General features: G+C 55.0%; 43 protein-coding genes, 1 tRNA gene and 3 pseudogenes (1 of these 47 running past the window's edge). 33 read left to right on the top strand and 14 right to left on the bottom strand.

Annotated features, from left to right (window positions below; genetic code table 11):
- The 7 genes from BLW59_RS09390 to BLW59_RS09360 form a co-directional block, all read right to left on the bottom strand.
- Nucleotides 1–2,756 carry the 5' portion of a sensor histidine kinase gene (locus tag BLW59_RS09390; protein WP_074697585.1) on the bottom strand. Its footprint begins 64 nt before the window's first position, so 2,756 of the gene's 2,820 nt are visible here — the first part of the coding sequence; it begins with the start codon at nucleotides 2,754–2,756; the stop codon falls past the left edge of the window.
- Nucleotides 2,743–3,849, bottom strand: a complete 1,107-nt coding sequence (locus tag BLW59_RS09385; RefSeq protein ID WP_074697584.1) for a BMP family ABC transporter substrate-binding protein — start codon at nucleotides 3,847–3,849, stop codon at nucleotides 2,743–2,745. Before BLW59_RS09385 ends, BLW59_RS09390 begins: the two co-directional genes overlap by 14 nt.
- On the bottom strand, nucleotides 3,846–5,204 hold the full coding sequence (locus BLW59_RS09380; RefSeq protein WP_029542577.1) for a PTS transporter subunit EIIC: 1,359 nt from the start codon (nucleotides 5,202–5,204) through the stop codon (nucleotides 3,846–3,848). The genes BLW59_RS09385 and BLW59_RS09380 overlap by 4 nt, the downstream gene beginning before the upstream one ends.
- 26 nt (nucleotides 5,205–5,230) lie before the next feature.
- Nucleotides 5,231–5,671 carry a response regulator gene (locus BLW59_RS09375; protein ID WP_074697583.1) on the bottom strand — a complete coding sequence of 147 codons (441 nt, stop codon included), beginning with the start codon at nucleotides 5,669–5,671 and terminating at the stop codon, nucleotides 5,231–5,233.
- Nucleotides 5,672–5,707: 36 nt separating this feature from the next.
- Nucleotides 5,708–8,584: an EAL domain-containing protein gene (locus tag BLW59_RS09370; protein WP_074697582.1), complete on the bottom strand. Its 2,877-nt coding sequence runs from the start codon at nucleotides 8,582–8,584 to the stop codon at nucleotides 5,708–5,710.
- A 275-nt stretch (nucleotides 8,585–8,859) separates the two neighbouring features.
- A complete protein-coding gene (locus BLW59_RS09365; RefSeq protein WP_029542584.1) occupies nucleotides 8,860–9,417 on the bottom strand; it encodes a gamma carbonic anhydrase family protein in 558 nt (185 codons plus the stop codon).
- A 436-nt stretch (nucleotides 9,418–9,853) separates the two neighbouring features.
- Nucleotides 9,854–10,852, bottom strand: coding sequence for a diaminopimelate dehydrogenase (locus tag BLW59_RS09360; protein WP_074697581.1), 999 nt, complete (start codon nucleotides 10,850–10,852; stop codon nucleotides 9,854–9,856).
- A 322-nt stretch (nucleotides 10,853–11,174) separates the two neighbouring features.
- Here BLW59_RS09360 and mnmG point away from each other — a divergent pair, with 322 nt between their 5' ends.
- Both mnmG and BLW59_RS09350 read left to right on the top strand, forming a co-directional pair.
- Complete coding sequence (mnmG, locus tag BLW59_RS09355; RefSeq protein ID WP_074697580.1) at nucleotides 11,175–13,061, top strand: tRNA uridine-5-carboxymethylaminomethyl(34) synthesis enzyme MnmG; 1,887 nt, start codon at nucleotides 11,175–11,177, stop codon at nucleotides 13,059–13,061.
- Nucleotides 13,062–13,169: 108 nt separating this feature from the next.
- The gene (locus BLW59_RS09350) at nucleotides 13,170–13,811 is read left to right on the top strand and encodes a sigma-70 family RNA polymerase sigma factor (protein ID WP_074697579.1); all 642 of its coding nucleotides are present in this window, start codon (nucleotides 13,170–13,172) and stop codon (nucleotides 13,809–13,811) included.
- 290 nt (nucleotides 13,812–14,101) lie between these two features.
- Here BLW59_RS09350 and BLW59_RS09345 read toward each other — a convergent pair whose 3' ends face one another.
- Entirely contained in the window at nucleotides 14,102–14,389 is a 288-nt protein-coding gene (locus tag BLW59_RS09345) for a hypothetical protein (protein ID WP_074697578.1), read from the bottom strand.
- A 146-nt stretch (nucleotides 14,390–14,535) separates the two neighbouring features.
- Nucleotides 14,536–14,808: a hypothetical protein gene (locus tag BLW59_RS09340; RefSeq protein WP_029542595.1), complete on the bottom strand. Its 273-nt coding sequence runs from the start codon at nucleotides 14,806–14,808 to the stop codon at nucleotides 14,536–14,538.
- A gap of 201 nt (nucleotides 14,809–15,009) precedes the next feature.
- Between BLW59_RS09340 and BLW59_RS17380 the strand changes: the two are divergent.
- From BLW59_RS17380 to BLW59_RS18130, 4 genes and pseudogenes are all read left to right on the top strand, one after another.
- Nucleotides 15,010–15,427, top strand: a pseudogene (locus BLW59_RS17380) (flagellin); the annotation flags it as partial.
- A complete protein-coding gene (locus BLW59_RS18135) occupies nucleotides 15,415–19,026 on the top strand; it encodes a flagellin (RefSeq protein WP_318258476.1) in 3,612 nt (1,203 codons plus the stop codon). The pseudogene BLW59_RS17380 and the gene BLW59_RS18135, both read left to right, overlap by 13 nt.
- A gap of 65 nt (nucleotides 19,027–19,091) precedes the next feature.
- A pseudogene (locus BLW59_RS09330) lies at nucleotides 19,092–19,511 on the top strand (flagellin); the annotation flags it as partial.
- A 1,062-nt stretch (nucleotides 19,512–20,573) separates the two neighbouring features.
- Nucleotides 20,574–20,984: pseudogene (locus BLW59_RS18130) on the top strand (flagellin); the annotation flags it as partial.
- A gap of 51 nt (nucleotides 20,985–21,035) precedes the next feature.
- Here BLW59_RS18130 and BLW59_RS09320 read toward each other — a convergent pair.
- Together BLW59_RS09320 and BLW59_RS09315 are read right to left on the bottom strand one after the other, a co-directional pair.
- Nucleotides 21,036–23,516: an amino acid permease gene (locus BLW59_RS09320; RefSeq protein ID WP_074697576.1), complete on the bottom strand. Its 2,481-nt coding sequence runs from the start codon at nucleotides 23,514–23,516 to the stop codon at nucleotides 21,036–21,038.
- A gap of 17 nt (nucleotides 23,517–23,533) precedes the next feature.
- On the bottom strand, nucleotides 23,534–25,990 hold the full coding sequence (locus tag BLW59_RS09315) for an amino acid permease (RefSeq protein ID WP_074697575.1): 2,457 nt from the start codon (nucleotides 25,988–25,990) through the stop codon (nucleotides 23,534–23,536).
- 238 nt (nucleotides 25,991–26,228) lie between these two features.
- On the opposite strand from BLW59_RS09315, the gene BLW59_RS09310 reads away from it, so the two are divergent.
- From BLW59_RS09310 to BLW59_RS09295, 4 genes are all read left to right on the top strand, one after another.
- Nucleotides 26,229–27,908, top strand: coding sequence for a carbon starvation protein A (locus tag BLW59_RS09310; RefSeq protein WP_074697574.1), 1,680 nt, complete (start codon nucleotides 26,229–26,231; stop codon nucleotides 27,906–27,908).
- A gap of 366 nt (nucleotides 27,909–28,274) precedes the next feature.
- Nucleotides 28,275–28,718, top strand: a complete 444-nt coding sequence (gene rpiB / locus BLW59_RS09305) for a ribose 5-phosphate isomerase B (RefSeq protein WP_029542605.1) — start codon at nucleotides 28,275–28,277, stop codon at nucleotides 28,716–28,718.
- Between the two features lie 177 nt (nucleotides 28,719–28,895).
- On the top strand, nucleotides 28,896–30,143 hold the full coding sequence (gene glyA / locus BLW59_RS09300) for a serine hydroxymethyltransferase (protein ID WP_074697573.1): 1,248 nt from the start codon (nucleotides 28,896–28,898) through the stop codon (nucleotides 30,141–30,143).
- 221 nt (nucleotides 30,144–30,364) lie between these two features.
- Nucleotides 30,365–31,399 carry a LacI family DNA-binding transcriptional regulator gene (locus tag BLW59_RS09295; RefSeq protein ID WP_029542608.1) on the top strand — a complete coding sequence of 345 codons (1,035 nt, stop codon included), beginning with the start codon at nucleotides 30,365–30,367 and terminating at the stop codon, nucleotides 31,397–31,399.
- An 85-nt stretch (nucleotides 31,400–31,484) separates the two neighbouring features.
- On the opposite strand, the gene BLW59_RS09290 is transcribed toward BLW59_RS09295, so the two are convergent.
- A complete protein-coding gene (locus BLW59_RS09290; protein WP_081348472.1) occupies nucleotides 31,485–31,847 on the bottom strand; it encodes a PTS glucitol/sorbitol transporter subunit IIA in 363 nt (120 codons plus the stop codon).
- Between the two features lie 183 nt (nucleotides 31,848–32,030).
- On the opposite strand from BLW59_RS09290, the gene BLW59_RS09285 reads away from it, so the two are divergent.
- The 9 genes from BLW59_RS09285 to BLW59_RS09245 all read left to right on the top strand — a co-directional run bounded on the left by BLW59_RS09285 (nucleotide 32,031) and on the right by BLW59_RS09245 (nucleotide 40,866).
- Nucleotides 32,031–32,106: transfer RNA gene (locus BLW59_RS09285), tRNA-Gln, on the top strand.
- Between the two features lie 327 nt (nucleotides 32,107–32,433).
- Nucleotides 32,434–33,339, top strand: a complete 906-nt coding sequence (locus BLW59_RS09280) for a class I SAM-dependent methyltransferase (protein ID WP_074697572.1) — start codon at nucleotides 32,434–32,436, stop codon at nucleotides 33,337–33,339.
- Nucleotides 33,340–33,463: 124 nt separating this feature from the next.
- Nucleotides 33,464–34,621, top strand: coding sequence for a trans-sulfuration enzyme family protein (locus BLW59_RS09275; RefSeq protein WP_074697571.1), 1,158 nt, complete (start codon nucleotides 33,464–33,466; stop codon nucleotides 34,619–34,621).
- Between the two features lie 249 nt (nucleotides 34,622–34,870).
- Complete coding sequence (locus BLW59_RS09270) at nucleotides 34,871–35,785, top strand: PLP-dependent cysteine synthase family protein (protein WP_074697570.1); 915 nt, start codon at nucleotides 34,871–34,873, stop codon at nucleotides 35,783–35,785.
- Between the two features lie 4 nt (nucleotides 35,786–35,789).
- A complete protein-coding gene (locus BLW59_RS09265) occupies nucleotides 35,790–36,152 on the top strand; it encodes a NifB/NifX family molybdenum-iron cluster-binding protein (protein WP_029542618.1) in 363 nt (120 codons plus the stop codon).
- 13 nt (nucleotides 36,153–36,165) lie between these two features.
- Nucleotides 36,166–37,029 carry a radical SAM protein gene (locus BLW59_RS09260; protein ID WP_074697569.1) on the top strand — a complete coding sequence of 288 codons (864 nt, stop codon included), beginning with the start codon at nucleotides 36,166–36,168 and terminating at the stop codon, nucleotides 37,027–37,029.
- Between the two features lie 23 nt (nucleotides 37,030–37,052).
- Nucleotides 37,053–37,907, top strand: a complete 855-nt coding sequence (gene nifH / locus BLW59_RS09255; RefSeq protein ID WP_029542622.1) for a nitrogenase iron protein — start codon at nucleotides 37,053–37,055, stop codon at nucleotides 37,905–37,907.
- A 15-nt stretch (nucleotides 37,908–37,922) separates the two neighbouring features.
- The gene (locus BLW59_RS09250) at nucleotides 37,923–39,509 is read left to right on the top strand and encodes a nitrogenase component 1 (protein ID WP_074697568.1); all 1,587 of its coding nucleotides are present in this window, start codon (nucleotides 37,923–37,925) and stop codon (nucleotides 39,507–39,509) included.
- Nucleotides 39,502–40,866 (top strand): nitrogenase component 1, encoded by a 1,365-nt coding sequence (locus BLW59_RS09245; RefSeq protein ID WP_074697567.1) that lies wholly within the window; start codon nucleotides 39,502–39,504, stop codon nucleotides 40,864–40,866. Before BLW59_RS09250 ends, BLW59_RS09245 begins: the two co-directional genes overlap by 8 nt.
- Before the next feature lie 63 nt (nucleotides 40,867–40,929).
- Here the strand turns inward: BLW59_RS09245 and BLW59_RS09240 are convergent, their stop codons facing one another.
- Nucleotides 40,930–42,174 (bottom strand): dicarboxylate/amino acid:cation symporter, encoded by a 1,245-nt coding sequence (locus BLW59_RS09240; protein WP_074697566.1) that lies wholly within the window; start codon nucleotides 42,172–42,174, stop codon nucleotides 40,930–40,932.
- A gap of 273 nt (nucleotides 42,175–42,447) precedes the next feature.
- Between BLW59_RS09240 and BLW59_RS09235 the strand changes: the two genes are divergently transcribed.
- The 14 genes from BLW59_RS09235 to sufU all read left to right on the top strand — a co-directional run bounded on the left by BLW59_RS09235 (nucleotide 42,448) and on the right by sufU (nucleotide 56,783).
- The gene (locus BLW59_RS09235) at nucleotides 42,448–43,620 is read left to right on the top strand and encodes a M20 metallopeptidase family protein (protein WP_074697565.1); all 1,173 of its coding nucleotides are present in this window, start codon (nucleotides 42,448–42,450) and stop codon (nucleotides 43,618–43,620) included.
- A gap of 89 nt (nucleotides 43,621–43,709) precedes the next feature.
- A complete protein-coding gene (locus BLW59_RS09230) occupies nucleotides 43,710–44,450 on the top strand; it encodes an esterase family protein (protein ID WP_074697564.1) in 741 nt (246 codons plus the stop codon).
- A 22-nt stretch (nucleotides 44,451–44,472) separates the two neighbouring features.
- Nucleotides 44,473–45,663, top strand: a complete 1,191-nt coding sequence (locus BLW59_RS09225; RefSeq protein ID WP_074697563.1) for an ATP-grasp domain-containing protein — start codon at nucleotides 44,473–44,475, stop codon at nucleotides 45,661–45,663.
- Nucleotides 45,664–45,684: 21 nt separating this feature from the next.
- Entirely contained in the window at nucleotides 45,685–46,305 is a 621-nt protein-coding gene (locus BLW59_RS09220) for a peptidase C39 (protein WP_074697562.1), read from the top strand.
- A gap of 23 nt (nucleotides 46,306–46,328) precedes the next feature.
- Nucleotides 46,329–46,649, top strand: coding sequence for a YezD family protein (locus BLW59_RS09215; protein WP_074697561.1), 321 nt, complete (start codon nucleotides 46,329–46,331; stop codon nucleotides 46,647–46,649).
- 703 nt (nucleotides 46,650–47,352) lie between these two features.
- Nucleotides 47,353–48,252 carry a cache domain-containing protein gene (locus BLW59_RS09205; protein ID WP_175463401.1) on the top strand — a complete coding sequence of 300 codons (900 nt, stop codon included), beginning with the start codon at nucleotides 47,353–47,355 and terminating at the stop codon, nucleotides 48,250–48,252.
- A 161-nt stretch (nucleotides 48,253–48,413) separates the two neighbouring features.
- Entirely contained in the window at nucleotides 48,414–49,448 is a 1,035-nt protein-coding gene (locus tag BLW59_RS09200; RefSeq protein WP_074697558.1) for a sulfate ABC transporter substrate-binding protein, read from the top strand.
- A 183-nt stretch (nucleotides 49,449–49,631) separates the two neighbouring features.
- Nucleotides 49,632–50,912: an O-acetylhomoserine aminocarboxypropyltransferase/cysteine synthase family protein gene (locus BLW59_RS09195; protein WP_074697557.1), complete on the top strand. Its 1,281-nt coding sequence runs from the start codon at nucleotides 49,632–49,634 to the stop codon at nucleotides 50,910–50,912.
- A gap of 18 nt (nucleotides 50,913–50,930) precedes the next feature.
- Nucleotides 50,931–51,863 (top strand): cysteine synthase A, encoded by a 933-nt coding sequence (cysK, locus tag BLW59_RS09190; protein WP_074697556.1) that lies wholly within the window; start codon nucleotides 50,931–50,933, stop codon nucleotides 51,861–51,863.
- Between the two features lie 272 nt (nucleotides 51,864–52,135).
- Nucleotides 52,136–52,888: a Fe-S cluster assembly ATPase SufC gene (sufC, locus tag BLW59_RS09180; protein ID WP_074697554.1), complete on the top strand. Its 753-nt coding sequence runs from the start codon at nucleotides 52,136–52,138 to the stop codon at nucleotides 52,886–52,888.
- 4 nt (nucleotides 52,889–52,892) lie between these two features.
- Nucleotides 52,893–54,299, top strand: coding sequence for a Fe-S cluster assembly protein SufB (sufB, locus tag BLW59_RS09175; protein WP_074697553.1), 1,407 nt, complete (start codon nucleotides 52,893–52,895; stop codon nucleotides 54,297–54,299).
- A 4-nt stretch (nucleotides 54,300–54,303) separates the two neighbouring features.
- Entirely contained in the window at nucleotides 54,304–55,143 is an 840-nt protein-coding gene (locus BLW59_RS09170; RefSeq protein WP_029542661.1) for a SufB/SufD family protein, read from the top strand.
- Nucleotides 55,136–56,359, top strand: coding sequence for a cysteine desulfurase (locus BLW59_RS09165; RefSeq protein WP_074697552.1), 1,224 nt, complete (start codon nucleotides 55,136–55,138; stop codon nucleotides 56,357–56,359). The genes BLW59_RS09170 and BLW59_RS09165 overlap by 8 nt, the downstream gene beginning before the upstream one ends.
- The gene (sufU, locus tag BLW59_RS09160) at nucleotides 56,352–56,783 is read left to right on the top strand and encodes a Fe-S cluster assembly sulfur transfer protein SufU (protein ID WP_074697551.1); all 432 of its coding nucleotides are present in this window, start codon (nucleotides 56,352–56,354) and stop codon (nucleotides 56,781–56,783) included. The genes BLW59_RS09165 and sufU overlap by 8 nt, the downstream gene beginning before the upstream one ends.
- Nucleotides 56,784–56,829: 46 nt before the next feature.
- Here sufU and BLW59_RS09155 read toward each other — a convergent pair whose 3' ends face one another.
- Nucleotides 56,830–57,225, bottom strand: a complete 396-nt coding sequence (locus tag BLW59_RS09155) for an RrF2 family transcriptional regulator (RefSeq protein ID WP_029542666.1) — start codon at nucleotides 57,223–57,225, stop codon at nucleotides 56,830–56,832.
- Nucleotides 57,226–57,671: the final 446 nt, after the last annotated feature.

Here is a 57,671-nt window from a genome sequence, read left to right as displayed (position 1 = left end):
GTGGGGCCATGGTTTTCTTTGATGTAGTCCAGGAAGGCCTGCTTTTCCTCCTCCGGGCCGTCCTGGATGGCATGACCGGCCATTTCCAGGGCTTTGGCGGATTCGGAGAGTTTGACGCCGCCGATGGACAGGGAGGTGGATTTCAGGGCGTGGACGTGGGTGGTGTAGTCGGGGATGTTTTCTTCGTCGAAGTCCTTTTGCAGCTGCTCTCGCACCAGCTGGTAGCGGGATACGTAGACTTGCAGGAATTTGAGCTGCATGGCCTCCATGCCGCCACAGTATTTCATGGCGGTGGGCAGGTCTATCTGCTCGTCTTCCGGGTCGTAGCCGGCAGGGCTTTCGGCAGGTGTTTCGGCAGGTACTTCGGCAGCAGGGGCTGGGCCTGTTTCGGCACTGATTCCAGTCGGAGCTGCTGTGCTGTCAGGAGCAGCGGTGTGGTCTGCATCTGCGCTGCTGACTGTGCTTTCCTCCGTACTGCCGGGGCTTTCTGCCGGGGGCGTGACGGAGGGAGCGGCAGTGTCATCTGCCAGATGGCTTTCTCCGTGGGGTTCGTAGTAGTCGCTGTACTCAGCGTAGCTTTCTTCCTCGGAGAAGTCCAGTTCTTCCTTGGTGACGGGCAGTACCTTGTCTGCCGGCAGGAATTTCTGCACCACAGATTCCAGGGTCTTGCCGTCTACAGGCTTGGAGATGTAGTCATCGAAGCCGTTAGCCAGGAACATTTCCCTGACGCCGGAGACGGCGTTGGCGGTGAGGGCTACGAAGGGGGTCTTCTTGCACTTGCTGCCCTTGAGCTCTTTGGCCCGCTTCAGAGTTTCGATGCCGTCCATTTCCGGCATCATGTGGTCCAGGAAGACGATGTCGTAATGGGTGTCCTTGATGGCTTCCAGACATTCCATGCCGCTGAAGCAGGTGTCGATCTGCATCTGGGTCTTTTCCAGGAGGCTCTGCACCACGATAAGGTTCATTTCCGTATCGTCTACCACGAGAATCCTGGCTTCGGGGGCGGTGAAGCTCTCCTGATAGGCTTCCTGCTGTTCCAGGAATTCCTCGATGCGCTTCTTGAAGTCACCCATGGGCTCGTAGTGCTCTACCCGCTGGGGCAGGCGCACGGTGAAGGTGGAGCCTTGCCCGTAGGTGCTTTCTACGGAAATGGTGCCCTTCATCATCTGCACCAGGGAGGTGGTGATGGCAAGGCCCAGGCCTGTGCCTTCGATATTGCGGTTCTTCTTCATGTCCAGGCGCTGGAATTTGGAGAAGAGCTTTTTCTTGTCCTCTTCCTTGATGCCCAGGCCAGTGTCCTGGCAGATGAATTCAAGCTCCAGGGATTCGTCGGAAATGCCGTTGTCACCCACCTGCACGGTGAAGGTGACGGAGCCTTTCGGCGTATACTTCACGGCGTTGTTGAGGATGTTCACCAGTATCTGGCGGAGGCGCACTTCGTCTCCGTGGAGGGAGTCGGGGATGGTGGGGCTCACGTTGATGTTGAACTCCAATCCCTTCTGCCCCGCCTTGTAGCTCACCATGTTGTAGATGTCGTTGAGGACTGAGCTCAGGCTGTAGCTCACGGGGATGATTTCCATCTTGCCGGACTCGATCTTGGAGAAGTCCAGGATGTCGTTGATGATGGCCAGCAGGGTTTCGCCTGCACTCTTCACGTTGTAGGCGTACTCCTTCATGGTGCCCTTGGCCTCGCGCATGATCATCTCGTTCATGCCCAGGATGGCATTGAGGGGCGTCCTGATCTCGTGGCTCATATTGGCCAGGAAGTCGCTCTTGGCCTGATTGGCTCTGAGGGCATCGTCACGGGCTTCGCGCAACTCCTTGCTTTCCTCGGCATAGGCCTGGTTGGCGAAGGAGTAAAGGGTGAAGACGCAGAACAGCACCACCATGAGTCCGAAGACCCAGAGGATGATCAGGTGGATGTTCCTGATGCCGCCCACTACGGATTCCCACTCCATGTAGCCGATGGCGATGAAGTTGGTATCCGGTACCCGGGAGGCAAAGAGCACATATTCGCCGTCTATGGTGGGGGTGTAGATGGCGGTGCTGTCAGTATTGTCCAGATTTTTCAGAAGTTCCTCTATGCCCAGGGGGCTGCCTGTGCTTTCCACGTAGAAGCGGTTGCCAGGGCCGTAGTCCTGGAAGCGCACTACCACCTTCTGCTTGTCCAGGTCGTACAGCAGGATATCCATGGACTGTTGCTTGTCGGAGAACTGGAAGAAGGAGGAGGGATTGCTCAGTTCCTTTTCCGTGTGAAGCCGGTAGAGCACGTAGCGGATATTGGCCCCTTCGTAGACGGGGACCATGGTGATGAGGCCGATATGGTCGTAATACTCCAGGGAGCCGTAGCCCTGCACGGCCTTCACCCGCTGGAACTGGGAGCCTTCGGGCAGGGGATTGCCGCTGATGGTGTTGCCGTTGATATCCACCAGTCCTGCTGTGCCCATGTTGCCGCCCAGTACTTTGGCTACGTCCTGGGGGGGCATCTGGCCCAGTGTGATCAGGCGGGCTTCATCTTCCATCTGCTTGATGTCGCCCTTGAAAAGGCTGTCGTAGACGGTGGAAATGAGGTGGCCCTGATGCTCCCCGAATCTGGCCACTTCGTGGTTCAGGGAATCGTTGATCTTGGTGTGCAGCAGGGTGCAGATTGCGATGAGCACCAACAGGAAGGCCAGGAACTGGGCCACGATGCGCAAGACGAAGGAGGCGGTCTTCTGCTGCGAAGTTTCGATGATCTTGTTGTTATCTTGATTCAATGATCTCAACTCCCTTCACCAGCCAGTCCATCTGCCTCAGGAGATAGCTGTTGATAGCTTCTCCTTCCCTGCATTTTGTATTGCCGTATTGATCTATGATATTGCCTGAGAAAACCGGATAGCCGTCGTAGATTCTCTGCCTTGTCCTGATGGTCATGGCTTCTTCCTTGGGGGGGAGATTCCTGGCCAGCCGCAGTTTCACCACTCCGTCCAGCATGCCCTGCCAATAGATATGGCTGCCCTCTTTCTGGAGGTTTTCCTGCAGCAGCCGGGTGAAGACCTGCTGCCAGTCCGTCTCGACGGCGGCCAGGCAGTGTTCGGTCAGATGGCTTTCATTGGGGTGGAAGTCGATGTAGTCAAGGCCCTGGGCCTGGGCTTCATCGCCTGCGACGTGGGTGGCCTGGAAGTAGGTCATGACATCTGCTCCCGAGAGCTTCAGCTGGTAGACGGCTTCTTTTTCCCGCTGGGGGTTCATCCATTGCTGGGTCCAGCGCACCATCACCCGGGCATCGGGGCGCACGCTCTGCACCCCCAGGGCAAAGGCATTGATATCCCGGCGCGTCTCGGGAGCCGGGAAGGGGGCCACATAGCCCACGATGCCGCTTTTTGTATGCAGGCCTGCCAGCACTCCTGCCATATAGCGCACTTCATAGTAGCGTACTGAGTAGCTGATCATATTGTAGGAAACCGCTTCGCCTACAGAGTTGGCATAGAAGGTCACCTTGGGGTAAGCGGTGGCCAGGGGTTCCAGATTGTTCTGGTAGGTGGGGTTGGCCAGGAAGATGTACTTCACTCCCCGGTGCACCAGCTTGTCAACTACCTGAGAAAGGTTTTCAGGACTGATGTTGTCCTCGATGTAGACATCGTAGTCCAGCTTGTCGCAGGCGGACTGAAGGCCCTGGGCAATGTCTGCCGGCCAGCCCGGAGTTTCCTTGGTGGAGGCCAGTATAAGCGCGGCACTCTCCTTGTCATCCCTGGTTTCGTGGCCGAAATACTGGACGGACAGGAAAATACAGATACAGACGGCCACAGCCTGCAGGATGCTCAGGATGCGGAAGCGGCGGGAAAGAAGATTATGGCTGCTGTTTTTCATATCTCCCGCACCTCCTTGGGTGTGAGATCTCTGGTTTCTGTATCTTCACCATTTATGTCTTCCTCATGCTCCATCAGGTTGAAGATGATGACAAAGGGGGTGTAGATGACGATATCCACACTGAGCCACACCAGCTGCAGCACCGCTCCCATGATATCTCCTGTGGCAATGACGCCGTCCAAAAGCACCGGGGCAAGGGAGCCGATGGAATGTTTGAACACCGGCACGATGCCTGAGCTGATGGCCAGATACCCGATGAGCACGTTGACCATGGGCGCCAGCACGTAGGGTATCAGGAAGAGGGGATTGAGGACGATGGGCAGGGCGAAGAGGAAGGGCTCATTGATGGAGAGCACCAGGCTGGGCATACTGTAGGCAGAGATGCTGCGGAGCCTGTCCTTGGAGGAAAATACCCAGATGGAGATGGCCAGCCCCAAAAGGGACACGGACACCGCATCGAAGAACTCGCTGGTGAAGATGAACTTCGTCCCTTCCAGCTCGTTGGAAATCTGGGCAGGCACATAGAAGGCCTCTGTCCAGGCAAAGGTCAGGCTGTTGCCGTTGAGCCCCAGCCACCAGAATATCCGCCGGAAGAATTCGTAGACCATGGCGGAGAAGGGATGCTGGGCTATACTCTGGGAAAAGAGGGCGGCGAAGAGGCCGGGCATAGTGCCTATGACCTCCTCGAACAGCACCCAGCACAGCACTACGGAAATGGAGACCAGGAAGGTGAAGGTCAGGGAAATGAGATGCCGCATGGAGTAAGAAAGCTGGGGAGAAAGCCCCATAGCCAGCGGCGTGCGCATCAGGGACACCTTGGAAAACTTCTTGAAAGCCTGCACCGTGGCAGTGGAGATGATCAGGGACAGCAGGAAGCCCCTGCCCTGGAAGTACATGGAGATGTTCTCCATGCCCTCATTGAACACTGCCAGCATGAAGACATAGCCCGAGATGGTGCAGAGACAGGCTAGTATCCTGTCCACTTCCCAGAGCTTGGCCAGCCTGTCCGTGAAGATCAGGGAGAAGATCATGTAGTAGAGGAAATTGGTGATGTTGAGATAAGCCGTGCAGGTAAGCATGATGTGGAAGAATTCAGAATCACGGTAGGTCTGGTCCCGGAGACCTCCGGAAAGGAAGGTGCCCAGTCCCAGCCCGTTCTCATCCATGACCGGCCCCAGGGGATTCAGTACCAGGTTGCCCACCATGTTGATGAGGGCCAGGATCATGATGAAGGGCATCATGATGCAGAAGGCTTCCCGCAGGGCCTGGAGATAGGGAATGGCCAGGAGGCGGCGGGTCAGGGGAAAGAGATAGGCCGCAAAGATGCCCTTTTGTAGTTTTTTTGACTTGTCCATAGGGCCTCCTTTCCGGCCTGCTTATCCTACAGTCCCAAATTATCAAGTGCCTTGAAGATGTCCTGTATCTCCGGGTCGTCTATGGCCGGAGCGATGTGCTTCTCTACCCGGGAAATCAGCTCTTCGGGGGTGAAGGGTTTCTTCACATAGTCCTTCACCTTCAGCTGGGCCGCCCGGACGATGGTGTTCTTGTCAGCCGCCGCCGTGAGGAAGATGACACTGATGTTTTTCCAGTTGGGGCGCTGGCGGATCAGGCTGAGGGTCTGGATGCCGTCCATGCCCGGCATGGCGATGTCCAGAAGGATAAGGTCGACTTTCCCCTGACGCTCCTGCAATATCTTCAGACAGGCTTGACCGGAATCCGCGGTGAGGTATTCTGCCTGTATCTTCATTTCCAATATGGTCTGGGCCATGGTGAGATTCATGAAATCATCATCTACAATCAGGATGACTGGTTTGTAAGCCATGTGAAATACCCCCTTGGTAAGATGAAAGGCGAAATCTTATTCGCCGTTGCGCTCCTTCAAAAGCTCGATGAACTTGGCTTTGGGTACCGGACGGGAATTCAGGAAACCCTGGCCCGTATGGCAGCCCATGGAGAGAAGCATCTGCTCCTGCTCCACCGTTTCTATGCCGCCCACCATCACATTGAGGCCCAGCTTTTGTCCCAGGACTATCATGCTGGACAGTACCTCCTTCATGCCGTCAGAGTTCTGGGCTGCGTAGAGGATGGAGGCGGAAATCTTGATGCCGTCCAGGGGAAGATAGTCAAGGAGAGTGAGGGAGGCTGCGCCTCCTCCGAAGTTGTCCAGGATTATCCCGTAACCGGCTTTGTGCAAAGAATCCATGAGGAACACGGCGTGGTCCCGGTAGGATTTCTGGTTGAAATTGGCAAACATGCTCTCGGGTATTTCCAGCTGGATGGTGCCCGGGGGCAGCTGGTACTTTTCAATCAGGTCTTTCATGCGCCTGAGATAGCCATCTTCAGTGATGTGGAGCCGTGACTGGTTCACGCTGATGGGCAGGAGCTCCTGTCCGTTGGTGAGCCTGTGCTTCTGCACCATCATCACCTGCTTCAGGACGAAGTGGTCCAGGGGAATGATGAAGCCGTTCATCTCCAGGGAGGGCATGAATTTATCCGGGGACAGGAACCCCATTTCCTTGCTCTGCCAGCGGATAAGGCTTTCGGCGCCCACAATGCGGCGGGTCATGATGTCATACTGGGCCTGATACCAGACGGCGAACTCTCCGTCGGCAAGGGCCTGGCCCATGCTGCTTTCGATGTGCTGTTCCAGATGGAGGTACTTGTCCATCTTCTCGTCGTAGAGTTTCACGATGTCCATGGTGCCCATTATTTTCCGGCAGGCCATGTCGGCCTTTTCCTCGGACATGAGCAGCATGGTATCGGACTTCATCTCGCAGAGACCCACCTTGATGTGCAGTGAAATCCGGGCAGAATCGTGCTCTATGTAGCCGTAGTGGTTCACGGCCTCAGCGGCGTTGCTGACCATTTCTTCCATGGTAGCGGCCTGGCAGACAGCCACCAGCTGCAGGGTGTTGATGCCGGCTGCTGTCTGCAGCACCCAGTCCTCCTCCTGCAGGTGCATGGCGGTTTCACGCAGGCGTTTGTCCAGGGAATGGCGGCTGTAGAGCTCCAGCATGGAGTCACGGCTGCTCAGGTCAAAGACGGCCACATAAATGTGGCTGTCCGGCTCCTGTCTGGTGGCTTCCTCCCAGATGCCCTTGATTTCCTGCTCCAGCCAGAGCATATTGGGCAGCTGGTAGCGGTTGTCCATATAGGCCATCTGCTGGATAGCCATCATATGGCGCCGCCTCATGTAGTAGCGGTAGTACATGACGCCGATGATGAGGCCCATGATGACGAAGAGGCCCACGGTGGTCAGCAGGGGATAGTGGTAAATCATCCAGCGGGGAGAGAAGCTGTAGGCTATCTCCGTGCCCTCCTGCAAAACCACATTCTGAGTGAAATTGGGGGGCAGATGGGTGATTTCCTTGTCCAGGATGCGCCAGAGCCGGGGGTCAGCCTGAGTGCTGACACCAAGGCTGATATTTTCACGATAGAAGCTTTCGGTGAGAGCTTCCAGATTGTAGGTGAAAGAACCCTCCATAAGATAAGGGACTACCGACCGGGGGGCATAAGTCACATCGGCCCGGCCATTGCTGACAGCCCGGAAACATTCTTCCATGGAGTGGCAGTAGATGATCTGGTTGGGACTGTAGTTTTCCTTGACGGAAATCTGGGTGGGGAAGATCTCCTCAATGACTGCCACCTTGGGATTCTGGGGCAGGGGGAAGCCCTTGCGGATGATGGGGGTGTAGTCAATGGTGCGGAAAGACTGGGTGGGTGAAAGACCCAGCTCCTTCAGCCAGGAAAAATCGCATGGCACGTCGGCTACGAAATCCACAGTACCTCTGGCAACGAGCCGCTTGAGGTTTTCCAGGGAGTCCCCTTCCACGATCTCAATCTCGATATCCAGGTCTTTTTCCAGCTGCTCCAGCAGGACGGCTGTGACGCCCTGCCATTCCCCGCTTTCCTCGTCCTTGTAGAGGAAGGGTTTGTGGGGCATATAGACTGCTGCCCGGAAATGCTTTTTCTGCTGCAGGAAGGCCTTTTCGTCTGGCTCCAGCACCAGGGGCAGGCCCTGGCTGCGGTCGTACTTGTCACGGAGCCGGTTGCGGATATTGGGCTGGTTCATCAGCAGCTGATCCATGGCATCGTTCACTTTGTTGTAGAGATCAGGACGGTCTGTGCGGATCAGCAGGCGGTAGCTCACCCTGTCAAAGAGGGCTACTACCCGGCCCTCATCGGGGGTCCTCAGCATGGGCGCCACATAACCGTCCAGCTGGCGGGCGGTGTAATGTATCTTCAGGTCTGCATAATCATGGAAGGTCACCAGCTCATAAGTGAAGGCATTCTCCAGAGCCACGGCGGGCAGGTTGGGGATGGGATAGCCGTAGTCCAATACGCCGATTCTCAGATGGCGGGAGGCCAGGTTCTCATGGAGCACAAGTTCCATGGGGAAGCGGGCCACCACATGGTCTGTTCTTTTGGCAAAGGGCACGGTGGAGTAATCACCGGGCATGCCCGGGAGAATATCTATTTCGTTTTTCGACAGCTTGTCCACCGCTTCCCACCAGTTCACGCAAGGAATGTAGACCATATTCCAGTTGCCGAAGCCAGCCAGGAACTCCATGTACTCGAAGCCTGAGCCAATCAGGTGGCCGGGGCTGTCCTCCTCCAGGAAGCCCGTCCCCGGCACATAGCCTACCCTCAGGTTCTCTGTGGCCTCAGCCTTGGGGATAAGGCAGAGAAAAAAGGCCAGCAGCAGGGCAAAGACAGCCCGCAAGTTTCTTCCCATCTGAATCCCTCCCTGCAAGGATTTATTTGCAAGCGAAAAATTGCCAGTAAAAACCGAATTATTTGCCTTATTCTTCTAGCCTCGGGGTGGATAATCCTGCCTGTGGATAAAATCTTGAAAAAAAACACAGGGTTATCCACAAAACTGTGGATAACCCTGTGCATAGTGTGTATAACCTGTGTATAAGCTGTGGAGTATGTGGATAAAATTGTGGAAAAGTGGAAGGATTTGTGGAAAACATGTCGAAAACCCTAAATGATTTTTTCAGGTGATTTTCAGATAATCTTTTCCCCGTGGTACTTTTCCCCCCCGATTTCCGGGTAGACACCGTACTCGATGGCCCATTCGCACTTGTACTTGATGGCCTGGGCGTGGATGGTTTCGATCCTGTCCTGGGTGCGGACTACCTTGCCCGGCACGCCCACCACCAGGGAGTTGGGGGGGATGATGTCGTTTTCCTTGACTACCGCCCCTGCAGCGATAATTGAGCCGCGGCCGATATGTGCTCCCGTAAGCACCGTGGCGCTCATGCCGATGAGCACATGGTCCTCGATGACGCAGCCGTGAATGTTGGCCCCGTGGCCCACCGTCACATAATCCCCGATGATGCAGGGCTTGTCATCAGCCACGTGCAGGCAGGTGAGGTCCTGCACATTGCTGCACTCACCGATTTCTATATAACAGACATCTCCCCGGGCCACCACCCCGGGCCAGAGGGAGGAGTATTTGCCCACACGGACATCACCGGAGAGGAAGACCTGGGGTGCGACGAAACATTCTTCGTGAAGCTGAGGGCGCTTGCCCTTGAATACATTGTCTTTCAGAGTGAACATAAGCACACATCCTTTGGCGAGGCAAAAGTGAACATAAGAAAAGCCTCAGGGAGCGACCCCAAGGCTTACTCTTATTCGGAAGGAAATGCTTCAGGCAAATCCCGCCAACTTCTTGGCCTTATTGTATCATTAAGATGGGGGCTCTTCAAGAAGGCTTTCCTATCATATGGGATTAACTAATCTTTTGGGAAGATACGTTAAAAGTAGGTCTTACCTCCACCGCTTGCGGGGGAGGGGGACCGGCGAAGCCGGTGGAAGGGGGAATCGAAGCCGTTACGTTCCATTCTCTCCCCTTCCACCGCCTAGCGGAGGTCCCCCTCCCCGGGAGCCCACTGGGCTCCCGCGCTCCGCGCCCCCGTTTCACGGGGCAGGTAATAAGGCCTGATAGAAGTTTATCTCTCCTATAATGGAGACTTCACTGTTCATGGGTATAACATTACAGCAGGTGCGCTCTCAGTTCCTCGCCATTCTGCTGGCAGAGGAGGGCAGGGGCGATGTCAAGCACTGTGCGGCAGCCGGTTTCGCCTTTTTGGGCCAGGCGGTAGCAGGCGCGGGCGTAGGCGGCCAGGACAGAGGTGGTGAACTCGGGATTGGAGTCCAGCTGCAGACGCAGTTCCATGATGTGGTTGTTCTCCTTCTCATGGCCCGTGGCGCCAGTGCGGATGACGAAGCCGCCGTGGGGGAGGCCCTTGTGGTTGGCGCTCAGTTCCTCCTGGCTGATGAAGTGCACGGTGGTGTCGTACTCGTCGAAGTAGTTGGGCATGGTCTTGATTTCTTTCTCAATCCTTGCCTTCTCCGTGTCGTTGTCGAACTCGGGCTTCACTACCACATAGCACTCGCGGGTGTGCTTCTCACGGGTGGTGAGCTCGGGGTTCTTGCCGCTGCGGACAGCCTCCAGGGCGCTCTCCACAGGCACGGTGTACTGGCGGGCATCGGCTACGCCCTCTACCCGGCGGATGGCATCGCTGTGTCCCTGGGAAACGCCGCGGCCCCAGAAGGTGTAATCCTTGCCCTGAGGCAGGATGGCGTTGCCGTAGACACGTGCCAGGGAGAAGAGGCCCGGATCCCAGCCCACGGAGATGATGCCCAGATGGCCGCTCTCCTTGCCTGCCTTGTCCACGTTCTCAAAATGCTCGGGAATGCGGGCATGGGTGTCGAAGCTGTCGATGACGTTGAAGTATTTGATGAACTCCGGGGTCTGCTTGGGCAGGTCCGTGGCGCTGCCGCCGCAGATGATGAGGACGTCAATCTTGTCCTGCCAGTCCTGGGCGTCCTTCACGTTCACTACAGGCACGCCAGCGGTGGCGATTTTCACGCTCTCAGGGTCACGACGGGTAAAGACAGCCACCAGTTCCAAATCGCTGTTTGCCTCCACCGCGCACTCCACGCCGCGGCCCAGGTTGCCATAGCCCAGGATACCGATTCTGATGCTCATAGATTTATTCCCCTTTCCAAGGTACATAGTTTACATATTTACGCTTAATAATATATCACGGATGGACTTTGGGGAAAAGGGCAGGAGGGCATTTTCCACAAGAAAAGCGCCCCCTGCAAATATCATTTGCTATGGGAAGGCGCTTGCGTTATACTGTATTGAAGCAAAAAAATAACCGCCAGCGGTCGCAAACTGGGCGGTTATTTTTCCGTAATATAACCAACTAAGCGAGGGCCAACCGTCGTCGGGTGGCACCCTTTATGTCTACAAGTATAGCAAATTTTTCAAAAAAGTCAACCATAGAGCAACGAAGGAGTACCTTATGTTTGTAGCTGGAAAATATGATGTGATTGTCATCGGGGCGGGGCATGCAGGAGTGGAGGCGGCTCTGGCCGCTGCCCGTCTGGGCTGTCATACCCTCATGGCCACCCTGTCCATGGACAATATCGCCCTGATGCCCTGCAACCCCTCAATAGGCGGCCCTGCCAAGGGACATCTGGTACGGGAGCTGGATGCCCTGGGGGGCGAGATGGGCCTCAATGCCGATATTACTGCCATTCAGATACGCATGCTGAACACAGGCAAGGGCCCTGCCGTCCATGCCCTGCGCGCCCAGGCGGACAAGAAGTATTACCAGTTCCACATGAAGGAAACCTGCGAGAATACGGAAAATCTGGAAGTCAAACAGCTGCTCATCACGGAGCTGCTGACGGAGGAGGAAACGAAAGCAGACGGCAGCAAGCGTCGCCGTGCCGTGGCGGTGCGCTCGGAAACGGGAGAGGTCTACGAGGCCAAAGCCATCGTGCTGGCCTCCGGCACCTATCTGAAAGGCCGCATCATCGTGGGAGAGCATACTTACGATGGCGGCCCCTCCGGCCAGCGGGCTGCCATGGAGCTGTCTGCCTCTTTGGAAGAAGCAGGCCTTTCCCTCATGCGCTTCAAGACCGGCACCCCTGCCCGGGTGGACGGGCGCACCCTGGATTTTGAGAAGATGCAGCTGCAGCCCGGGGACGAGGAGGCGCGGAACTTCTCTTTCATGTCAGACATTGAGACCCGGGACCAGCTGCCCTGCTATCTCACCTATACTAATGAAGAAACACACAAAATCCTGCGTGACAATATGCACCGGGCTCCCATGGCCAACGGCATTATCGAAGGGGTGGGCCCCCGCTACTGCCCTGCCATCGAGACGAAGCTCCTGCGCTTCCCGGACAAGGACAGGCATCAGCTCTTTTTGGAGCCGGAGGGACGCCACACCCAGGAATACTACGTGCAGGGCATGAGCACTTCCATGCCCATGGATGTGCAGCTGGCCTTCCTCAAAACCATTCCAGGCCTGGAGCATGCTAAGGTCATGCGGGCAGGCTACGCCATTGAGTACGACTGCCTTGATCCCCTGCAGCTGAAGCCCACCCTTGAGACCAAGCCCGTGAAGGCACTTTTCTCCGCCGGTCAGTCCAACGGAACCTCCGGCTACGAGGAGGCCGCTGCCCAGGGCCTGATGGCAGGTATCAATGCCGCCTTGCAGGTAAAGGGAGAAAAGCCCTTCGTCCTCAAGCGCTCCGAAGCCTACATCGGTGTCCTCATTGACGACCTGGTGACCAAGGGCACCACCGAGCCCTACCGCATGATGACCAGCCGGGCAGAGTACCGCCTCCTGCTCCGCCAGGACAACGCCGACCACAGGCTCACTCCCAAGGGGCGGGCCATCGGCTTGGTGACTGATGAGCGTTGGCAGCGGTATGAGGAGAAGTACAGGCATATCGAGGAAGCCCTGGCCATCTTGGACAAAGCCATTCTGACCCCCAGCGTGGAGACCAACACCAAGCTCAGCGAACTCAGCCTGCCGGAAATCAACGCTACTCTAACGGCCCACGAATACATGCGGAGGCCTGAGGTCAGCTATGAGGACATGCGCAGCCTGCTGCCAGAGCTGCCGGAACTCAGAAAAGAGGAGTACCAGCAGGTGGAAATCTCCATCCGCTACGAAGGCTACATCAAGAAGCAGCAGGAGCAGGTAGACCACATGGAGAAGCTGGAGAACCAGCTGATACCCGAAGATATCGTCTATGAAAATCTCGAAAGCCTCCGCTCCGAGGCCAGGGAGAAACTGGCCAAGATACGTCCCCTGTCCCTTGGGCAGGCCTCCAGAATCAGTGGCGTCAGCCCTGCAGATATCTCAGTTTTGGCTATATATTTGAAGAAGTGATGAACCGGGCATTTGGCCCGGTTTTTTCTATGGACATCTGCGCTGAAAGTGATATACTAATTACAGAACGAATGTACTAAAACTACGAAGCACTAAGGAGGTCAGAGAATGAACAAGGAAATGCAGGAAGAAAACGAACTGATAAGGCGAGCTGGCTCCGCCAAGGACCAGCTGGCCCTCAGCAAGCTCCTCATCAAGTACCATCCGCTGCTCATGGCTGCTGCCCATGACTGGCACTATCGGGAGCTGGGGGAAGAAGCCCAGGAAATCTCCCAGCTTTACTTCATGGACGCCGTGAATACCTTTGATGATACCCGCGGGGTGCCCTTTGCCGCCTTCGTCAAAGCCAAGGTTTACGGCGGGCTGAACACTTTCCTCAAGGCGGAGAAGCGCCGCCGGGAGCGGGAAATCCGTCCTGACTCCATGGGGGAGCAGGAAGGTGAGGAGGCTCCTGAAACCACTCCCTGGGACGCGGTCTTCCTGGCCTCTCGGGGCAATACACCCTCCGGCAGTGCGGAGATGAGCGGCCTGGGGGAACATATAGACAGCTACGAGCAGGCAGAGCTGAGGCAGGAAGTGGAAGAAGCCCTGCGGAATCTCAACCAGCGGGAGCGGGAGGTGGTGCGGGAAATCTACTTCCGGGAATGTCCCGCCTATGCTGCCGCCAGGAAGCTGCAGCTCTCTCCCAGCCGTATTTCCCGCATCAAGCAGAGCGCCCTGAAGAAGATGAGGACCTTCATGGCAAGATAGAGAAAAGCCGGAGGATTGGGCGTCCTCCGGCTTGGGGCGTGTTTATTAATTCACTCAGCCCATCTTCACGTGTCTTGACTGTCCCTGCTGCGTTGACAAATCCTCGAAATAGCACCGCTATGCCTCCGGTTTGTCGCCTTGCAATGGACAGCCAATCCCCGCAAATCTGGGCCAAGTTCATTTAATAAACACGCCCTAGAGAGAATTAGAGAATTAGAGAATTAGAGAATTAGAGAATAGAGAATTAGGGATCTTAGGGAATCTATGTGCAATCCATAAAGGGGATTGAATCAGGTGTTGTTCGCAATCACAGCCCCTGCTATGGCCCCCACGGCCACGCCGACGATGGCGGCAGTGTTCACATCACCCTGGGAGTGAGTGTTCCTGTTTTTGTGCTCATCGCGCTCCCGGTCATGTCTGTGGTGCTTGTCATGCTTGTGGGAAAGTTCCTGGTAATGGGGAGACTTGACGGTGTGGGATGCTGCCTCGGCAGATCCGGCTGAAAGGCCGGCCACGCTGAAGGTCATCAGACCAGTCAGGGCACAGGCTGTAATCTTGAGTTTCTGTGCGTTGAACATCTTCTTCATCTCCTTTGCTTGATTACATGGTTTATTATAGCAACGATTTATTAGAAGGTCTTTTGAGGGAGATTAGATTTCCGTTAAAGTTAGCTGAAAAAAAGAAGGACGCCGCCGGGCGTCCTTCTCTATGTATGGATGATTGCTTACACCAGCGTGAATGCTTCGATGGTGCCGTAGGTGATGAGGTCCTTGATGCTGCTGGGGTCACCCTCCATGATGGCGGCGTTGACCTTGGCCAGGTTCTCCTCAGCAATCTGGATGCGGCCTTCCTTCAGCTCCTCCTCAACTTTGGCAGCAAGTTCCTTGCGGGCCTTCTTGGTCTCGCCGTAGAAAGTGCTGTTGTAGAAGACGTTCATGCTGGTCTGGCTTTTTTCCTCATCGCAGTTGAAAAAAACATATACTTTCTTTTCCTTCATGTCGTAATAATCCCCCTTGAAGCAAAAATTATAAAAACTACGCACTATTATAGCATAATTTCGAGTAAATGTTTAATAATTTAATTTTACATAATATTAGCGTGTCTTTCTGTGTATTTTTTATTTCAGCCATTAAGGAAAGCAGGGCTTCTTTCGATAAAAAGAATAGGATGGTTTGACACACTAAGGATGGTGAAGGAAATGGCATTGGTAGTAAAAAGTAATATGTCTGCCATAAACACACGAAACCTCCTCAATAAGAATTCCAATGAAATGGCCAAGAGCCTGGCCAAGCTGTCCTCTGGCATGAAAATCAACAGCGCAGCAGATGATGCTTCAGGTTATGTCATCTCCGAGCGCATGCGGGGACAGATACGGGGACTGGAGCAGGATATCTGCAACGCCCAGTACGCCGGCAGCATGCTGAAGGTGGCCGAGGGGGCAGTGTCATCCACGGTGGAGATACTGAAAACCCTGAAGGAAAAGGCCATCAACGCCGCCAATGACAGCAACACGGACGCAGACAGGGCTACTATTCAGAAGGAATTTGAGCAGAGCATTGACCAGATCAATGACAATGCCATGGTTACCTACAACGGCAAGTACATGCTGGATGGTGCTTCTACTATTGGCGGGGTGGCGTCTGCCCAGGAATCGGTGAGGGAGTTTATGGGCTCTCTGAATACTACCTCCAAGAGTGGCATGGCCGCCCTTGACGAGGCAGTGTTTGCTGCTAGTGGCGGCTTGTTTGGCAGCGCCCAGGCACTTATCGACAGCTATATAGGTGATATGAATGCCAACTCCGGCACCAGCATCGAGCAGCAGAAGGCCTTTTTGAAGGAATACTGTGGCATTGATCTGGACAATGAAGACACGGGCGCCATCACGGGCCACGATGCTGGGGGAGATACGGTACTTACGGCAGAATCCGTGGTGCCCGAGACCGGGCCTGTTTCCAGTTGGACAGCGCCAACCTCTGGTTCAACAACTTTCAACGGGCTTACCCTCAATTGGACTACTACCAACGATGACAACCAGGCCTTTATAGTCAAGGCCTTGAATTCCGAATGGATGACTAGTGCGCTGAACCTTATTGCTGATTCCTTTGATATGAGTTTCGAGGACAGCGGGGCTACAGTGCGAACTATCGATTTGATCTTTGAGAATAACTCTGGCAGCAATGCGCTGGCCTATGTGACAAATTGGTCAGCCGGGGGACAGGCCAACCGTTTGACGTTGACCTTCAATATGGCCTACTATAGCAATCTGAACCCCAATGATGTCAATGGCTCGGATTTGTCCAGCGGACAGACGCAGCTTGACCGGGTGCTGGCCCATGAGCTGACCCATGCAGTGATGGCGGCCAATGTCAACAATTTCAATGACTTGCCCGCTTATATTAAGGAAGGCATGGCGGAACTGGTACATGGCATTGACGATCAGCGCGCTGCCAGCATCAGGCAGATGGTTGATACCAGCAATGCAGATGCAATAAAGAGTGCTCTGGAGACGGGGGATGCCACCGCTGGCAATGTTTCTATTGGTACGGCAGGCGGCGAGTCAGCCTATGCCTTGGGATATGTGCTTCTTCGCTACATGGGCAAGCAGAGCTCTGGGGGCAATGGGGCTCTGACTTCCACTTCTGATGGGGACAGCTACTCCTTCAACTATAAGCTCACGGACAAGGCGTTTACATTTCAGTTGGGTACCAAGGCCAACCAGAGTATTCGCATGGGTTTTGCGGATATGCGTGCCAAGTCCCTCAAGCTGGAAAATGCCAAGAAAGAGCGCATCAGTGTCACCACCCGGGAGAATGCGGTAAAATCCCTGGGGGTCCTGGATTATGCTATTGCCAAGGCCCTTGACCAGCAGACCACCATCGGTGCCATGCAGAGCCGCTTGGAGCACACCATCAACAACCTCACCGTGGCTCTGGAGAACGTGCAGCGCTCTGAGTCCACCATCCGTGATGTGGATATGGCCAAAGAGATGACGGAATACACGAAATACAAAGTATTGACCCAGGCCTCCCAATCCATGCTGCAGCAGTCCTACCAGATGAGTCAGGGAGCGCTGAACACCATTACCGGACAGAATACCCAGTCCGTGTCCACCATTGAAAAGAAATCTGCTGTGGAGGCCCAGTACAATCTGCAGAAAAATGACAGCGCCCTGGGCAAGAGCCTGCAGAAAATTTCCAGCGGCATGAAAATCAACAGTGCTGGCGATGACGCGTCAGGTTATGCCATAGCGAAGCGCTTGGAAATCCAGGTCCGCGGGCTCGACCAGGATATACAGAACGTCAGGAACGGCAAGAATCTCGTCAAGGTCGCAGAAGGCGGCATACAGCAAATTATCGATAATCTGCGGCAAATGAAGGAACTGGCTATAAACTCAGCCAATGACAGCAATACCGACCAGGATCGGGCTGTCCTGCAGAAAGATTTCAATCAGCATATGGAAACTATTGACGATATAGCCGCTACGACAAATTATAATGGTCGTCTGTTGCTGACTGGCGACTGGGCCAGGCTGCAGAAGCGGACGCTGGTGGAGGAGGACGATTCCGGCGGCGCAAGGGGCGCCAATGCTGTCACACCCACCGGCTTCCCCGCTGGCAGTGTAACCACCATCTCCGGCAGCGCTCCTTATGCCATTACAACTGGTGGCATTTACGAAATAGATGCCGGCTATACAGGCACTATCTCCGTGGATACCACAGATGCTGTCATGATCCAGCAGAGTTCTTCTACGGCTCTTTCCGGGGTCAATATCACAGCTACTGCGGCGGGCAGCAATCTCTGGATTAATAGTCTCAATCTGACTGGCAGCACGGCCTCTACTATCAGCTTCACCGGCAGCGGCAACAAGCTGACCCTGCTTGGCAGCAGCCGTATAACTCAGGGTAATGGCAATGCCGCTGCGGTGAATATCGGCGATGGGCTGACGGTTGACGGAAACGGTTCATCCTTGACGATAAACTGTTCCCAGTCCTTGGGTGCCGGCATAGGAACCGATGCAAGCAGCACTAACAGCAGTGCCGCACTGCAGATTGTGGATGCCAACCTGAACATCACTATGCATTCAAATGACAGTGGCTCGGCTGTAGGCAGTGGCAAAAGCGGCAAGATTGGCAATATCACCATCGAGAACAGCACCATCACTGCGCAAGGGGGCTACTTTGCGGCTATTGGCTCAGGCTCACAAAGAGCCAGTTGCGGCGATATCACCATCAAGACCTCGACTATCACCGAGAATTATAGTATTGATACCTGCATAGGCTCAGGCTTCAGTAATTCCAGCTGCGGCAATATAGTCATCGAAGATTCCGTGGTCCATTTCAGCAACAGTGACAGTGCCGGCATCGGCTCCGGTGATGGCGGCAGTACCTGCGGTGATATCAGGGTATCAAATTCGGAAATCGTTGGCAGCAGCAATCACGGTGCCGGCATTGGCTCTGGCCGTAACGGCTCCACGGCTGGCAACGTCGTGGTCAATAAGGGCACCTATGTGAAACATACTTCATTGGATGGCGCAGCCATCGGTTCTGGGGAGGAAGGCCATGTGGGTACCATCGACCTGACCACCTCTGTTATAAGGCTTTTGGACCCCTCAGGAGCTTATCAGGCACCTGATCATGTGATACCCGGCGTGGGCCATGGCAGAGGCGGCACAGCCGGTGATACAGCAGGTGTCAAGCTCACTAATGATGATGAAGATACTGATTACTACGTGGATGGAATTCCCCTTGTCATCCAGCACGGCACAAAAGCGAACCAGAATCTGCACATCTACATTGAAAACATGAGCACGGGGGCCCTGGGACTCAGCCAAATTGATAAAATTACCGGGGAAAAGACCTACGTATCTATCGCTTCCAGGGAATCTGCACAGGCTCTCCTGACCCAGGGCAACAAAAGAACCGGTGACCCGCCTCCAGGCACTATGCCGGAAACTCCGGGCATCCTGGACAGCGCCCTGGAATATGCACTGGGGCAGGCAACCTATATGGGAGCTTACCAACAGCGTCTGGAGAGCATTGACAATTACCTGGTCATCAGCAACGAAAACACGCTGGCCTCCCTCAGTCGCATGCGTGATGCCGACATAGCGAGGGAAATGACCGAGTATGCGAAGCACAACCTCCTCACCCAGGTGGCCCAGGCCATGCTGGCCCAGGCTAATCAAAAACGCGAACTGGTGTTGTCACTGCTGTAAGGAGCAACAAGGTAAATGTTGATATACATATGCATAGGATAGCATGACTAAGGATGGTGAATAAAATGGCAATGGTAGTCAAGAACAATATGTCGGCGGTGAATACCCTGAACGTCCTTGACAAGAACTCAGACGCCCTGGCCAAAAGCCTGGCGAAGGTATCCTCAGGCATGAAGATAAATGGGGCGGCAGACGACGCCTCCGGGTATGCCATCTCAGAGCGCATGAGGGTGCAGGTGCGGAGCCTTGAGCAGGATGTGCAGAACGCCCAGAATGCCAACAGCCTGCTGAGGGTGGCTGAGGGGGCGGTATCCTCTACGGTAGAGATTTTGAAGACCTTGAAGGAAAAGGCCATCAATGCTGCCAACGATACCAACACGGATTTGGACAGGCAGACCATTCAGAAAGAATTGGAGCAGTCCATTGACCAGATCAATGACAATGCCCTGGTGACCTACAATGGGAAGTATATGTTGGACGGTGCTTCTACCATAGGTGGTGTGAGTTCGGCACAGGAGTCGGTGCAGAATTTCCTTAGAGCGCTGAATGATACCAGCAAAAGCGGTATGGATGCTTTCGATGAAGCGGTGGCGGCGGCCAGCGGCGGTGTCTTTTCCAGTGCCCAAGATTTGTTCGACAGCTTTGTGAGTGACATCAGAAGCCACTCCGGCAGCAGTGCTTCCCAACAGAAGGCCTTCCTCAAGGAATATTGCGGCATTGACTTGGATAATGATGACACCGGGGCCATCACAGGCAAAGATGCAGGCGGAGAAAAGGTGAAGACTGCTGAATCTGTGGTGCCTGAGACGGGGCCAACTTCCAGTTGGACAATGCCCACTTCTGGCAGTGCTACATTCAAAGGTCTCACCATCAACTGGAACATGGGCAATATCACAGGTGATGCTAACAAGGAATTTATTGCCAAAGCTTTGAACAGCGAATGGATGGACAGTGCCCTGACCCTTATAGCAGATTCCTTTGACATGAGCTTTGAGGACAGTGGGGCTACGGTGCGGACCATCAATCTGAAATTCGAGAGTGTAAACAACAGCACTCTGGCTTATGTGACTAACTGGTCTTCTGGGGGACAGGCCAGCAGTTTGGATCTGACCTTCAATATGTATCACTACAACCCCATTGATACCTCCAATGTGAACGGTGCAGCTACCAGTGGACAGATTTATCTGGACCGGGTGCTGGCTCATGAGCTGACCCATGCAGTGATGGCGGCCAACATCAATAATTTCAACGACTTGCCCGCTTATATCAAGGAAGGCATGGCAGAAGTGGTGCATGGCATTGATGATCAGCGCACAGCGAGCATTATGAAGATGGTAGACCCTGCCAATGCAGATGATATGAAGACCATGCTGGAAACGGGAGAGTCGGAAGACTCGCAGTCCCCAAGAGTGGGTGGCGTAGCCACTTCCTCCTATGCAGGTGGCTTTGTGCTGTTGCGCTATATGGCTAAGCAGAGCGTAGGCGGAAACGGAAGCCAGACTTCCGGCTCGGATGGCGATAATTACACATTCAACTACCGTCTTACTGACAAGGCCTTCAACTTCCAGGTGGGCACCAAAGCCAACCAGATTATACGCGTGGGCTTTGCAGATATGCGGGCCAAGGCTTTGGGGCTGGAGAATACCAAGCGGGAGCGGGTCAGTGTGGTGACCCGGGATAAGGCTGTGGCTTCTCTGGCTAAGTTTGACTACGCCATTGCCAAGGCGCTGGATATGCAGACCACCATCGGCTCCATCCAGAGCCGCATGGAGCACACTATCAACAACCTGACGGTTTCCAGTGAAAACGTCCAGAGTTCTGAGTCCACTATCCGTGACGCGGACATGGCCAAGGAAATGACGGGGTACACGAAGAACAACGTGCTCATGCAGGCTGCTCAAAGCATGCTGGCCCAGGCCAACCAGTCCAGCAGCAGTGTGCTGTCCCTTTTGCAGTAAGATATCCCATAGAAAAAAGCACCCAGCCGGGTGCTTTTTTCGTGCCTGGGATTATGCCTCCACCACGGCTGCTTCTTTCGGGGTGGTGGTCAGCTTCAGGTTGATGATGAACTCCGTTCCTTCCTCCGGGGCGGTGATGACTTTGATGGTGCCTCCCATGAGGTCTATGAGGTATTTGGTGATCATCATGCCCTGGGTGCGCTTTTCTTCTTCGGCGAAGATGCTTCTGTTTTCCTTTTCGATGAACATTTCCTTGGCGTAGCTTTCGGACATGCCGATGCCGGTGTCCTGCACCCGCAGCTCATATTCGTTCTCATTTTCGGGGATGTGGGCCTTTTCACGCTCGGCGGGGGAAAGGGTGCTTTCCTTTTCCATCAGCATGACTACGATGCGGCCCCCGGAGGGGGTGAATTTGTAGGAGTTGCTGAGGAGGTTCAGCAGGATTCTGGAGAGACGGTCACCATCGCAGAGCACCAGGGGGTGTTCCACCTGGCTGATTTCCAGGGCGAAGGAGATATCCTTTTCTTTCATCTGCTGGGCGAAGGAATCCACAATCCGCTGCATCAGCTGGCGCAGGTCTGTGGGCTTCAGCCTGAGGTCAAAGGAGTTCGTGTCTATGTAGTCCACCTTCTGCAGGTCATTTACAAAGGCCTTGAGGTAGTAGCAGACGGACTGGATGCGGGAAAGGCAGTCGCAGAGCTGGCTGGTGACCTGCATATCGCAGTCCCCTTCGGAGAGCCTGAAATCCGCTCCTGCCTGCCGGGCAGCCCGTACATAGCCGGAAAGGGCCTTCATGGGCAGGCGTATGTCGTGGGATACGTTGGCCAGGAAGTTGCTTTTTACCAGGCTCACCTGACGTTCCTGCATCATCTTGATATCCATGAGCCGCTCGCGCTGCCTGATGCGGGTGAAGATATTTGACAGCAGGAAGAGGATGGTCATAATGAGCAACATCTGCACTATGAGGTCAAAGGTGAGCTTGCTGTGGGCTTCGGCAAGCCTGCCCTCGGCGGCCAGTGCCAGCTGGTCTCCCGTGGACTGTCTGAGCCAGAGCCCCGTGGAGAAGAAATTGAGAAACATCAGGAGAATGGAGAGGGAGGCGGAGCGTCCGAAGTGGTTGAGGGTGTCCCGCTTGAAGATGTACCAGTAGTAGAGGAAGCCCAGGGTGCTCCAGACTGCCAGCAGGAGATAGGACTCCGTATTCAGGCTGCTGCCCAGCAAGAGATTGGGCAGGATGGGGCAGAAGAAGAAGAACAGGGAAAAGACCATGCCCCCGATGCCCATCTGCACGCCGCGCTTGTCCCTATTCTTCCTGGCTTCCAGATAGTTGCAGAGGGACACGTAACCGTAGGCCAGGGAACCGCTGATGGTGATGACGTCCACCAGCCAGACAATGGCGGTGCGTCCCAGCAGGGGAATGGGCAGGGACATGGCGATGGTCAGGAACAGGGCATTCCTGGGCACGCCGTTGAGGTCGGTCTTGGTGAACTGCAGGGGCAGCAGGCCGTCTTTGGCCATGAACTGCAGCAGATAGGCGCAGGTGCGGTATAGCCCCAGGATGCAGGTGGCGATGCCGGAGAGCACAGCCACCCCCAGCACCCAGATGCCAGCCATGCCGTAGGTGCTGCCGATGCTGTGGAAGACCGGCAGGGAGCTCATGCCCTGCATGTGGCCCACGTTGTCTATGTAGTCCTTCCAGGAGGTGTACTCCGGGGGGACGCTGAGGATGGCCACGCCTATGAGCAGGGTGTAGGCCAGCACGCCGCACACCACCGCTATGACAATCAGCGGGAACAATTTCTGCACGGGGAAGTGGAAGTCATCAATGGCATGGGTGACACATTCATAGCCGAAGAACATCCAGGGAGCCACCATGAGCATGGAAAAGACCTGCAGCAGTGGATTATTGTCCGGCTGGAAGGGGGGGAAAATTACAACATGGTGGTTAACAATACATAGTGATACGAAAAGAAGGATAATGATAGAAATCAGAAGCAGGGCGAAGGCGGTGTAAAGGTGGCGCTTGAGCTTGCCCCCGTAGCAGGTGAAGGCTCCGAAGGTGATGAAGACAATCCAGGTGGTGACTATCTCTCCGAAGTACACATCAAAGCCCGCCACTGTGTAGTGGAAGCCCCACTGCAGGAGACTGCCGAAAAGCAGGCGGCAGAGCAGCACCACGGCGGTGGCGTTGGCCCAGATGATGGAGAGATAGGTGATGAGGAGGGTCCAGGCCGCCAGGAAGGCATGGTCATGGCCCAGGACGTTCTTGGTATAGGCATAGATGCCCCCGTTGCCCTGATACCTCACCGCCAGCTGGCAGAAATTGTAGCCGATGATCACCATGGAAATGCCGCCGATGAAGATGGCCAGGGCACTGCCTATGGGACCGGCGTTGGGCAGGAAGAGCGTGCCCGGCATCACGAAGGAACCCCAGCCCACGGCGCAGCCAAAGGACAGGGCCCAGACATTGAGGGGATAGAGCAGCCGGTTCTTGACTGCATCGTGCATCCCGGGATTCTTGAATGTAACCATAGCCATACTCCTTTGTCCTACTTAGGGGCCAGGGGCAGGGTCAGGCAGACGATGAACTCTGTGCCGCTGCCCTGTTCTGTAGTCACTTTGAGCTGACCGCCCATGAGATGGATGATGTTTTTGGCGATGTGGAGGCCGCGGCCCTGCTCCTCAAGCTCCAGGGCGGTTTTCTCGCCCTCGAAGGGGGCGTTGATCCATTCAAGCTCCTGGGGAGAGAGGCCCTTGCCAGTATCGTGGATGTGGACTTCGTAGTCAGCGTAGGTCTTGAAAGCCAGACGGCCCTGTTCTGTCTTGCGCAGATGGTAGCCCGGGCCGTTTTGGAGGAGGGTCACCATGACGCCGCCTCCCGGCTCCGTGTATTCATAAGCATTGCTGATGAGGTTCAGCAGCACCCGGGAGAGCCTTTCTTCGTCACATATCACCTGAGGGTCTGTGACCTTGCTGGTATCCACGCTGAAGTACAGGCGCTTTTCCTGCATCTGCTGGCCGAAAACATGGGACAGCACCTCGAAGGTGTGGCGGATGTCAGTCTCGTGCTCCTTCATCTTGATCTGGCCTCTTTCCATGCGCTCCATGAGCATCATGTCATTTATCAGGAAAGAGAGGTACTGGTTGAGGCTTACCACTTTTTCCAGCGAATCCCCCAGCGATTTTGGCACTTTGCGCTCGCAGGGCTGCTCGCAGACATAGCAGAGGGCGGACAGCTCCAGGGCTGTCTGCACATAGCTTTCCAAAGACTGCATGGGTATGCGCACATCATGGGAAATATTGGCCAGCAGGCTGTTCTTGGCCTTGCTGATGGACCTTTCCCGGAGCATCTGCACATCGGCGGCGTGCTCCCGGGATTTCAGGGTGGTGAAGATATCGCTCATGAGCACCAGGATGATGACGATGAGCCCCAGCTGCACCAGGGCGTTGAGGGAGAGGAGGCTGTAGCTGACATCTATGCCTTCCCAGGCCATGATGAGCTCCGCCTCTGTCCTCTGCTTGAGCCACAGGGAGGTGGAGAAGAAGTTGAGGAAGAGGATGATGAGACACATGGAAGTGGAAATGCCAAACCTGTGCTCTGTATCGTGCTTGAAAACATACCAGTAGTAGATGAAGCCAACAAGACTCCAGGCCGACAGCAGCAGGTAGGATTCCTGCTCCAGGCTGCTGCCCAGGAGCAGGTTGGGCAGGATGGGGCAGATGAAGAAGAACAGGCTCATTACCGCCCCCAGGAGACCAAGCCCCTGCCGCTGCAGGCTGCCCTCCTCTCTGGCCAGGAAAAAGGCGCAGAGGGAAACATAGCCGTAGGCCAGAGAGGCGCTGATGGTGGTGATGTCCGTCAGCCAGGAAATGGCCGTGCGACCCAGGAAGGGAATGGGCAGGGACAGGGCTATGACCAGAAGCAGGGCCTTCTGGGGCAGCCCTTCCGGGCCTGTCTCGGTTAATCTCTCCGGCAGCATATTCTCAAGGGCCATGGCATGGAAAAGGTAGGCCGTGGCCCGGTAAAAGCCCAGCAGGCTGGTGGAGAGGGCGGCGATGACAGCAGCACCCAAAAGCACCAGGCCGCCGCTGCCAAGCACTCCGTGGACGCTTTGGAACACCGGCAGGGAGGCAAGGCCCGTATGGGTGTGCAGCTCGTCGATGTAGTCAGTCCAGACCTCATACTGCCCGGGCATATCCAGCACAGAGATGGCCGTAAGCAGGCAGTAGACCAGGGCGCCGGAGATGACGGCCCCCACCACGATGGGATATAGCTTCTTCGCAGAGAAGCTAAAATCTTCGCTGGCATGGGTCACGGCTTCAAAGCCAAAGAACATCCAGGGGGCCAGCATCAGCATGGAAAAGACCTGCATGGGGGGGAAGGAATCCGGCTGGAAGGCCGGGGCAAAGACAGAGTGATGGGAATTGCCCATGATGCCCAGGAAAAGCCCCACCACGGAAAAGAGCAGGATGATGCCCAGCGCCGTGTGCAGATGGCGCTTGGCCCTGCCCCCGTAGCAGGCCAGCATGCCATAAGCAATGAGAATCACCCAGGTAATGAGAATCTCGCCAAAGTACACATCAAAGCCCAGCACCTGATAGTGAAAGCCCCACTGGAGCAAATCCCCAAAGAGATAACGGGCAATTAGCACAAAGGCCGTGGCATTGGCCCAGATCAGGGACAGGTAAGCAAGCCCCAAAGACCAGGCCGCCAGGAATCCGTGGTCATTGCCCAGCACCTTGCGGGTGAAGGCAAAGATACCTCCGTTGTCCGGGAACCGTTCCGCCATGACGCAGAAATTCTTGCCAATCACCAGCATGATGAGCGCCCCCAGCACCATGGCCGTGATGGTGCCGATAGGCCCCGCATTGGGCAGGAACATAGTCCCCGGCATGATGAAGGCACCCCAGCCAATGATGCCGCCAAAAGACAGCGCCCAGATATTCAAAGGATAGAGAAAGCCCTTATGCTCTTGTTCCTCTTCGGGAGTTCTTTCAAGTTCCATGACAAAGCCCCCTTTGCCTATTAAATGAGGACAGTTTGAGGATGCCCCCTTGAAAAATCGAATATTTTTTCATTAGTTCTCTTTAGGCGGTGGAAAATCCTGCTTTTGCAGCTGTCCTTCATAATCTTCACAACATTACTTCTTGCAGTTTACACATTGACATACAGTATACATAAGTCTATAATACATAAACATATAAATGTCCTTATAGAGAGAACTTGAGAAGGAAGGCTTTATTATGAATGGACTTATGTTAGTGGGAGGAGCTCTTGTGGTCTTTGTGGCCGCCTATCTGCTTTATGGGCGCTGGCTGGTGAAGACCTGGGGGATTGATCCCAAGGCGAAGACGCCTGCGGTGGAGCTGGAGGACGGAGGGGATTTTGCCCCGGCTTCACGGTTTACGGTGTTTGCTCATCAGTTTTCTTCCATCACGGGGGCTGGTCCTGTGACGGGCCCTATCATCGCAGCCATGTTTGGCTGGGCTCCGGCTCTTATATGGCTGCTGGTGGGTGGCGTGTTCTTTGGGGCGGTACAGGATTTCACTGCCCTGTATGCTTCGGTGAAGAACAAGGGCCAGTCCATGGGGATGATGATTGAAGCGTATGTGGGACGTACGGGCAGGAGGCTTTTCCTCTTGTTCTGCTGGCTGTTCACCTTGCTGGTGCTGGCAGCCTTTGCTGACATCCTGGCAGGTACCTTCGCCGGCACTTTGAAGGACGGCAGCCTGAATGTGCCGGGGGCGCAGGCAGCTTCCATATCTCTCCTTTACATCGTGGTGGCCATGGGCTTTGGCTTCTTCATCAGGAAGGTGAATCCCAGCGGCGTGGTGAAGCTGCTGGTGGCTATCGTTTTGGTGGCAGCTATGTTTGCTGCTGGTATGGCTTTCCCGCTGTATCTGGATATGCAGACCTGGCGTTATCTCACTTTCGGCTATTGCTTCATCGCTTCTGTCCTGCCCATGTGGCTGCTGATGGAGCCCCGTGATTATCTGAGCTCTTTCCTGCTGCTGGGGATGGTGGCAGGCGGCGTCATCGGTGTGGTGGCAGCTCAGCCGGTCATCAATATGCCTGCTTTCGTGGGCTTCACGGTGAACGGCCAGAGCCTGTTCCCCATTCTTTTCATCACCATTGCCTGCGGTGCCGTGTCCGGCTTCCACAGCCTGGTGAGCTCCGGTACTTCTTCCAAGGCCATTGCCAATGAGCGTGATATGCTGCCTGTGGGTTACGGCGCCATGCTGGTGGAATCCCTGCTGGGTGTGGTGGCTCTGGTCATCGCCTGTGCAGCTGCCTCTAACGGCCATCTGCCTCAGGGCACGCCTTTCCAGATTTTCGCCGGTGCCATCGGCGGTTTCTTCCAGATGTTTGGCCTGCCCGCTGCCGTTTCCGCGTGCGTGATTACCATGTGCGTGTCGGCCCTGGCCATGACTACCATTGATTCTGTGGCCCGCATTGGCCGCATGAGCTTCCAGGAGCTCTTTGCTGCAGGCCAGGGGGAGGAGGAAAATTCCTTCCAGAAGCTCTGCCAGAACAAGTATTTCTCCACTGTCGTGACTCTGGTGCTGGGCTTTGCCCTTTGCCAGGCCGGCTACATGAGCATCTGGCCACTGTTCGGTGCAGCTAATCAGCTGCTCTCCGCTCTGGTGCTGATTTCTCTGGCCGTGTTCCTGAAGGTCACTGGCCGCAAGGGCTGGATGCTCTACGTGCCCATGGTGTTCATGTTCCTGGTGACCATGAGCGCGCTGGTGCTTTCCGTGGTGGGCATTGTGACGAAGCTCTCTGCCGGCAATTTCGTCCTCATGGTGGACGGCCTGCAGCTGGTGCTGGCCCTTGCTCTGATGACCCTGGCCCTGCTGGTGGTGAAGCACTGCGGCAGGGAGCTAATGGGCAAAGAGGAAGTGGAGCTGGCCCACGGGAATTGAGATTGGCTCCTGTAAGATAGATAGAATATTATATATGAAAGTTCCCGTCGCTTGTGGTGGGCGGCGGGAAATTTGTTTTATTGCGTATTGCTCTTTATTTTGTATATGGTAGAATTAAATTGTTGTGTTTAAGTTCTTTAGCGATTGTACGTAGATAGTATGCCTTACCTCCACCGCTTGCGGGGGAGGTGGCAGCCCGAAGGGCTGACGGAAGGGGGATGAGGGGTCGAACAAGTCTGCTTCTAAGATGTTTGTACGACTCCTAGCCCCCCTTCCACCACCTTCGGTGGTCCCCCTCCCCCGCACGCGGTGGAGGTAACATCTGATATATCATTTTCTACCATATATGAAAGGGGTATAATTTAAATGAAAATCGTTATTGGCAGTGACCATGGTGCTGTGGCTTTGAAGGAAGAGGTCAAGATGGTGCTGAAGGAATTCGGTGACATCGAGATCAAGGATGTGGGCACTTTTGGCACTGAGTCTGTGGATTATCCTGATATCGCCGAGAAGGTCTGCGGTGAGATTGTGAGTGGCAAGGCTGACCGGGGCATCGTGCTCTGCGGCACTGGCATTGGCATTTCCATTGCTGCCAACAAGATCAAGGGCATTCGCTGCGCTCTGTGCACCGATGTGTACTCCGCCCGCATGTCCCGGGCTCATAACAATGCCAATGTGCTGGCTATGGGCGGGCGTGTGACTGGTTTTGGCCCTGCCGGGGAGATTGTCCGCGTCTGGGTGAAAGAGGAGTTCCAGGGGGGAAGGCATGAGCGCCGGGTGAATAAGATTATGGCGTTGGAAGAGAAGTAAGCCTTCTCTTTGCTCTATTTGTTAAGTTTCGGCTGTTCATTTCTTTGACGCAAAGAAACGAACCAAAGAAACAGCGGCCTTGCCTTTCATCCGTGAAAGCCAACGGCCGCGGGACGCCCATCCATGGGCTGAAGTTTGAGTTGTCTTGATGTTCATTTATGTGAGGGAGGCCGAGATATGAGTTTGATGTCCCACTTGAAAGACACCGATTCTGCGCTGGCGGAGGTTCTGGAGAAGGAACTTAACCGTCAGAGGAACAAGCTGGAGCTGATTGCCTCTGAGAATATTGTTAGCACTGCTGTCATGGAGGCTCAGGGCAGTGTGCTCACCAATAAGTACGCAGAAGGCTATCCTGGCAAGCGCTACTATGGCGGCTGCGAGTTCGTGGACGAGGTGGAGACCCTGGCCATCGAGCGTGCCAAGAAGCTCTTTGGGGCAGGGTATGCCAATGTGCAGCCTCATTCCGGGGCCCAGGCCAACATGGCTGTGTTCTTTGCCCTGCTGCAGCCCGGCGATACCGTCATGGGCATGAACCTCACGGACGGCGGCCACCTCACTCATGGCAGTCCTGTGAACATGAGCGGCAAGTACTTCAACATCGTGGCCTACGGCGTGGATAAGGAAACGGAGCGCATTGACTACGATGCCCTGGAGGAGCAGGCGAAGAAAGTGATGCCCAGGCTCATTGTGGCCGGTGCTTCTGCCTATGCCCGCACTCTGGATTTCCCCCGTCTTTCCGAGATTGCCCGGAAGGCCGGTGCTTATCTCATGGTGGATATCGCCCATATCGCAGGCCTGGTGGCTGCAGGACTTCACCCCAGCCCGGTGCCTTATGCTGATGTGGTCACCACCACTACCCACAAGACCCTGCGCGGTCCCCGTGGCGGCATGATCCTCTGCCGTGATGCCGAGTTCGGCAAGCAGTTCAACAAGGCTGTCTTCCCTGGCATCCAGGGTGGCCCCCTGATGCATGTCATCGCTGCGAAAGCTGCAGCTCTGGGTGAGGCGCTGAAGCCTGAGTTCAAGGAATATGCTTCCCAGGTGGTGAAGAACGCCGCAGTCCTTGCCCAGACTCTGCAGGACAAGGGCTTCCGCATTGTTTCCGGCGGCACGGACAACCATCTGATGCTGGTTGACCTCACCAATAAGAGCATCACTGGCAAGGTGGCTCAGACGGTGCTGGATGAGGTGAATATCACCGCCAACCGCAACACCATTCCCTTCGAGCCCCTGAGCCCATTCATCACCAGCGGCCTGCGTCTGGGCAGCCCTGCCCTCACCACCCGCGGCTTCAAAGAGGACGATATGAAGGAAGTGGGCGAAATCATCGCCATGGTTCTCAGCGATGTGGATAATGAGAGCGTGAAGGAGCAGGCCCGCAAACGCGTGGCAGCCCTCTGCCAGAAGTATCCGTTGTATGAGTGAGTAACTGATTAGTAGAACAAGCCTCCACCGCTTGCGGGGGAGGGGGACCGTCGAAGACGGTGGAAGGGGGGATTTTGGGCCCTGCTCATCGCCCCTTCCGTCAGCCTTCGGCTGCCACCTCCCCCGTTTCACGGTGGAGGCTTTTTCAGTTGGCAAAATGCTATTCTTTGGTTATAATTGACTTAAATGATTTACTTATAGAGAATTAAGAGGAAATAACCATGGAAGATAAAGTAACAATCACGGATGTGGCGAAGTTGGCTGGGGTCTCCAAGAGCACCGTGTCGCGTTATCTGAATAACGGCTATATCAGCGTAGAGAAGCAGGAGCGTGTTCGTGCGGCCATAGCTGAGACCGGTTTCAAGTCCAACTTTTTCGCCAAGCGCCTCAAGACCAAGGAGAGCAAACTCATTGGCATCGTGCTGCCCCGCATGGACTCCGTGTCCGTGGGCAAGCTCCTGTCCGGCTTTGCCCGCATCTTTGAGCCCCAGGGCTATCAGGGACTGCTGCTGGTCAGCAATCTTGATGTGGAGAAGGAGCTGCAGAATATCGAAAGCCTGCAGCAGCAGGGCGTAGACGGCATCATCGTGGACTCTGTAGGCATCACGGCGCGGCACAGGGAGCTGGCTGAGACCTCCGGCGTGCCTTTGGTCATTACAGGCCAGCAGGAAGCAGGGCTGGAGTGCGTCAAGATTGACGACTTCGGGGCCGGCCATATGATGGGGGCCTACCTCAGGAGCCAGGGCCATACACGGGCTGTTTTTGCGGGGGTAACTGAAACTGATACCGCTGTGGGCATAGAGCGTCGCAAGGGCTTTGTGGAGGCTTTTACCAAAGGTGAGACAGATGCCACGGTGGATTTCGTGCAGACAGGCTTTGACTTCCTCTCTGCTTACAACAAGGCCGCGGATATCCTGGCCTGCCGTCCCACGGTGATAGTGGGGGCCACGGATAATATCAGCCTGGGCATTCTCAGGTACCTTCACGAGCGTGGCATCAAGGTGCCCCAGGATGTTTCCGTCACGGGCTTTGGCGGCTATGATGTGGGGGCGGTGGTGTACCCGGCCCTCACCACCATCTTCTTTGACTACGAGCTGGTGGGCATGAAGGCAGCCAAATTCCTGCTGGACAAGCTGGCGGGCAAAGAGGAACACGAGAATATGGATATGCCCCTGCTGTTTGTAGAGCGAGAGAGTGTCCGTAACCTTAAGAAGGGGACGAATGGAGAAAACTATGACTTGCGGGCAATGATCTAGTATCAGCGGTGCAGACTGAAAAGCCCTCTCCCTAGGGGAAGGCTAAAAAATCCCCCTCCTTTTAGGAGGGGGACAAAAAGCTATGTTACTTCTTGGTGAAGGTGATGTGTGCGCCTACGGTCACGGTGGGCTGGGAGGGGCCTTTGACGATGATCTGGCCGGGCATGGAACCTTCGGCGTTGAACACTATAGTGCAGTGGCCTTCTTCCCGGATGTTCTGGTTGGCTACATCTCCCACCTTCTCTACGGTGTACTTGATGCCGCCCATGAGCAGGTGGTCGCCCTTCTTGATGTCCTCAGTGAGATCACCGTGGGTGTGCTCAATGACCATGTCAGCCAGATTGGGACGGATGCCCTCATCCAAAAGGATGGTGCTGTTGTTGTTTTCCAGGAAAGTGCGGGCAAGCTTGCCGATGTTAGTGATGGCCACATCGTACTTAATGTCCATAATGGCGTTTCCTCCTCCTAAATAATACGCTTCATAACGGATGAAAAGATAGTTAATATTAGTATAACGTACTTTTTATGATATTTCCATAAAAAAATGGAATAAAATTTGAAAACAAGTATTGACACCTGCACGTCCTTAGGCTATAATACTATTCGTTGACAGCCGAGAGGCAGGAAACACAGGGGTATCGCCAAGTTGGTAAGGCACGGGATTCTGAATCCCGCATGCGTTGGTTCGAGTCCAGCTACCCCTGCCATTTGAAATGATAGCACCGCTTCGGCGGTGCTTTTTTGCGTTTCCGGGTAAAATTGCACTGAATTGCTGAAAAAAGATAAATAAACCTATTGACATGATAGGTGTAATGATGTAACATTAACTCCATCATCAAGAACGCGAGAGCTGACTGGAAAAACCAGAGGTTCTGCACGAGGAATGTTTATTTCCCGTGCAGGGCCTCTTTTTCTTTGCCTTATGAACAGTTCCTCAAGAAAGGTTGTGGTGCCGATGGAATATTGTTGTAACAGCGAGAAGATCATCATGAGGTACAAGCGAATGTGGATTTAAGCACTAGGAGGGATTTTTCATGATTGCCGCCCAGGAAAGTATGACCGCCAAGCTCTGCTCTTTTGCCAGAGCATATCATTCCATGCTGGGGAAGAACAAGATATTCGATGACTACCTGGCCTATGACATCATCGGCAAGGATGAATATGACAAAATCGGGGACTTGCTCAAGGGGCAGGCGGAAGCCGCCCGGCATTTTCCCAAGTACGGTTTTGAGAGCCTGCAGGTTTTTGAGGAAATGGACAGCTGCTTCTCTCCCATTGCCCTCTCCCGGGTGGCCTTTGCAGAAAGGGCCCTGGAGCGGTTTGCCCAGCGGCAGAGCGCCTGCCAGTATGTGATCTGCGGGGCGGGCATGGACACCTTTGCCTTCCGCAATTCTGACGAGGCGGTGCAGGTCTTCGAGCTGGACCACCCGGACACCCAGGCCTACAAGCTGAGGCGCATACATGACCTGCGCTGGAAGATTCCCCAGAATGTCCACTACGGAGCTATAGATTTTGAAAAGGAGGATCTGGGGAGGACGCTGCTGCACAGCGGCTTCGGCCCAAATGTGCCCACCTTCTTCTCTCTGCTGGGTGTTTCCTATTATCTCACCCAGGAGGCTTTCAAGGATTTCGTGGGCAGCGTCAGCACCCTTTCGTCGGCGGGCAGCCAGTTTGTGCTGGACTTCCCGGATGACAGTACCTTTGAGGATGCTTCCTCCCGCATGGGGCGTTTGGCGGAACTGACCGAGCAGCTGGGGGAACCTATGGGACATGGCTATTCTCTGGACGAAATGAGGGAAATCCTTTCTGCCGAGGGCTTTGTGATTCGCACTCATGAGGCCCCCGATGATATACAGCGGCATTTCTTCGCAGGCCGTACAGACAAGCAGCAGGCAGTGGAAAATGTCCACTTCCTGCTGGCGGAGAAACAGGGACATTGATTCGAGGCGTTCGGGCTGCAGGCATAGCAACGCTTCACTATGTTCCGCTTATGCTATGCCTGCAGCCCTCACTCACGGGACGATGCTTGTGCCAGTAATACAGATATATGAAAGGAAGTTTTTTATGAGCTATACAGCTTTTGATACACTTTTGATTCACGGCGGTACGGACGGTGACAGGCACACCGGTGCTGTCACGGTGCCCATCTACCAGACCTCCACTTTCCAGCAGGACGGTCTGGGGGAACTTCGCGAGGGTTGGGAGTACAGCCGCACGGGCAACCCCACCAGAGCTGCCCTGGAGAATCTCATCGCCCAGCTGGAAGGAGGCGAAGCAGGATTTGCCTTTGCTTCCGGCATGGCGGCCATTACGGCGGTGCTGAACCTCTTCAGGAGCGGGGACAAGATATTGCTTTCCAGCAACGTCTACGGAGGTACCTTCCGGGTGCTGGACAAGGTTTTCTCCAACTTCGGACTGAGCTATTCACTGGAGGACACGGGAAAGCTGGCGGAGCTGGAGGAGAAGTTCACTCCTGAGGTCAAGGCCATCATCATCGAGAGCCCTGCCAATCCCCTGCTTTCCATCACGGACATCAGGGCGGTGTCGGAAATCGCCCACCGTCACGGGGCGCTGGTCATTGTGGACAATACCTTTATGACCCCGTATCTCCAGAAGCCCTTGGCCCTGGGGGCAGATGTCGTGGTGCACAGCGCCACCAAGTATCTGGGAGGCCACAGCGACCTGGTGGCGGGACTGGTGGTGACGAAAACGAAGGAGCAGGCAGAGCAGGTGGCCTTTATCCAGAACAGCACCGGGGCGGTGCTGGGTCCCCAGGATGCCTTCCTGCTGATTCGCGGCATCAAGACTTTGGGAGTGCGTCTGGACCGCCATGTGGAGAATGCCAAATATCTGGCAGAGTGGCTGGAGGGCAGCACCGAGGTGAAGAAGGTTTATTATCCGGGGCTTACCAGCCATGAGGGTTTCGAGGTGCATCAGCTGCAGGCCAGGAACGGCGGCGCCATGATTTCCTTCGAGCTGACTGAGGGCCATGATGTGGGCAGATTCTTCAAGGCTTTGGGCCTCATCGCCCTGGCAGAGAGCCTGGGGGGCGTGGAGAGCCTGGTGTGCCACCCCGCCACCATGACCCATGCGGCTATTCCCAAGGAGACACGGGAGAAAATAGGCATCACGGACAATCTCATTCGCCTGTCCGTGGGTATCGAGGACAAGGGGAACCTCTTGCAGGACCTCAATCAGGCGATAGAGGCCAGCCGGGTGTAGCATGATGAGGCGTTTGCATTATTAGGCGTTCGGCGCACAGGCATAGCAATGCTTCACTTGGAAATTTACCATAGAATCTAAGCTCCCACTGCGCGAAGCTATGCTTCGCAGAGCGTCCCTTGTGTTCACTAAGATTTATGGAAAATTTCCAAACGTTCCGCTTATGCTATGCCTGCGCACCTCACTTACTTTGGCAGCAGGAAGTATACATAAGAATTGTGCATAAGAAATCAGGAGAGGAAAGTCACCATGAAGTATTTCAAATCAATGCAGGAGCTCATCGGGCATACGCCGCTCGTTGAGCTGACACATTTCAAATTGCCGGAGGGCGTCCGGCTCTTTGCCAAACTGGAATTGTGGAACCCCGGCGGCAGCGCCAAGGACCGTGTGGGCCGGGCTATGATCCAGGCGGCAGAGAAAGCAGGTGACTTGAAACCGGGCGGTACCATCATCGAGGCCACGGCGGGCAATACGGGCCTGGGCGTTGCCTTTGCCGCCCTGAACCGCGGCTACCGGGTGATTTTCGTGGTGCCGGAGAAGTTCTCAGCCGAAAAGCAGACTTTGATGAAGGCGCTGGGGGCGGAACTGGTCCATACGCCCCGGGCTGGGGGCATGCTGGGAGCGGCGGCCAAAGCAGAGGAATTGAGAAAGGAAATTCCCGGGGCCATCACCCTGAAGCAGTTCGAGAATCCCGCCAATCCCCAGGCCCATTACGAGACTACGGGGCCGGAGATCTATGAGGATTTGGACGGCCAGGTGGATTATCTGGTGTCCGGGGCCGGCAGCGGCGGCACCTTCAGCGGCATCATGCGCTATCTGAAGGAGCAGAACCCCAGGATTCAGGGAGTGCTGGCCGACCCTTACGGCTCCATCATCGGCGGCGGGGAACATGGGGATTATGAGATAGAGGGGATAGGAAATGACTTCATTGCCAAGACCATGGAGGTTTCCTTCATTGACAAAGTATATAAGATTACGGATGCGGAGGCTTTCGAGAGTGTGCGCCGTCTGGCTCTTCAAGAGGGAATCTTTGCCGGTTCCTCCAGCGGCGCGGCCCTGGCCGCTGCCCTGAAGCTGGCAGCGGAGGGGGCCAAGGGAAATATCGTGGTGCCCATCATAGACAGGGCGGAGAGGTATTTCAGCAAGCACATATTGGAAGGGTGATTCAATGGCATATAGAATAGCTTTTGCCACCAGTGACGGGGAGCATATCGACCGCCACTTCGGCGCGGCCGAGGGCTTCCTTATCGTGGAGGTGCAGCAGGACGGCTCCTATCTGGAGCTGGCGAAAAGAGCAGGCCACCCGCCCTGTCGCCACGGTTTCCATGACGAGGGGGTCATGCAGGAAGCTGTGAAGAATTTACGGGACTGCCTCTATGTGGCTGCCGAAGCCATCGGCCCGGGGGCACAGAAGGCGCTGGAAAGGGAAGGGGTCCTGCCTCTGGAAGTGCAGGATATTGACATAAATGAGGCTGTGAAACAGATACATAAGTATCAGGTGAACAAAGAAAGAGCAAGTGTGAAACATTAGAAGGGGGAACCCTATGGACAAGGAGAGAGTGCGGGAGCTGCACCCCTGCTTTGGAGCGAAGCAGAACCGGGGCAGGATTCACCTGCCGGTGGCGCCGGGGTGCAATCTGGAGTGCCGCTTCTGCGACAGGAAGATAAATGAGGAAGAAAACAGGCCGGGGGTGACGGCGAGAGTGATACAGCCGGTGGAGGCAGTGACATACGTCGAGCGCGCACTGACCTTCTGCCCGGAGCTCAGCGTCATCGGCATTGCAGGGCCAGGCGATACTTTGGCCACGGACAATGCCCTGAAAACTTTCCGGCTGCTGGGGAAGAAGTTCCCCGACCTGCTCAAGTGCATGAGCACCAACGGGCTGCTGCTGAATGAACGTGCCCAGGAGGTCATAGATGCGGGCATAGATACCCTGACAGTGACGGTGAACGCCGTTGACCCTGCCATCGAAGCGAAGATGATCAACGGGCTGGTCTATCATGGCAAGCGTTATGAAGGCGAAGAGGCCGGCCGCATCATCATCGAAAATCAGCTGGCAGGCATCCGCAAGGTATCTGCCGCCGGGGTCACGGTCAAAGTCAACACGGTATTGGTCAATGAGATCAACCGTTTCCATATAGGCGCTATTGCCAAGGCTGTGAAGGAGGCAGGGGCGACGATTTACAACATCATCCCTCTGATTCCCCAGCATGACCTGAAAGACTGCGAGGCGCCCAGCTGCGTGGACCTGTCAGTGGCCAGGGCAGAGGCGGGGAAGCACATTGATGTGTTCCGCCATTGCCAGCACTGTCGGGCTGATGCAGTGGGAGTGCCAGGGAAGAATAATTTCAGCAAGGAGGTTTATGGGGGGCTGCCCCGGGTAAAGGATACTTTTTCACATGGTTAAATGAAATAGAAGGAGAGATTTCGATGGCTAAAGAACTTCGACAGATTGCGATATATGGCAAGGGCGGCATTGGCAAATCCACTACTACTCAGAATTTGACGGCGGGGCTCACCGAACTGGGCAAGAACGTCATGGTGGTGGGCTGCGACCCCAAGGCTGATTCCACCCGCCTGCTCTTGGGGGGCTTAGCCCAGAAGACGGTGCTGGACACCCTGCGCGATGAAGGGGACGAGGTGGAGCTGGACAGCATCTTGAAGACCGGCTTTGGGGGAACCCGCTGTGTGGAGTCCGGCGGACCGGAGCCGGGGGTGGGCTGCGCAGGGCGCGGTATCATCACTTCCATTGGCCTTTTGGAGCGCCTGGGGGCTTATACGGATGACCTTGATTATGTCTTCTATGACGTCCTGGGTGACGTGGTCTGCGGCGGCTTTGCCATGCCTATCCGCGAGGGCAAGGCCAAGGAAATCTACATCGTGGCCAGTGGTGAGATGATGTCTCTTTACGCTGCCAACAACATTTCCAAGGGCATTGCCCGCTACGCAGCCAAGGGCGGGGTACGCCTGGGAGGCATTATCTGCAACAGCCGCAATGTGGATCGTGAGATTGAGCTTCTGCGGGCCTTTGCAGAGGAACTGGGCACCCAGCTCATTCACTTCGTGCCCCGTGACAATGTGGTGCAGCATGCGGAAATCCACAAGGAAACCGTCATCCAGTACAAGCCTCAGGCCAAGCAGGCAGATGAATACCGCCAGCTGGCCAGGAAAATAGAGGAAAACGAGATGTTTGTCATTCCCAAGCCCATGACCCAGGACAGGCTGGAGGAAATCCTGCTGGAGTACGGTCTCATGGACAACGTGGAAGACGACTATCGCATCTGACGGAGGGGAGAGTTTATGGCCAAAAAAATAAACCTGGATATTGCCTCCGTGGAGCAGCGTGAGCAACGCCTGGGCACCATTATCGCCTGGGACGGCACCACGGAGGATTTGCATAAGGCTTCAAATTATGAAGTGAGGGGCCAGCGGGACAGGGGCACGGGCTGCGCGGGGAACTGCCGCCTGTGCGAACTGCAGGGGCCTTTCACCCAGGGGTCGGTGTGCAGCGAGCAGATGGTTGAATGCCAGGCGGGCAATGTGCGGGACGCGGTGCTCATCCAGCACGCTCCCATCGGCTGCGGTGGCGGCCAGGTGCCCTACAACAACATCTATCGCAACGGACTGGCCATGCGGGGTTTTGAGGTAGAGAATATCCGCATCATCAATACCAACCTGTTGGAAAGCGACATGGTCTTCGGTGCGGCTGACAAGCTGCGGCAGTCCATTGATGACGCCTGGGAGCGCTACAAGCCGCAGGCTATCTTCGTGGCTTCTTCCTGCGCCACGGGCATCATCGGTGAGGACATCGAGAGCATTACGGACGAGAAGGAGGCGGAGCTGGGCATTCCCGTAATTCCCCTGGCCTGCGAGGGCTTCCGCTCCAAGCATTGGAGCACGGGCTTTGATGCCACCCAGCACGGTATCCTGCGTCAGATTGTGCGCAGGAATCCTACGAAAAAGCAGGAGGATCTGGTGAATGTCATCAACCTCTGGGGGTCCGATGTTTTCACCCCTTTGCTGGCCAATCTGAACCTCAGGGTCAACTATGTGGTGGACCTGGCTTCCGTAGAGGATTTGGCCCAGATGTCTGAGGCCGCTGCCACCGTGGGCTTCTGCTATACCCTGTCTTCCTATATGGCGGCAGCCCTGGAACAGCACTTTGGCGTGCCGGAGGTGAAGGCCCCCATGCCCTATGGCTTTGCGGGCACTGATGCCTGGCTCCGTGAGCTGGCCAGGGTCACCCATCGTGAGCACTTGGTGGAAGACTTCATTGCCAGGGAGCACGCCAGGGTGAAGCCCAAGATTGAGGAGCTCAAGAAAAAACTCAAGGGAGTCAAGGGCTTTGTGGCCACCGGCTCTGCCTACGCTCACGGCCTGATTCAGGTTTTGCGTGAACTGGAGGTGGAAGTGGAGGGCTCTCTGACCTTCCATCATGACCCGGTTTACGACAGCGGCGATGCCCGGGAAGATTCTCTGGGCCACCTCAATGAGCATTACGGCCAGGTGAAGAATTTCCACGTGTCCAACCGCCAGCAATACCAGCTTTATGCCTTCCTGCAGGAGAATCAGCCAGACTTCCTGCTGATCCGCCACAACGGCCTGGCACCGCTGGCCTCCCGCCTGGGGATTCCCGCTGCGCCGCTGGGGGATGAGCATATTGCCATCGGCTATGACGGCATTGTGAATCTGGGCGAAACCATCCTTGAGATTCTGGCTCACAAGAAGTTCCATGATGATATCAAGCAGCATGTGAAACTGCCTTACAAGAAGTGGTGGCTGGAGCAGAAGGACGCCTACATTCTTGCCAAGCATCCGGAACTGGCGGCCTTTGACGAGGAAGAGTATCGGGCGGAGCAGGAGAGAAAGGAGGCAGCCAATGCCTAAGATCAAGAAAAATGAAAACGGCCAGACCAATTCCATCAGCCAGGTGCGCTACGGCTGCGCTTTAGGTGCCCTGCATTCGGTCAGTGCCATTCCGGGGGCTATCCCCATCACCCACTGCGGCCCCGGCTGCGTGGACAAGCAGTATACCAGCCTTGTTTTCTACAATGGCTACCAGGGGGGCGGCTACTCCGGCGGCGCCGTGCCTCCCAGCTCCAACCTGCAGGAGAAGGACGTGGTTTTCGGCGGGGCGAAGCACCTTGACCAGCTCATAGAGGCTTCCCTGAAGATTATGGATGCCGACCTTTTCGTAGTGCTCAATGGCTGTATCCCCGAGATTGTGGGTGATGACATTGGCGCTGTGGTGGCCCGCTATCAGGAAAAGGGCGTGCCCATTGTGTCAGCCGAAACAGGCGGCTTCAAGGGCAACAACTTCACGGGCCATGAGATAGTCACCGAGGCCATTATAGAGCAGTATGTGGACAAGTACGCCAGGAAAGGCGAAAAGAAAAAAGGCCTCATCAATGTCTGGTCAGAGCTGCCCTTCCAGAACACCTTCTGGCGTGGGGATCTGACGGAACTGAAGCGCATTCTGGAAGGTGCCGGCTGGCAGGTGAATATCCTCTTCGGCCACGGCTGCCAAGGCGTGAAGGAATGGCTCACCATTCCAAATGCGGAGTTCAATCTGGTGGTAGGCCCCTGGCTGGGCCTTAAGACGGCGAAGCTGTTAGAAAAGAAGTACGACCAACCCTACCTCCATCTGCCGGTGCTGCCCATCGGCGCCAAGCAGGCAGCCGAGTTCCTGCGGGCCATCGCCGCCTTTGCCAAGGAAAACGAGGTGCAGACCGAGAGCTTCATCAAGCAGGAGGAAAAGGAGTATTACTACTATCTGGAACACTTCACAGATTTCTACGCCGAATACTGGTGGGGCCTGCCCGCAGCCTATTCGGTGGTCAGCGATGCGGCCTATAATCTGGCCCTGAACAAGTTCCTGGTGAACCAGCTGGGCCTGATTCCGGCGAAACAGATCATCACCGACCACACCCCGGAGAAATACCACGAGACCATCAGGGAGCAGTACAAGCACCTGGCCGAAGATGTGGCCGCCGAAGTGGAATTTGTGGAAGACGGCTACATCGTAGGCAGGCTGCTGAAAGAGCAGGACTACGGCCACAAGCCCCCGGTCATCTTCGGCACCAGCTGGGAGCGTGACATCGTCAAAGAACTCAAGGGCCATATCGTTGAGGTTAGCTACCCCGTGTCCTACGACGTGGTGCTGAACAAGACATATATAGGCTATAGAGGTGCCCTGACGCTTCTCGAAACCATCTTTACCACAGCCATCAGCAAGTCGGCATAACGCAAAAAAATCCTTGCCCTTCTCTTTGTAGGGGCAAGGATTTTTGCTGTCTGCTGTGCTGCATTAGGGTGCCAGGGTGACCTGCGGTGCGTTGGCTTCATCTTCTTCCTGGTACATATCCTCCATGCGGGCTACGGCCAGGGTGCTTACTACATCGCCGGTTACGTTAAGGGCGGTGTGGATCATGTCAATGGGGCGGAAGATGCCCACAATCATGCCCATGATGGCCGTGGGCAGGCCCATGGTGTTCAGCAGCATGATGGAAAGCACGATGCCACTGGCGGGTATGCCCGGGGTGCCGATGGAAATCAGGGTGGTCAGGAAAATGAACATGGCCTGCTGTCCCAGAGTGAGGTCAACACCGTAAATCTGGGAAACAAAGATGATGGTGACGGCGTAATAGACGGCAATGCCGTTCATGTTGATGGTGGCTCCCAGGGGCAGGGAGAAGGAGGCCAGCTCGCTTTTGACGTGGAACTCCTCCTCTGTGACCTTGAGACTGACCGGCAGGGTGCCAGAACTGCTGGTGGTGCTGAAGGCCACCAGCCAGATGCTGGTGAGCTTGCGGAAGAATTCCGTCAGGGGAATCCTGGCAATCGCTTTGATGATGAACAGGTATAAGAGAATGATGACGGAAAAGGCCCCCACATAATGGGTCAGGATGAACATGCCCAGGGCACTGAACATAGCCGTGCCATATTCGCCGATGCTGCAGGCTGCCAAAGCCATCACGCCGAAAGGCGTGGTCATCATGACAAGGTCGGTGAGCTTGAACATGATGAGGGTGCCCTCTTCCACGAACTTCTTCACGGTGCTGACCTTATCCCCAAGGACAGTCATGACGATGCCGAGGAAAGCGGCAAAGACAATGACCTGCATGATGTTGCCCTCACTGAGAGCGTGCAGCGGATTGTCGGGAATCATGCTCAGAAGGGTGCCGCCTACGGTCATGGGGGCAGCTTCCTTGATGGGTTCTCCCCCGGTGACAATCTGTTCGGCGCTGAAGCCTTTGCCGGGCTGCATGAGGTTGGCTACGGCCAGACCGATGATGGTGGAAAGGATGGTGGTGATGACATAGAAGCCCACTACCTTGGAGCCAATGCGCCTGAGTTTGCTGATGTCCCCGATATTGGCGATGCCGCCGATGATGGAAAAGAAAATCAAGGGGATGACAATCATTTGGATCAGGCGCAGGAAGATATCGCCTACGGGCTGCAGGAAAAGGATATCTTTCTGAAAGATGATGCCGAGGGAGGTGCCGATGACAAAGGCAATCAGCACCTGTGTCGCTAGATTTGCTTTCTTCATAATGCCTCCTAAATAAATACAGATGAATAACATAAAAAGACATGACTATGCAAAACATAGCAGCTACAGAGTTTTGCGGTAATAAGAGTATATACCCCCTTTAGGACAGGTGTCAATTTGTATAGATAAAAAATACCCATTGACATGATAGGTGTAATAGTGTAACATTAACCCATCGCCAGAAGGGCGGGAAAACTGACTGGATAACCGGAGGTTTTGCATAGAGACAGTTCTGTGCAAAACCTTTTTTCGTATATGTCGGAGGTGGCGGGGATGTTGCATTGTGACAGTGATTTTGCCAGGGCAAGCCGGAGGTATTTCCATCAGCATCCGGAACTCAGCTTGCAGGAATACGGGACCGCAAAGTATATCAGGGAAAAGCTGACGGAATTTGGCATAGAATACAGGACGGTGGGGGAGACAGGAACTTACGGCTGGATACGGGGGAGGTCTGACAATGGCAGGAAAATCCTGCTGCGGGCGGATATAGATGCCCTGCCTTTGGAAGAACAGACAGACCTTCCCTACAAGTCGGTGAATCCCGGCGTCATGCACGCCTGCGGCCATGATATCCATGCGGCGGCGTTGCTGGCGGCGGCCAAGAAGCTGGCGGAGGTCCGGGAGGAGTTTTCCGGCACGGTGCTGCTGGCCTTCCAGCAGGCCGAGGAGAAGGGCCATGGTGCCCGGTATTTCCAGGAACTGGGGCTGACCAGGGGCTATGACAGGGCTTTCGGCGTGCATATCGCCCCGGATGTGCCTGTGGGCACGGTGGTGCTGTCCCGGAAAGAGGACGCGGCCTCCTGCGATTTTTTCCGCCTCACCATTAAGGGCAGGAAAGCTCATACCTCCAAGCCACATTTGGGAAATGATGCTCTGCAAGCCGGAGCAACGCTGGTGGGGGAGATTGCCAAGCTGCCCGGCAGGCTGTTGCCCCCTGCAGAACCAATCAATATCGGCATTGGCACCTTCAAGGCAGGCACTTCTTACAACATTGTGGCTGACAGCGCCGTCATTGAAGGCAGCATCCGAACCTTTTCCGAAGACAGCCGCAGCCGGCTCAAGGAAAAGATTGGGGAGCTGGCCGACAGCGTGGAGCTCATCTACGGCGTGCAGGTGCTCTGCGAATATGAATGCTTTGCCAAAGCCCTGCTCAATGATGAGACTGCCCGGCAGGAAGTGGCCCGGGTGGCGGCTTCCCTGCTGGGAGAGGTCAAGGTGCAGCTTTCTGAGCAGCCAGTCTTCGGCTTTGCCGGGGATGATTTTTCCGAATTCCTGCAGGAAAGCCAGGGAGCCTATGCCCATGTGGGCGTATGGCAGGAAGGCTCAGCTTCGGCTAAAGTGCTACATAACGAAAAGCTGGCTCCGGCGGAAGAAGCCGTGGACATTGCCGCAGATTTGCATATCAATTATGCTCTGGCCTTTTTACAAAAGTATTCTGTTAGTTGACATCTTTACACACCGTATGTTAAGGTATAACAAAACCTACTAATCCACTATGGAATTATGTTATGTGACCATACGAGGAGGCTTTCACCATGGAAAAACACGAATTCGCTCACTTCAGCCATAATCTGCAGCACGATATGCGCATCCGTATCTACGGCCAGGGCGGAACTCCCATTTTGGTGTTCCCCACCCAGGACGCCATGTGCGATAACTTTGAGAACTTCGGCATGATTGATACCCTGGCTGACTATCTGGACCAGGGACGCATTCAGCTTTTCTGCGTGGACACGGTGGATGCCAAGACCTGGTCCAATGTCTGGGGGGACAAAGACTGGCGGGCCGGCCATCAGGAAGCCTATTACCGCTATATCATCGACGAGGTGCTGCCCCTCATCAGGGAGCGGAATAATTCCGGCCAGCTGCCTGTGGCTGCTGGCTGCAGCCTGGGGGGCATGCACGCCGCCATCGTCTTCCTGCGCCGCCCGGAATTATTCTCCGGCATGCTGTCCCTCTCCGGGGTCTATGATGCCAAATTCTTCTTTGACGGCTGGCTGAACCCCACCCTTTACGACAACTCTCCCATAGATTTCCTTTCCAATATGGATGGCAATCACCCCTACATCAGGCAATACAATGAGAAGCCCGTGGTTCTCTGTGTGGGCCAGGGAGCCTGGGAGGACGAGGGACGCCGCACCACCGCCATCATGCGGGACATCTTCGAGGCCAAGGGCATCAATGGCACTGTGGATTTCTGGGGCTTTGATGTGGAGCATGACTGGCGCTGGTGGAAGCAGCAGATCCGCTATTTCCTGCCCCGCTTTGTGCATTGATTATTTTGGAGGTTTGTGACTGATGAATTTTGTGTATATCTCTCCCCAGTTTCCCAAGCATTACGCCAACTTCTGTGACCGCCTGCACAAGAACGGGGTCACGGTGCTGGGTATTGGGGACACTCCCTATGATGACCTGGCCGAGGAACTGAAGGAAGCCCTGACGGAATACTACTTCGTGCCGGAGCTCTCCGACTATGATGCAGTGTTCCGGGCAGTAGCCTTCTTCTCTTTCAAGTATGGGAAGATTGACTGGCTGGAATCCAACAATGAGTTCTGGCTGGAGCAGGATGCCCGCCTGCGGACGGACTTCCACATCACCACGGGAGAGCAGTACGCAAATATCGGCCGCATCAAGCACAAATCTGCCATGAAGGAATATTACGCCAAGGCCGGAGTGCCCACGGCCCGTCTGGCAAAAGTCACAGATTACGAGGCGGCCAGGGCTTTCATCGGCCAGGTGGGTTATCCTGTCATCGTGAAGCCGGACACCGGAGTGGGGGCCACGGACACCTTCAAGCTGGAAAATGACGAGGACCTGGGCCGCTTCTTTGCCAATAAGCCCGATGCTCCCTATGTGATGGAGGATTTCATCACGGGAGATATCTGCTCCTATGATGCGATCCTGGACAATGAGGGCAATCCCCTGCTGGAGTCCATGACCGTCTGGCCTCCTTCAGTCATGGATATTGTGATTCAGCAGCTGGATCTTTCCTATTATACGGTTGACCATGCCCCTGAGGCCCTGAAGCAGATGGGCCGGGCCACGGTGAAGTCTTTTGGGGTCAAGAGCCGCTTCGTGCATCTGGAATTCTTCCGCCTGACTAAGGCCAAGCAGGGCCTGGGTGAGGTAGGCGACTTCGTGGGTCTGGAGGTCAACATGCGTCCCGCAGGTGGCTACACGCCGGATATGATTGACTTCGCCCACTCCACGGATGTGTACCAGATTTGGGCAGACATGGTGACGGATAACGTGAGGAAACTGCCGGACAGCGGCGAGCATTGCTACTGCGTTTACGCCAGCCGCCGTGACTGCCACAACTATGCCCACAGCCATGAGGAGATTCTTGAGCGCTACGGCGAGGCCATCGTCATGTGCGAGCGCATGCCGGAGATGATGGTGCCCCAGATGGGCAACCAGATGTATACAGCCAGGGTGCCGGATTACGAGGCTACTATGGAGTTCATCCGCTTCGTGCAGGAACAGGTCTGAAATTGTTGAGGTGAGTCGCCTATGAAAAATCCCCTGCGTTACCAGGTTTCTGAATACGACTGCGGCCCCACTTCATTGCTCAATGGTATATCATATCTCTTTGAGCGGGAGGAAGTGCAGCCGGAAATCCTCAGGAACATCATGCTCTATTCCCTGGACTGCTATGGCAAGGGGGGAGTCATGGGCAAGAGCGGCACCTCCCGCATGGCCATGATGTTCCTCTCCCGCTGGCTCTGCGGGGTGGGGAAGGCAGGGCTCCTGCCCATCGAGTGCCATTATCTTTCCGGCAGGTCGGTTTATCTGGGCAATGAAAGCCTCATAGACGATGCCCTCTGCCGGGGAGGTGCGGTGGTCATGCGCCTCTATATGGATGGCAAGCACTATGTGCTGCTCACAGGGAAAGAAGGAGAGAGGATTTTCCTTTTTGACCCCTACTATATGGAGGAATTGCCCTTCGGGGAGGGCATTGAGTGCGACTTTCAGCATCCCAGGGAGTACAACCGCATTGTGCCCGTCAGCTGCTTCAACCGGGCAGGTGAGCTGCCCTACGCCCTGGGGGCGGTGGAGGAAAGGGAGGCAGTGCTCATCTTCGACACCCGCACCAAGCGCACACCTGAGCGCACCATTGAGTATTTCATCTAATTTCTGATTTAGGGGAGAAGAATATGAAAGATGTACCTGCAGAAGTTTTGAGCTATATTATGGAGCTCCTGCGTGAGCTTTACTTCGGGGAAGTGGTTATCATTGCCCAGAACGGCGTCCTCATCCAGGTGGAGCGCACGGAGAAGATGCGGGTACATCCCTGGACAGGCCTTGCCAAGCCCCACCCCTGGACCTCAGAGACGGAAAAGAACCTGCGGGCCACCATCAAGCGTGAGCTGGCCAGCCTTTACTACGGCCGCCTGGCTATCGTGGTGAAGCAGGGCACGATTACTCATTTTGACCGTCTGGAGAAGCAGCGGTTTATGGACGGAGACGGGATCTGACATGATTGGACAACCTCTCGTGCGTTATTTTTTTAATGCATGGGAGGTTTTTGGCTTTTCATGGCGAACTAAAATATATAATTCTTAAAAATTACTTATAACGAGGAAGAAGATGTCCCCCACCTCTGCAGGTGGGGGGGCGAATATCATAACAGGCGGTGAGCACATATCTCCCGCCTCGTTGAAACGCCAAGAGGAAGTTTTGCCTACGGCAAAACTGGAACAACGGCGTTATAATGATGGGGAGGAACGATTTATGGATAAATACATAGAGTCGCTTTGCTCCATAGAATTTATTGCCCCCCCCCCTGTGCACATCGTTGCATGCAGATTGGACAATCATCAATAAACGGAATATCTGTGCCTATCTACTATGAACAGGACAACGTTTCGGCTGTCGGCTGAAATGTTGTCCTGTTCATATTTTTTTATAAGGCCATTGTTCCAGCTTTGTCGATAGACAAAGCTTCCTCTTGGCCTTTCAACGAGGCGGGAGATATTAACTCGCCGCCTGTTAGTAGTTTGCCGCCCCCACTTATAGAAGTGGGGGACATCTTGTACTCGTTATAGATACGGAGTAGCTGATTTTATCCACTGCTCAGCAGAATTATATATGGGAGGTGCTGGTATGCTTTCTGTTAAATCAAAGTTGATAGCATTGCTGGTGTGTGCCTTACTTGTGGTTGCGGGGGCCGCTGGTGCTATGAGTGCAATCACCTTGAGAGAGACGGTCAGTAGGGATGCGCAAAAGCTGATGCTCTTGGAGTGCAAGACGGGGCAGGAGAAACTGGACAATGAACTCAAAAGCGTGGAGCAGTCGGTGTTCATGGTTTCGACCTTTGTGCAATCAGATTTGGACGGTCTGGATGATGCGAAACTTCAGGCCCATCTCATCCGGGTCAGGGACATTTTCAATAAAATGTCCAGCAAGACCAGCAGTATCTTGACTTATTATTATCGCATAGATCCCGAAGTCTCCCGTACGGTCAAGGGCTTTTGGTATGTGCGCGGTCCGGAAGGGGTAAGGGAGCACGAGGTGACGGATATTTCCCTCTATGATACCAGGGATACTTCTAAATTGGTGTGGTTCACTGTACCCAAGAATATCGGCAAGGCTGTATGGCTGCCGCCTTATATAACAGAAAATCTGGGGGCGGAAGTGATTTCCTACAACGTGCCTGTGTATTATCAGGGGCAATTTGTAGGGGTCATCGGCATAGAGATAGATTACTCTGAAATGGCGAATATAGTCGGCAGCATAAGGTTGTACGACAAAGGCTATGCCTTTATCAATGATGAAGAAGGAAAACTCGTCTACCACCCTAAGATGGATATAGCCACTTTGGACGAGAAGCCTGCAGTGCCCAACGGCATCCTGAGTAATAGCAAGTTCGTCCATTACACCTATGAAGGGGTGGAAAAGGAGGCTGTCTGGTTCGAACTAAGTAACGGCATGCGCCTGAATCTGGCTGTCCCGGTGGAGGAACTGGATGCTGACTGGCAAAGGCAGAGCATAAGGGTGGCCGTCACTTTAGCTGTTCTTTCTCTGGCGATGATCATACTCATCAAGATAGCAGTAGCTCAAATACTGCGCCCCCAATAAAATTGTGGAAAAATGCAGCTACATGATTGTGTTGTACTCCGACTACGGGACTGTAGGGCATTTGGTGGCTGAGCATATTTTCTCTTGCTTGTGCCGCGTCCCGGCAGGAAAGATGACCTGTTTCCTAGAAGTAAACAAGAAAGTCTTTACTGGGGGTGCTGATGGTGAAATGGTGGCTGAAGGCAGGGGTTGCCTTGGGAATCTTTGCAGCGGCGGGGCTTTTCTCCGGCTGTATAGGAGAACAGACCTCTGACAAGGGCAGTTCAAGGGCGAAGGCGGAGTTCCTGAATGTTTCTTACGACCCTACCCGCGAGCTGTACGCCGAGTTTGATCATGTTTTTGGTGAGAGATGGAAGCAGCAGACGGGGCAGGAGGTGGATTTCAATCACTCCAATGCCGGCTCAAGCATGCAGGCCCGTTCTGTCATTGGCGGCACGAAAGCTGATGTGGTGACTCTGGCTCTGGCTTATGATGTAGATGAGATAGCCAGGGCGGGGCTGATTGACAAGGACTGGAGCAAGAAGTTCCCGGATAACTCAGCCCCCTACACCTCTACCATCGTGTTTTTGGTGAGGAAGGGGAATCCCCAGAACATCCGGGACTGGGACGATCTGATCTGGCCTGGCGTGGAAATCGTCACGCCGAACCCCAAGACCTCCGGCGCTGCCCGTTGGAGTTATCTGGCGGCCTGGGAGTACGCCAGCTGGAAGAGTGAAGGCGATGAAGGCAGGATCAAGGATTTTATGCGGGAACTCTACAAAAATGTGGTGTCCCTGGATGACGGCGCCCGCGGCGCCACCAAGACTTTCATAGACCTGGGCAAGGGGGATGTGCTCATTGACTGGGAAAATGAGGCCCTGGCAGCGGTGAACGCCTATCCAGATTTTGAAATCGTGAGGCCTTCTGTCTCCATCCTGGCAGAGCCCAGCGTGGCGGTGGTGGATGCTGTAGTTGACAAGAAGGGCACCCGGGAGATAGCAGAGGAGTATATCCAATACCTGTATTCCCTGCCCGGTCAGGAGATTGCTGCGAAGAATTTCTACCGTCCCCGCAATATGCAGGTTTTTGCCAAATACAGGTCGAATTTCCCGGAGCTGAATCTCGTCACGGTGGACGAGGCTTTTGGCGGCTGGGATAAGGCTTATGAAAAGCACTTTGCCAGCGGCGGCACCTTTGACCAGATTTATCGCAGATAAAATGATAAAAACCTATTGACATACAGGGTGTAATAGTGTAACATAAGGACATGTCAGAGATAACTGACATCTTCTTACAATTTAAGTTGAGCTGACCAAAAAAATTGGAGGCTCCAGAAGCAAGACCCTATCGAAGGGAGCGCTTTTGGAGCCTCTTTTTGCAGAATGAAAGGGGATTTTACTATGAGCCAGTACAAATTTGAAACCTTGCAGCTTCACGTAGGACAGGAACAGCCGGATCCGGCAACTGATGCCCGTGCGGTTCCTATTTACCAGACTACTTCCTACGTTTTCCGCAATAGCCAGCACGCCGCTGACCGCTTTGACTTGAAAGATGCAGGCAACATTTACGGCAGACTGACCAACAGCACCCAGGATGTGTTGGAAAAGCGCATTGCAGCTTTGGAGGGGGGCACCGCAGCTCTTGCCGTAGCCTCTGGCGCGGCTGCCATCACTTACACCATTCAGGCTCTGGCTGCCAAGGGCGGTCACATCGTAGCCCAGAAGACCATCTACGGCGGAACTTACAACCTCCTGGCTCACACCCTGACGGATTTCGGCGTGGAAGCCACTTTCGTGGATGCACATAACCTGGCTGAGGTTGAGGGTGCCATCAAGGAAAACACCCGCGCCATCTATCTGGAAACTTTGGGCAACCCCAACAGCGATATTCCCAACATTGACGCTATCGCAGAAATCGCTCACAAGCACGGCCTGCCCCTGGTGATTGACAACACTTTCGGGACCCCGTATCTCATCCGTCCCATCGAGCATGGCGCAGACATCGTGGTGCACTCTGCTACCAAGTTCATCGGCGGCCATGGCACTACGCTGGGCGGTGTTATAGTGGACGGCGGCACCTTTGACTGGAAGAAGAGTGGCAAATACCCCGGCATTGCCGAGCCGAATCCCAGCTATCACGGCGTTTCCTTCGTCGATGTGGCCGGCCCTGCTGCCTTTGTGACCTATGTGCGGGCCATCCTGCTGCGTGACCTGGGAGGGGCTATCTCCCCCTTCAACGCCTTCCTGCTCCTGCAGGGCGTGGAAACTCTCTCCCTGCGCCTGGAGCGCCATGCGGAGAACACCAAGAAGGTGGTGGAGTTCCTGGAGAGGCACCCCAAGGTAGCCAAGGTGAACCATCCTTCCCTGCCGGACCATCCGGACCATGCCCTCTATGAGAAGTACTTCCCCAATGGCGGCGCTTCCATCTTCACCTTTGAAATCAAGGGAGGCAAAGAAGCAGCCTGGAAGTTCATCGACAACCTGAAGATCTTCTCCCTGCTGGCCAATGTGGCTGACGTCAAGAGCCTGGTAATCCATCCGGCTTCCACCACCCACAGCCAGCTCACCGATGAGGAACTGGCCGACCAGGGCATCAGCCAGAGCACCATCCGCCTGTCCATCGGCACAGAGCATATCGACGACATCATCGCAGACCTGGAGAACGGCTTTGCAGCCGTCTAAAGAGGAGGCGTACATATAATGGCAAAAATCTATGAAAGCGTGGCAGAGCTGATTGGCGGCACTCCGCTTTTGAAAGCCAATAACTTCATCAAAGCAAATGACCTCAAGGCCAATATCCTGGTGAAACTTGAATATCTCAATCCTGCCGGCAGCGTGAAAGACCGCATTGCCAAGGCCATGATAGAGCAGGCAGAGAAAGAGGGCAAGATCAACAAGGACACGGTCATCATCGAGCCCACCAGCGGCAACACGGGCATCGGCCTGGCCAGCTTTGCTGCCGCCCGGGGCTACAAGGCCATCCTCACCATGCCGGAGACCATGAGCGTAGAGCGCAGGAATCTTCTGAAAGCCTATGGCGCCCAGATAGTCCTGACCGACGGCGCCAAGGGCATGAAGGGGGCCATTGCCAAGGCTGAGGAACTGGCAAAGGAGACTCCTAATGCCTTTATTCCCTCCCAGTTCACCAATCAGGCTAACCCTGCCATCCATGAAGCCACCACTGGCCCGGAGATCTGGCAGGATGCAGATGGCAAGGTCGATGCTTTCGTGGCAGGTGTAGGCACCGGCGGCACCCTTACTGGTGTAGGCCGTTACCTCAAGAAGCAGAAGGCTGATGTCCATGTGGCAGCTGTGGAGCCGGAGACCTCTCCTGTGCTCAGCAAGGGCACGGCAGGCCCCCACAAGATTCAGGGTATCGGTGCAGGCTTTGTGCCGGAGACCCTGGACCAGAAAGTTTATGACGAAGTGCTGCCCATCGCCAATGAGGACGCCTTCAAATACGGCCGCCAGTTCGCCCACAGCGAGGGTGTGCTGGTAGGCATCAGCTCCGGCGCCGCTCTGGCTGCCGCCGTGCAGCTGGCCAAGCGTCCGGAGTTCGCAGGCAAGAACATCGTAGTCCTGCTGCCAGACACCGGCGACAGGTATCTGTCCACGGAACTGTTCAGCGAGTGATTGCAGCCTTACCTATGAGCCTTCCCTTTTGGGGAGGCTTTTTTTCTTGACATTTCCCTCTATACCCTATAAAATTGTAAACAACTATTACCTACTAGTTTATTGGGTTTATAACGAGTACAAGATGTCCCCCACTTCTATAAGTGGGGGCGGTAACTTACTAACAGGCGGCGAGTTAATATCTCCCGCCTCGTTGAAAGGCCAAGAGGAAGCTTTGTCTATCGACAAAGCTGGAACAATGGCCTTATAAGCAGAGAAAAAAGGAGAGCATTATGGCAGAGCTTTTGACGATAAAGAACCTCCGGGCGGGGGTGGAAGACAAGGAAATCTTGAAGGGCATTGACCTTAGCCTGGGCAGGGGCGAGGTACACGTGCTGTTGGGGCCCAATGGCTCCGGCAAGTCCACTTTGATGAACGTGCTGCTGGGACATCCTAAGTATCAGGTGACTGAGGGCGCGATTGAATTCGAAGGCGAGGACCTGCTGGAGAAGGCTGCCTACGAGCGGGCAAGGGCGGGGCTGTTCCTGTCCTTCCAGTCTCCGGAGGAGATACCGGGCATCACCCTTGAAAACATGATCCGCACGGCGAAGCAGGCCGTCACCGGGGAGAAGGTGAAACTCCTGCCCTTCCGCAAAGCCTTGAAGGCTGCCATGGAAGAATTGCAGATGTCCCCCGAGTATGCCCAGCGCTATCTCAATGTGGGCTTTTCCGGCGGCGAGAAGAAGCGGGCGGAGATACTGCAGCTCCTGATGCTCTCACCGAAGCTGGCGCTCCTTGACGAGACTGATTCAGGACTTGATGTGGATGCGGTGCAGGTGGTTTCCGCCGGGGTGGCGCGTTTCCAGCAGGAGAATCCCGACAGCTCCGTGCTGATCATCACCCACAACACCCGCATTCTGGAGAAGCTGAAGGTGGACAAGGTGCATGTGCTGATGGAAGGCAAGGTCATAGAGGAAGGCGGCCCTGAGCTGATTGCCTCTGTGAATGACCACGGCTTCACCCATCTGCTGGATGCGGAGGGGTGAGCTGATGGGAAAGAAAAAGACTTATGTGGAGGACATCGAGCGTGCCCTCTACGATATCAAGGATGTTGACCATAGCCTCTATAAGTCCAAGTCAGGCCTTACGGAGGAGATTATCAGGGATATTTCCCAGAGGAAGAACGACCCTGATTGGATGCTTCAGTTCCGCTTGAAATCTTTGGCAGTTTACAACAGCCTTTCCCTGCCGGCCTGGGGGCCGGATATTTCCGAGCTGGATATGGATGAGATTGTCACCTACGTCCAGCCGGATGCCAAGATGACCGGGGATTGGCAGCAGGTGCCTGAGGATATCAAGGATACCTTTGACCGCCTGGGCATCCCCGAGGCAGAGCAGAAATCCCTGGGGGGCGTGGGCGCCCAGTATGACTCCGAGGTGGTTTACCACTCCATTCAGGAGGATCTGGTGAAGCAGGGGGTCATCTACACTGATATGGAGACGGCCCTGCGGGAGCATGAGGAGATTGTCAAAGAATACTTCATGACCCTGGTGCCTCCCAAAGACCACAAGTTCGCTGCCCTCCATGGGGCGGTGTGGTCCGGCGGTTCCTTCGTCTACGTGCCCGAGGGGGTGCAGGTGGAGATTCCCCTGCAGTCCTACTTCCGGCTGAATGCGGCGGGAGCAGGGCAGTTCGAGCATACCCTCATTATTGTAGAAAAAGGGGCAGGGCTCCATTTTATCGAGGGCTGCTCTGCGCCAAGGCACAATGTCACCAACCTCCATGCAGGCTGCGTGGAGCTCTTTGTGAAGGAAGGGGCCAGGCTCCGCTACTCCACCATTGAGAACTGGAGCCGCAACATGATGAACCTGAACACCAAGCGGGCCCTGGTGGAGAAGGACGGCCTGATTGAGTGGGTCAGCGGTTCCTTCGGCTCCCATATTTCCTGCCTCTATCCCTGCAGCGTGCTCCACGGGGAGAACGCGCGCTGCGAGTTCACGGGAGTGACCTTTGCTTCCAAAGGCCAGAATCTGGACACAGGGGCCAGCGTCATACACGCCGCACCCCATACCTCCGCCAATATCAACACCCGCACCATTTCCAAGGCCGGCGGCGCTGCCACCTATAGAAGCGCCGTGAAGGTGACGAAAAATGCTCCTTACGCCAAGTGCTCAGTGAACTGCGAGTCCCTGATGCTGGACGATGAATCGAGAAGCGATACCCTGCCTGTCATGGACATTGAGGGCAAGGAAGCCAATATCGGCCACGAGGCCAAGATTGGCCGCATCAGCGACGAGGCCATCTTCTACCTGATGAGCAGGGGCATTGATGAAAACGAGGCCAGGGCCATGATTGTCAGAGGGTTCGTGGAGCCTATTGCCAAAGAACTGCCGCTGGAGTATGCGGTGGAAATGAATAATCTTGTTAATCTGGAATTAGAAGGGACAATGGGGTGACGAAATGGAAGCAATATCACAAGAGATCTTTTCCGCTATCCCCATGCCCACCTGGCGCTGGCTGGGGGTCAACGAGGCGAAAGTCCCGGCGGGGGTCAGTAGCAAGGAAACCAAGATAAAGAAAATCACGCTGCTGGCGGGGGAGAAGCGGACAGTCTCACGCAAGGAAACGGCTGGCAGCAAGGAATTGCATATCATACTGGAACCCTGGGCAGACCTGACCCTGGAGCAGGCAGTGCTCCTGGATGCTGGCAAGTCTTCGGCAACCAAGGTGAAGGTCACGGTGAAGGACGGTGCAAGGTTCAACTATACCGGGGCTTTCCTGGGGGGCAAAGAGGCTGTAACGGAATTGGAAGTTGAACTTTCAGGGAAAGAAGCCAAGGCTGATGTCTGGGCTCTTTATTTGGGAGATTCAGCCAACAAGCTGGACATGAACTACATTATTCGCCAGCAGGGCCGCCGCACCGAGGCCAATATGCAGGTGCGGGGAGCTTTGCTTTCGGGGGCGGAGAAAATCTTCCGGGGCACCCTGGATTTCCTGCAGGGCACCAAAGGCTCCGTGGGACGGGAGAATGAGGAAGTGCTGCTGCTGTCCGACGATGTGCGGAACCGCAGCGTGCCTCTCATGCTTTCCCACGAGGACGAAGTGGACGGCCACCATGCTGTGAGCGTAGGTCAGATGGATGAGGAGAAGCTCTTTTATCTGATGAGCCGGGGCCTCAGTCCTCAGGAGGCCAGGCGGCTGATGGTCACCGCTATCCTCCAGCCGGTGCTGGACCGCTTCTCCACAGACCTGCGGGAAGATTTGACGAGGGAACTGGAAGGGAGGCTTACCCATGAGTGAGCAGGATTTTCTGAGGGATTTTCCCCTTTTGAACAACAAGACAAACAGCATTGCCTACCTGGACAACGGTGCCACCACCCAGAAGCCTGAGTCCGTGATACAGGCCATCTGCGGCTATTACGGCGGCTGCAATGCCAACCCCCACCGGGGAGCCTATGCCCTGTCGGTGAAGGCTACGGATATCTATGAGAATGCCCGGGCCAAGACGGCGAAGTTCATCAATGCCAAACGCCCGGAGGAAATCATCTTCACCAAGAATGCCACGGAAGCCTTGAACCTTGTGGCTTACTCCTACGGCCTTGCCAACGTGGGACAGGGGGATGAAATAGTCATCACCATCTCCGAGCATCACAGCAATCTGGTGCCCTGGCAGCATGTGGCGAAGGCGAAGGGAGCAACCCTCAAGTACATCTACCTGGAGGAGGACGGCAATCTCTCTCAGGAAGATATTGCTGCCAAGATCACAGAGCGTACCAAGATAGTGGCCGTGACCCAGGTTTCCAATGTCCTGGGCCTCAAGAATGATGTGAAGTCCATCGTGCAGAAGGCCCACAGCGTGGGGGCGGCAGTAGTGGTGGACGGCTCCCAGAGCGTGGCCCACATGAAAGTGGATGTGCAGGACCTGGATGCGGATTTCTTCGCCTTCTCCGGCCACAAGATGCTCTCTCCCATGGGCATTGGCGTGCTCTATGGCAAGTATGAGATTTTGGATAAGATGAGTCCCTTCCTTTTTGGCGGGGATATGATTGAGTATGTGGAAGAGCAAAGCACCACCTATGCCGAACTGCCCTCCAAGTTTGAGGCGGGCACCCAGAACGTGGGCGGTGCCGCAGGCCTTTCTGCCGCCATCGACTATCTGGAGAAGATTGGCTTTGACCGCATCGAGGCCATTGAAAAAGATTTGGTGGACTACGCCCTGCCGAAGCTCAGGGAAATGCCCTTCATCGAGCTTTACGGCTGCGATAGCAAGCGGGCGAACAAGACGGGCATCATCACCTTCAACGTGAAGGACGTCCACCCTCACGATGTGGCCAGCATCCTGGACAGCCAGGGAGTAGCTGTGCGGGCGGGCCATCACTGCGCCCAGCCCCTCATGAAGTATCTGCGCCAGAATGCCACCTGCCGGGCCAGCTTCTACCTCTACAACACCCGGGAGGATGTTGACCGCTGGCTGGAAGCCTTGACCAAAGTAAGGAGGGTCATGCACCTTGAATGATTTGGAAGCCATCTACACGGAAGTCATCACCGAGCACAGCCGCTGCCAGGAAAACAAGCACCCCCTGCAGTGTGCTACCTGCTGCCAGAAGGGCCACAACCCTTCCTGCGGCGACGAGATAACCCTGGAACTGCAGGTGGAGGAGGGCAAAGTAAAAGATGCCGCTTTCACCGGGGCCGGCTGTGCCATCTCCCAGGCCTCCACAGACATCATGATTGACCTCATGCGGGGCAAGAGCGTGGAGGAGGCCAAGGGACTGACAGAGAAATTCATCGGCATGATCAAGCGTGAAATCACCGATGAGGAAGAACTGGAAGACTTGGACGAGGCCATCGCCCTCAAGAACATCGCCAATATGCCTGCCAGAGTGAAGTGCGCCCTGCTGGCGTGGCGGACGATGAGAGAAGCACTGGAGAATAAATGACAAAGAAGCTGCTTTCCTTGATGAGTGGAAAGCAGCTTCTTTTGATTCACAGCAGGTCCGTTAGCTTCTTATTATAGAAAAAGTCATGCACCAGTTGATTGTACTCTGTCCAGAGGGGGAGGGTCTTGCAGCCGCCCTGGCGGGCACAGTCGAAGTCCTTGCGGCTGAGGCAGGCCACAGGGGAGAGGGAACCTTCCATCAGTTCGATGATCTCGCCCACGGAGTATTCCTCAGGCTTGCGGCAGAGCTTGTAGCCGCCGCCTTTGCCGCTGGCTCCCACCAGGAAGCCTCCTGTCACCAAATCCTTCACGATGATCTCCAAGTATTTCTTGGAAATCTCCTGCCGGGCGGCGATGTCCTTCAGGGGGATGAACTTTCCTTCGTCGTTCTCCGCCAGGTCAAGCATGACACGCAGGGCATAGCGCCCACGAGTGGAAATCATGTAATCAGCTCCTTCAGTTTTTACCTATTATACCTTAGGGTGAATAGGCTGGCAATGCTTAAAAATAATCCTGTAACTTTTTTAAAAAAGTTGTTGACAAACACCTTCGAGACGTGTATCATAATACAAGTCGCTAACGGGAGCGGCAAGCACGAAAGAGTTTCCTACAATATAAAAGAGAGCCTTGATTGGCCAGCAAAAATATTGAAAAAGAAATTCAAAAAAGTGCTTGACACTCCGAAAGAGACAAGATAAAATAAACAAGTCGCTTCAAGCGAGCGGCTCTTGAGAAATCAAGTTGTTCCTTGAAAACTAAACAATGCAAACGAAAACAAATTTGTTTTCAAGCCAGATGTTAGTCAAACTTTTAGTTTGAACCAAAACATCGGTTGCACATCTGAAAAGATGAAGCATGGTTATAAAGAAACCATACTGAATAGCAACTG

Source organism: Selenomonas sp. KH1T6, assembly GCF_900108415.1.
Taxonomy (GTDB): Bacteria; Bacillota; Negativicutes; order Selenomonadales; family Selenomonadaceae; genus Selenomonas_B; species Selenomonas_B ruminantium_A.
Note: the sequence above shows the minus strand (reverse complement) of the source record. Positions and strands in the feature narration are given on the sequence as shown.

What these genes read in the sequence shown, in the direction of transcription:
- BLW59_RS09165 (WP_074697552.1), top strand. Translation starts at nt 55,136, where the DNA reads ATGAGTGAGCAGGATTTTCTGAGGGATTTTCCCCTTTTGAACAACAAG.
- BLW59_RS09250 (WP_074697568.1), top strand. Translation starts at nt 37,923, where the DNA reads ATGGCCAAAAAAATAAACCTGGATATTGCCTCCGTGGAGCAGCGTGAG.
- BLW59_RS09375 (WP_074697583.1), bottom strand. Translation starts at nt 5,671, where the DNA reads ATGGCTTACAAACCAGTCATCCTGATTGTAGATGATGATTTCATGAAT.
- BLW59_RS09385 (WP_074697584.1), bottom strand. Translation starts at nt 3,849, where the DNA reads ATGAAAAACAGCAGCCATAATCTTCTTTCCCGCCGCTTCCGCATCCTG.
- BLW59_RS09220 (WP_074697562.1), top strand. Translation starts at nt 45,685, where the DNA reads ATGAAAAATCCCCTGCGTTACCAGGTTTCTGAATACGACTGCGGCCCC.
- BLW59_RS09340 (WP_029542595.1), bottom strand. Translation starts at nt 14,808, where the DNA reads ATGAAGGAAAAGAAAGTATATGTTTTTTTCAACTGCGATGAGGAAAAA.
- sufC (WP_074697554.1), top strand. Translation starts at nt 52,136, where the DNA reads ATGGCAGAGCTTTTGACGATAAAGAACCTCCGGGCGGGGGTGGAAGAC.
- BLW59_RS09200 (WP_074697558.1), top strand. Translation starts at nt 48,414, where the DNA reads ATGGTGAAATGGTGGCTGAAGGCAGGGGTTGCCTTGGGAATCTTTGCA.
- BLW59_RS09370 (WP_074697582.1), bottom strand. Translation starts at nt 8,584, where the DNA reads ATGGGAAGAAACTTGCGGGCTGTCTTTGCCCTGCTGCTGGCCTTTTTT.
- BLW59_RS09295 (WP_029542608.1), top strand. Translation starts at nt 30,365, where the DNA reads ATGGAAGATAAAGTAACAATCACGGATGTGGCGAAGTTGGCTGGGGTC.
- BLW59_RS09280 (WP_074697572.1), top strand. Translation starts at nt 32,434, where the DNA reads ATGATTGCCGCCCAGGAAAGTATGACCGCCAAGCTCTGCTCTTTTGCC.
- BLW59_RS09290 (WP_081348472.1), bottom strand. Translation starts at nt 31,847, where the DNA reads ATGGACATTAAGTACGATGTGGCCATCACTAACATCGGCAAGCTTGCC.
- BLW59_RS09240 (WP_074697566.1), bottom strand. Translation starts at nt 42,174, where the DNA reads ATGAAGAAAGCAAATCTAGCGACACAGGTGCTGATTGCCTTTGTCATC.
- BLW59_RS09205 (WP_175463401.1), top strand. Translation starts at nt 47,353, where the DNA reads ATGAGTGCAATCACCTTGAGAGAGACGGTCAGTAGGGATGCGCAAAAG.
- BLW59_RS09195 (WP_074697557.1), top strand. Translation starts at nt 49,632, where the DNA reads ATGAGCCAGTACAAATTTGAAACCTTGCAGCTTCACGTAGGACAGGAA.
- BLW59_RS09320 (WP_074697576.1), bottom strand. Translation starts at nt 23,516, where the DNA reads ATGGTTACATTCAAGAATCCCGGGATGCACGATGCAGTCAAGAACCGG.
- BLW59_RS09380 (WP_029542577.1), bottom strand. Translation starts at nt 5,204, where the DNA reads ATGGACAAGTCAAAAAAACTACAAAAGGGCATCTTTGCGGCCTATCTC.
- BLW59_RS09215 (WP_074697561.1), top strand. Translation starts at nt 46,329, where the DNA reads ATGAAAGATGTACCTGCAGAAGTTTTGAGCTATATTATGGAGCTCCTG.
- BLW59_RS09315 (WP_074697575.1), bottom strand. Translation starts at nt 25,990, where the DNA reads ATGGAACTTGAAAGAACTCCCGAAGAGGAACAAGAGCATAAGGGCTTT.
- sufB (WP_074697553.1), top strand. Translation starts at nt 52,893, where the DNA reads ATGGGAAAGAAAAAGACTTATGTGGAGGACATCGAGCGTGCCCTCTAC.
- BLW59_RS09265 (WP_029542618.1), top strand. Translation starts at nt 35,790, where the DNA reads ATGGCATATAGAATAGCTTTTGCCACCAGTGACGGGGAGCATATCGAC.
- rpiB (WP_029542605.1), top strand. Translation starts at nt 28,275, where the DNA reads ATGAAAATCGTTATTGGCAGTGACCATGGTGCTGTGGCTTTGAAGGAA.
- glyA (WP_074697573.1), top strand. Translation starts at nt 28,896, where the DNA reads ATGAGTTTGATGTCCCACTTGAAAGACACCGATTCTGCGCTGGCGGAG.
- BLW59_RS09345 (WP_074697578.1), bottom strand. Translation starts at nt 14,389, where the DNA reads ATGTTCAACGCACAGAAACTCAAGATTACAGCCTGTGCCCTGACTGGT.
- BLW59_RS09230 (WP_074697564.1), top strand. Translation starts at nt 43,710, where the DNA reads ATGGAAAAACACGAATTCGCTCACTTCAGCCATAATCTGCAGCACGAT.
- BLW59_RS09170 (WP_029542661.1), top strand. Translation starts at nt 54,304, where the DNA reads ATGGAAGCAATATCACAAGAGATCTTTTCCGCTATCCCCATGCCCACC.
- BLW59_RS09365 (WP_029542584.1), bottom strand. Translation starts at nt 9,417, where the DNA reads ATGTTCACTCTGAAAGACAATGTATTCAAGGGCAAGCGCCCTCAGCTT.
- cysK (WP_074697556.1), top strand. Translation starts at nt 50,931, where the DNA reads ATGGCAAAAATCTATGAAAGCGTGGCAGAGCTGATTGGCGGCACTCCG.
- BLW59_RS09275 (WP_074697571.1), top strand. Translation starts at nt 33,464, where the DNA reads ATGAGCTATACAGCTTTTGATACACTTTTGATTCACGGCGGTACGGAC.
- BLW59_RS09235 (WP_074697565.1), top strand. Translation starts at nt 42,448, where the DNA reads ATGTTGCATTGTGACAGTGATTTTGCCAGGGCAAGCCGGAGGTATTTC.
- BLW59_RS09270 (WP_074697570.1), top strand. Translation starts at nt 34,871, where the DNA reads ATGAAGTATTTCAAATCAATGCAGGAGCTCATCGGGCATACGCCGCTC.
- BLW59_RS09310 (WP_074697574.1), top strand. Translation starts at nt 26,229, where the DNA reads ATGAATGGACTTATGTTAGTGGGAGGAGCTCTTGTGGTCTTTGTGGCC.
- BLW59_RS09245 (WP_074697567.1), top strand. Translation starts at nt 39,502, where the DNA reads ATGCCTAAGATCAAGAAAAATGAAAACGGCCAGACCAATTCCATCAGC.
- BLW59_RS18135 (WP_318258476.1), top strand. Translation starts at nt 15,415, where the DNA reads ATGCTGGATGGTGCTTCTACTATTGGCGGGGTGGCGTCTGCCCAGGAA.
- BLW59_RS09260 (WP_074697569.1), top strand. Translation starts at nt 36,166, where the DNA reads ATGGACAAGGAGAGAGTGCGGGAGCTGCACCCCTGCTTTGGAGCGAAG.
- mnmG (WP_074697580.1), top strand. Translation starts at nt 11,175, where the DNA reads ATGTTTGTAGCTGGAAAATATGATGTGATTGTCATCGGGGCGGGGCAT.
- BLW59_RS09155 (WP_029542666.1), bottom strand. Translation starts at nt 57,225, where the DNA reads ATGATTTCCACTCGTGGGCGCTATGCCCTGCGTGTCATGCTTGACCTG.
- BLW59_RS09350 (WP_074697579.1), top strand. Translation starts at nt 13,170, where the DNA reads ATGAACAAGGAAATGCAGGAAGAAAACGAACTGATAAGGCGAGCTGGC.
- nifH (WP_029542622.1), top strand. Translation starts at nt 37,053, where the DNA reads ATGGCTAAAGAACTTCGACAGATTGCGATATATGGCAAGGGCGGCATT.
- BLW59_RS09360 (WP_074697581.1), bottom strand. Translation starts at nt 10,852, where the DNA reads ATGAGCATCAGAATCGGTATCCTGGGCTATGGCAACCTGGGCCGCGGC.
- BLW59_RS09225 (WP_074697563.1), top strand. Translation starts at nt 44,473, where the DNA reads ATGAATTTTGTGTATATCTCTCCCCAGTTTCCCAAGCATTACGCCAAC.